The organism is Nocardia sp. NPDC051900 (assembly GCF_044452545.1).
GTDB classification, from domain to species: Bacteria; Actinomycetota; Actinomycetes; order Mycobacteriales; family Mycobacteriaceae; genus Nocardia; species Nocardia sichangensis.
On record NZ_JBITBU010000005.1, the window covers coordinates 256,411 to 314,081 of the forward strand.

Here is a 57,671-nt window from a genome sequence, read left to right on the forward strand (position 1 = left end):
GCCAAGCGGATGAGCATCAGGGAATTCGCGGCCCATTTGGGTGTGCACGAACGCTTGGTGTCGAAGTGGGAAGCCGGGGGCGTCCGGGTTCATCCACGACCGATCAACCAAGCCGCTCTGGATACCTCACTGGCCAGGTCCGACGATGTGGTGCGGGCGCGATTCGCGGCATTGATCGATCAGCCCGCGATCGATCGAACCGTCCCGCCGGGATTCGATGCGCGTGCCGACGCCTCGGCGCGCGTTCATTATTCGAGCGACGCGGACCTTTTGGCTCTCATAGACGCCGGTGCGATGAGAGGTGCTGCGTTGGCAGCGATTTCGGAGAGGGATCTGATCATGGCGGCTGCCCACGAGGCCAGCGAGCACGCCGGCAAGGCCGAGAGCACCAATGTCGGTGCGAGCACTTTGGACCAGCTCGACGCGGATGTCGTGCGCATCGCGAACGACTACGTGCGCATTCCACCGGTGCCGATGATGGTGGAAATGGTGCGGGTGCGGCGCCGGGTGTATCGGTTGCTGGAAGGCCATCAGCGGCCCGCCGATACCGGTCATCTGTATCTTTTGGCGGGCACACTCTCGGGCCTGCTCGCCAACGCCAGCACCGATCTCGGCTACTACGACGCGGCGGGCGAGCAGGTCCGGGCCGCATGGGCCTACGCGGAGTTGTGCGGGCACAACGGGCTTCGGGCCTGGACCCGCGGCATGCACGCGCTGATCGAGTACTGGTCGCAGCGGCCGCGTCGGGCGGTCCAGCTCGCCCAGAGCGGGCAGGAGTTCGCGGAGTCCGCGACCGCGCAGGTGCGACTGCTCAATATCGAGGCGCGCATCTGGTCGGCACTGGGCAGCGCCGCCGACACCGATCGCTGTGTGCGGGCGGCCGACGACGCGCGCGAGATCGCCGCGACCGACACGCTGCACGACGAGGTGGGCGGCGTCTTCGGGTTCAACGAGGCCAAGGCCAACTACTACGCGGGCGCCACCTACATCCACCTCGGTCAGGCGGAGCCCGCGCTCGGCGCCACCCAACGGGCCATCGAACTCTATTCGAACGGCCCGTCCGAACAGCGTTCCTACGGCGCGGAGGCGCTTGCCAGGGTCGACTGCGCGGCTGCCCACCTGATCAACGGCAGCCTGGACGGCGCGGCCGAGGCGCTGCAGCCGGTGCTCGGCCTCGACGAGGCCAAGCGCATCGCGCAGCTCGAGGAGCGGTTGACCGGTGTGCGCAGGCGGATCGCGGCTCCGGCTTTCCGCGACTCGGTCGAGGCGCGCAGGCTGGACGAGCGGATCGAGGAATTCTGCGGCTCGACGGCGGCCAAAGGGATCCCGCCCGGCGCGGCCCATTGAGTGACGCGTCACACCCGGCGGGGCCGCGGCCGCCGTCGCGGGCGCGGCGGCCCGTGGAGAGCTCGGACAGGCGGTTTATCCAGTTGCGACGGATGGCACCATGGGACGGGTGAGTCCTCAGCATCCGCACCATCCCCCGCGTGTTCTGGAGCAGTCCACGAAGCTGCAGAACGTCGTCTACGAGATCCGTGGACCGGTACACGCGCACGCGGCACGGCTGGAGGCCGAGGGCCACCGCATCCTCAAACTCAATATCGGCAACCCCGCCCCGTTCGGGTTCGAGGCGCCCGACGTGATCATGCGCGACATCATCGCGGCGCTGCCGTACGCCCAGGGCTACTCCGAATCCAAAGGCATCCTCTCCGCGCGGCGCGCGATTGTGACCCGCTACGAACTCGTGCCCGGCTTCCCCGAGCTGGACGTGGACGGCGTCTATCTCGGCAACGGCGTCTCCGAGCTGATCACCATCACCATGCAGGCCCTGCTGGACAACGGCGACGAGGTGCTGATCCCGGCGCCGGACTACCCGCTGTGGACCGCCATGACCAGCCTGGCGGGCGGCACGCCGGTGCACTACCTGTGTGACGAGGCCAACGGCTGGCAGCCCGATATCGCCGACATCGAATCGAAGATCACCGACAAGACCAAAGCGCTGCTGGTGATCAACCCGAACAACCCCACCGGCGCGGTGTACTCCGCCGAAGTGCTCCAGCAGATCGCCGACCTGGCTCGCAAGCATCAGTTGTTGCTGCTCGCCGACGAGATCTACGACAAGATCCTCTACGACGACGCCAAGCACATCTCGCTGGCCACCGTGGCGCCCGACCTGCTGTGCCTGACCTTCAACGGGCTGTCCAAGGCCTACCGGGTCGCGGGTTACCGGTCGGGTTGGTTGGCGATCACGGGCCCGAAGGAGCACGCGGCCGGGTTCCTGGAGGGCATCGACCTGCTCGCCTCCTCGCGGTTGTGTCCGAACGTGCCCGCGCAGCACGCGATTCAGGTCGCGCTCGGCGGTCATCAGAGCATCGAGGACCTGATCCTGCCCGGCGGGCGGCTGCTCGAACAGCGCGACGTCGCCTGGGAGCGGTTGAACATGATCCCCGGCGTGTCGTGTGTGAAGCCGAAGGGCGCGCTCTACGCGTTCCCGAAGTTGGATCCGAATGTGTACGAGATCCACGACGACTCCAAGCTGATCCTGGATCTGCTGCTGCAGGAGAAGATCCTGATGGTGCAGGGCACCGGCTTCAACTGGCCGCACCACGACCACCTGCGGATCGTCACACTGCCCTGGGCCCGGGATCTCGCGGTCGCGATCGAACGCTTCGGCAACTTCCTGTCCAGCTATCGCCAGTAGCGGGAAGGTCGGAGCTGGACAATATAATCGCCCCGCTTCTGGCCTGGAAACAAACTCGATGTACGGATACCCGTCGGATTTGGCGACTAGCTAGCGCAAAAGAAGTACTTTTGTGTACAGTGGTCCTCGGCACTCAGAGTGCCCGGTCGGATTGCCTACCCCCCCTGGGCATATCCGGCCTCGGGTTAGGCCGCCTACCCCCCTGGGCCGCCTGCCCTGCGGGCGGCGGAGACATCCCCCTGCTCTCCGCCGCCCCCTCTAACTCCTTTTTTCTCGTGATCGGTTCACATCAACCGCGTCTCCGCTGTGTTAGGTAACCGCCGCGACGGTCTTGAAAATGAAATCCTTTAGGCTCGCTCCGGGCGCAAACACATCGGACAGAGGAGCGCGGTGAGCGACCACCACCATCACCACGATCATTCGGGACCGATCGCGATCGGCGCGACCGCGGCGCGCGTGGTCGTCGGGCTGCTCACCGCCATCGGGATCGTCGTCGTCATCGGCGCGATCGCGCTGTGGCCGAGCAAGCAGCACATCGATATCCCGCTGCCGATGCAGAACGCGGGCGGCGGCGCGGTACAGACCGAGGCGGGCACCGTGGTGCTGCAGGACATCGGGCCGTGCGGCAGCTCTTCACTGGGCAAGGTCTTCGTCGACAAGCCCGAACCGCCGCGCAACAACGCCTACACCTGCCAGCGCAGCCTGATCTCGATCGAATCCGGACCGCACAAGGGCAACCGCACGCTGCTGGAAATCGCACCGGGCCCAGGGCAACCCGACCTGCACGCCGGTGACGAACTGCGGCTGGTCCGCCAGACCGATCCCAGCGGGACGCCGCTGTACTCGTTCGAGGACTACTCGCGCGGGCTGCCGCTCACGCTGATCGTGGTGGCTTTCGTCGTGGTGATCATCGCGGTGGCGCGCTGGCGTGGCGTCCGCGCGCTGCTGGGCCTGGTGTTCGCCTTCGCCGTCCTGGTGCTGTTCCTGCTGCCCGCCCTGCTGGACGGCAAACCGGCGATCCCGGTCGCCTTGGTCGCGGGCGCCCTGATCCTGTACGCGGTGCTGTATCTGGCGCACGGGGTGAACCTGCGCACCAGTTCGGCGCTGCTCGGCACGCTGACCTCGATGCTGCTCGCCGCCGCGTTGTCCTGGCTCACCATCGAGATGACCCATCTCACCGGCCTTTCCGAAGAACAGAACACGAACGTCGCGACCTACATCGAGCACGTCAGTATCACCGGATTGCTGCTGGCCGGATTCATCATCGGTTCGCTCGGTGTGCTCAACGACGTCACCATCACCCAGGCGTCGGCCGCGTTCGAGCTGGCCGCCATCGACCAGTCGGCCACCCGGCGCGAGGTTTTCGCCGCCGCCATGCGCGTGGGGCGCGACCACATCGCCAGTACCGTCTACACGCTGGTGCTCGCCTACGCCGGTGGGGCGCTGCCGCTGTTGCTGCTGTTCAGCGTGGCGGGGCGGTCCATCCGCGACGTGCTGACCGGTGACGCCGTTGCCATCGAGATCGCGCGCTCGGCGGTCGGCGGTATCGCGCTGGCGCTCTCGGTGCCGTTGACCACCGGCATCGCGGTGTTGCTGGCCCGCCCGTTCACGACCAAGGAACCAACCCCCGCGCCGCGCCCGCGTCGCGCACGGCACGCGAGGGTCTGAACTCCCCCGTTTCCCGTCTCTCCTCAGGAGTTGTGCGGTGTGGCCGCCCGGCTCAGCGCTGCGGCGGCGGAGGGAAAGGGAAGACCTCCGGCGGGATCGTGGGAACCACGATCGGCGGAAGGCCCGGCACCACGATGGTGTTCGGGCCGGGTGTCGGCGGCGCCTCGCTGGTGGTCTGCCGCCGGTTCGGCGGCGGCGCGGCGAGCGACTCGTGCGCGGGCGATTCCGTGGTGCCCGGCGCGACCGCGATCTGCGGGTCCAAGCTGGTCGTGCGCGGTGTGGTGGTGGGCGACAGCGACGGTGATCCTTCGCTGGTGTGCGAATCCCGTTCCAGCACCTGCGGGCCGTAACCGAGGCCGAGCCCGATCGCGGCGACCACGGCCAGCGCGCTGACGGTCAGCACCGCACCGCTGATCTCACGCTTGCCGCGCTGGGTGGGAGCCGACAACCATGCCGGTGACAGCTCGTCGTCCAGCGTGGCGCCCACCGTTGACGATTCCTTACGGACCGGTCTGGCCAGCAGCGCTGCGCCGCGAGCCATCACGGTCTCCGGGCTGTCCGGCACGATGACGGGCACGCCCATCCAGCGTTCGAGCACCTTGGCCACCAACGGGATCCGGGCGCAACCGCCGATGGCGAGCACGCCGTGCACCGGGCGGTCCGAGCGCACGATCACGTCGCGCGCCATGCGCGCGGACGACTCGATGGCCAGCATGATCAGCGATTCGAAGTTCTCCTGCGCGAGCAGCACCAAACCCTGCTCGCTCGGCAACGCCACCGCGGTGTTGGTGGTGAGCTGCTCTTTGGCCTCGCGGCACAGCGCGTCCAGCGCGGCCAGGCCCGCGGCGTTCGGCGGGTGCGCGATCCGCCCCGAGGCGATCTGCTGCTCCCGGATCAACGAGTCGAGATAGTCGCCGCTGATGTCGCTGGTGCGCTCGCTGTGCCGGACCTCACGGGTCTGGGTGTCGACCACGCTCACCGTCAGGCCCGAGCTGCCCAGGTCGTAGACGACCAGCGAGGAGATGCCCCGGATATCGCCGGTGGCCTGCGCGAACTCGAGTGCGGCCGCGATCTCGGGCACGAGTTCGTAATTGGTCAGCTGCTGACGCGCCATGGCGGCGCGAATGGCGCGGGCGTGCTGCTCACTGCGGTAGGCGATGGCGGTGGCGCCGATACCAGGCGTGGCCTCCAGGGTGACTCCGATGGCCTCTGCCGCCAACTCTTCCACGCTTTGGTCGACGACCGGAATGGTCTGCAGATCGAAGGAATGCGGGGAGACATGCCCGTGGGGGTTTCCGGCGTGTGGTCGCGCCATACGGACAGCGCCGGCCCCCACCGAAACTCCCAGTACCGAACTCATCAGCTGCCCATCTCGTTTCACACTTCACGACATGCGAGCCTGCGCCGTCCGTCGGCGGAGACCCGCTGGACGGACCCTACCGTCGGCGATCAGCTGTGCTTAAGGCAGGACTGGTCGTCTGTCTGGCAGTAGCCCGCCTCGCTCCGCAACTCTACGGTGTACCGAGTCCCGCGTACACCCATCCGGCTGCTCTCCAGGTGGCACGATTGAGACAGTTCCGGCCGTCGATGATCGAGCGGGCACGCACCACCCGGTCCAGGTCTTGCGGGCGCAGCGCGGTGAATTCGTCCCACTCGGTGAGCACGAGCACCACGTCGGCGCGTTCGCACGCCTCGGTGACCGAGGTCGCGTAGTTCAGGGTGGGGAACACCCGGCGCGAATTCTCCAGCGCCTTGGGATCGTAGACGGTCACCACGGCGCCGTGCAGCTGGATCATGCCCGCCACGTTCAACGCGGGCGAGTCGCGGACGTCGTCGGATTCCGGTTTGAACGCCGCGCCGAGTACCGCCACGTTGGCCCCGAGCAGTGAGCCGCCGCAGGCGCGGGCGGCCATGTCGACCACCTTGGTCCGCCGGCGCATATTGATGTTGTCCACCTCGCGTAGGAAGGCGACGGCATGGTCGGCGCCGAGTTCGCCGGAGCGGGCCATGAACGCCCGGATGTCCTTCGGCAGACATCCGCCGCCGAAACCCAGTCCGGCGTTGAGGAATCGACGGCCGATGCGCGCGTCGTAGCCGAGGGCGTCGGCCAGCATGGTCACGTCGGCGCCGGTCGCTTCGCAGACCTCCGACACCGCGTTGATGAACGAGATCTTCGTCGCCAGAAAGGCGTTCGCCGAGACCTTCACCAATTCCGCTGTGGCCAGGTCGGTGAGCAGGAACGGGACCTCGGCGGCGATGAGGTCGGCGTAGATCTCGCGCACCAGATCCTCGACCCACCCGGCGGCGGCGCGCTCCCGGTCGACTCCGAGGACCAATCGGTCCGGCCGCAGGGTGTCCTTGACCGCGAGGCCTTCTCGGAGGAATTCCGGATTCCACGCCACCTCGACGTCGGTGGAACTCAGCGCGCGAGCACGGGCTCCCAGCGCGTCCGCCGTGCCGACCGGAACCGTCGACTTGCCGATGATCACCGAGGGACGTTCCAGCAGCGGGGCGAGGGTATCCACCACCGCGTGCACGTATTTTAAGTCGGCGGCGTACTCACCCTTCTTCTGCGGCGTGCCCACACCGAGGAAATGCACATCGGCGTGCGCGGCCGCCTCGGCGTAGGAGGTGGTGAACCGCAGTCGGCCGGCATCGAGGTTGCGACGAAGCACATCCTCCAGGCCCGGTTCGTAGAACGGCACCACTCCGTCGGACAGCTTCGCGACCTTGCCCGGGTCCACGTCCACTCCGATGACGTCGTGCCCGAGTTCGGCCATGCACGCCGCGTGCGTGGCCCCGAGATACCCGGTTCCGAAGACTGTGCATCGCATGATCGATTGGTAAGCCCCGCCGATGGCCACGCCACGTCAGCGAGGCAAGGGTCCGGGCAACAGCAGGTGTACATGCGGCGACATCGCTGATCCGGACGCCGTGACCTGGCGTGATGCTCGCGCGGCACCCGGCTAGCATCGGCCTGTGCGACGTCGTCGGTTGGCCTGGACCGGGCTCTGTGCCGGTCTGGTGGTGGTGGTCGCCGCGGTGGCGCTGTGGCCGGTCTACGTGCGTCCGCGGATCGATCCGCCCGCGCGGGCGGACGCCGTTCTCGTGCTCGGCGGTGCGCACGACGGACGCGAACAGCTGGGCCTGCGCTTGGCGCGTGAGGGATTCGCGCCACGAGTGGTGTTCTCCAATCCCTATGAGAACAGCGCCATGCTGAACCGCATCTGTCACGGCGGCTACAGCTTCGAGGTGCAGTGCTTCGACCCGTCTCCCCGCACCACCCGCGGCGAGGGCCGCGAACTCGCCCGCCTCGCCCGCGCCCACAATTGGCACCGGGTCATCGTCGTCACCTTCACCCCCCACATCTCTCGAGCCCGCTACGTCTTGCAGAGGTGCTGGGACGGAGAACTCCTCTTCGCCGACCCCGAACCCACCCTCTCCATCCCCCGCTGGGCCTACGACTACGTCTACCAATCGGTGGGCTACCTGAAGGCCTTCTTCGAGGACTGCTGAAGCACTCGGGAGTGCCGGTCGCACCAGGTGGAGGATGTGCGGGCATATGACTTCAGTTTGACTCGGTGAAAGAGACAGCCGTACATTCTGTCGCGTGGTGGCGGGATGGTCGCCATGGAAGCAACGGTGCACACCCTCCGGGAGGGCAGATGGATTACGACTGGTCAGCGGAGGATCTGGCGTTTCGGGACGAGGTTCGCGGATTCCTCGAAGCGAAGCTGACGCCGGAGTTGCGGCGGGCCGGGCGCTTGGCGACGAGCGTGTATCCCGACCACGAGGCGAGCACGGAATGGCAGCGCATCCTGCACGAGCGCGGCTGGGCGGCGCCCGCCTGGCCGGTGGAACACGGCGGATGCGACTGGAGCCTGACCCAGCACTACATCTTCCAGCGGGAATCGGCGCTGGCCGGCGCACCCGCGCTGTCGCCGATGGGCATCAGGATGGTGGCCCCGGCCATCATCGCGTTCGGCACCCCGGAACAAAAGGCGTTCTATCTGCCGCGCATCCTCACCGGCGAGGTCTTCTTCTGCCAGGGCTACTCCGAGCCCGAGGCCGGATCGGACCTGGCCGCGCTGGCCATGGCCGCCGTCGACGACGGCGAGGACTTCGTATGCACCGGCAGCAAGATCTGGACCACCCACGCCACCGAGGCGAACTGGATCTTCTGCCTCGTGCGCACCTCGCGCACGGGCAAGAAACAACAGGGCATCACGTTCCTGCTCATCGACATGACCGCGCCGGGCATCGAGATCCGGCCGCTGGTGATGACCTCGGGCGAGCAGGTGCAGAACCAGGTCTTCTTCGACAACGTGCGAGTGCCGAAGACCAATGTGCTCGGCCGGATCGATGACGGGTGGACCGTCGCGAAGTACCTGCTGGTGCACGAGCGGGGCGGAGCGGCCGCGCCGTGGCTGCAGGTCATGGCCCAGGACATCGCCGCCGAAGCGGCGCGGCAGCCCGGCCCGGACGGCAACCCGCTGATCGACGACCGCGCGTTCGCGGCGAAGCTGGCGGACTTGCGGATCCGCACCGAGGTGCTCGAAATTCTGGAATACCGCACGATTTCCGCGATGGCGCAGGGGAAGAACCCGGGCCCGGCGTCCTCCATCCTGAAGATCCTCGGCACCGAACTCAGCCAGAAGCTCACCGAGCTGGCGCTGGAGGCCGCGGGTCCGCGCGGTCGCGTCTACCAGCCGCACGCCACCAAGCCGGGTGGCCCGATCGCCCAGTTCACGCCGCCCGCCGACGGCTACCGCAGCGGCGCGGACTGGCAGGCCGTCGCGCCGCTGAAGTACTTCAACGACCGAGCGGGCTCGATCTACGCGGGCAGCAACGAGATTCAGCGAAACATCCTCGCCAAAGCAGCATTGGGGCTCTGATGGACTTCACGCTTACCGACGAGCAGGAAATGCTCCGCTCCGCGATCGCCGGATATCTCGGCGCCCGCTACGACCTGGAGAAGAGCCGTGCGGCGGCGAAATCGGAGACGGGCTGGCAGCCCGCGATCTGGCGCGGTTTCGCCGACGAACTGGGCATCCTCGGCGCGACCCTGCCCGAGCGGGTGGACGGCACCGGCGGAGGCCCCGTCGAACTCATGGTCATAGCCGAGGAACTCGGCCGTGCACTGGTGGTCGAGCCGTTCGTGGACACGGTCGTGCTCGGCGCCGGTCTGCTCGAGCGTTCCGGTGGCGAGCAGGCCGACGCCCTGCTGCGCCGGATCGTGTCCGGTGACGCGCGCATCGCGTTCGCCGCGCTGGAACCGTCATCGGGACACGCTTTGCACGACGTGTCGACCACCGCCCGCCGCGACGGCGACACCTGGGTGCTCGACGGCGCGAAGACCGTGGTGACCAGCGCACCGCTGGCCACCGACCTGGTGATCACCGCGCGCACATCCGGCGAACGGCGCGACAAGGCAGGTATCTCGCTGTTCCGGCTCGAATTCGACGCGAGCGCTCCGCCCGCCGGAGTCGAGGTGCACGCCTACCGCACCATCGACGACCGGACCGCCGCCGATCTCGTGTTCACCGGCTTGTGTCTGCCCTCCGACGCGCTGCTCGGCACGGAGTCCGACGGCTGGACGGTCATCGAGCCGACCATCGCGGAAGCGACCGCGGCGATCTGCGCCGAGGCGGTCGGCTGCATGCGCAAAGTGCTCGCCGACACCATCGACTACGCCAAGCAGCGCGAGCAGTTCGGCCAGCCGATCGGCAGCTTCCAGGTACTGCAACATCGCATGGTCGACATGTACATCGAACTCGAGCAGGCCATCGCGGCGGTCCATCTGGTCGTCCATTCCCTGCGCGCCTCCGCAGGCGACCGGGCCCGCGCCGTCTCGGCGGCGAAGGTCACCGTCGCCAGGGCGGCGCGGTTCATCGGGCAGAACGCCGTGCAACTGCACGGCGCGATGGGCATGACCGAAGAGCTGGCCATCGGCCACTACTTCAAGCGGCTCACCGTGATCGAGCACGAATTCGGCTCTACCGACGAACATCTCGCTCGCTACGCGGCACTGACCAGGCCGTAGTTCGAGTCTCCGGCCGGGGCTCGCAGCCTCGGCCGGACCGGTCGGGCGGGTTCTGGGCCGCTTTCACCGCTGTGGCTTGCTCCTAGCGTCTACCTGCTCCTGATATGACTCGGCCGGGTCCGTTCGCGGACCCGGCCGATGTCGGTATGGAGTTGTTGTGGGCTCAGCTCTTGCGGCCCGGCGCCTTCGCACCGGCCTTGAAGCCGAGACCGCCGGGCTTGGCGCTGGGCGGCGCGACTTCGGGTGCGCCGTTGCCGCTCGCACCGTTGGTCTGCTCCGGTTCGGCAGCGGGTTCGGGCTTTGCCGCAGGGGCTTCCGCGGCGGGGGCCTGCTGCACCGGAGCTGGCTCGGTGGGAGCCGCATCCTTCGGGGCCGGTGCCGGGGTTGCCTTGCCGGGGGCCTTGGGGCCGGGCCGCTTGAAGCCCGACTTCATGGCCAGACCCTTGGCGGGCACCGTGGGCTTGGTCTCGGTCGGCGCGGCTGCGGTCGTGGCTTCGGCCGGTTCCGTAGCCGTCTCGACGGCCGTTGCCTCGGCTGCCGGGGCCTTCGCGCCGGGAGCCTTGGCCGCGCCCTTCATGGTGAGACCACCACCGGGCGCCTTCGCGCCGCCCTTCATGCCCAATCCCTTGGCCGGCTTGGCCGCGGGGGCTTCGGTCGCGGGAGCCTCGGCCGGGGCTTCGGCGGCGGGCGCCGCGGCGGCCTTGGCACCGGGTGCCTTGGCTCCGCCCTTCATCCCCAGACCACCGGGCGCCTTCGCGGGGCCCTTCATGGCCAGACCCTTGACCGGAGCGGCAGGCGCCGACGTGGCCTCGGCCTCCGCCGTTTCCGCGGCGGGGGCCTTGGCGCCGGGCGCCTTGGCCGCACCCTTCATGCCGAGTCCGCCACCGGGTGCCTTGGCTGGGCCCTTCATGGCGAGACCGCCGCCACCGGGCGCTTTCGCCGGGCCCTTCATGGCCAGACCGCCGCCGGTCGGCGCGGCCTTGGCGGGAGCTTCGGCGGCCGGGGCGGGTTCGGGCTCCGGCTCCGGTTCGGGCTCCGCCTCGGGCGCCTTCGGCTCCTGGATGACGGTCAGGTTCTCGGTCAGCACCGCGGGCTCGACGCGCTCGATGGCGTCCAGCATCAGCTGGGCGACGTCCACCACCTCGACGCCTTCGCCCTCACCCTTCTCCTGGCGGGCGGTGACGCCGTCGGTCAGCATCACGCGGCAGAACGGGCAGCCGGTCGCGATCTTCGCGGGCGAGGTGGTCAGCGCCTCGTCCACGCGGTCGATGTTGACGCGCTTGCCGAGCTGCTCCTCCATCCACATCCGCGCGCCACCGGCGCCACAGCACATGGATCGCTCGCCGTGCCGGGGCATCTCGACCAGGTTGGAGCCGGACGCGGCCATCAGCTCACGCGGCGCGTTGTAGATCTTGTTGTGCCGACCCAGGTAGCAAGGGTCGTGGTAGGTGACGTTCTGCGACACCGAGGCCACCGGGACCAGCTGCTTCTGCCGCACCAGGCGGTTGAGCAGCTGAGTGTGGTGCACGACCTCGTAGTTGCCGCCGACCTGCGGGTACTCGTTGTTCAGCGCGTTGAAGCAGTGCGCACAGGTGACGACGATCTTCTTCTTGCGATCCTCGACGCCCTCGAACACCGAGTTCAGCAGCTCGATGTTCTGCTGGGCCAGCTGCTGGAACAGGAACTCGTTACCCGCGCGGCGAGCGGAGTCGCCGGTGCAGGTCTCCTCCGCGCCGAGCACCATGAATTTCACGCCCGCGGTGGCCAGCAGTTCGGCGACCGCCTTGGTGGTCTTCTTGGCGCGGTCCTCGTAGGCGCCCGCGCAGCCGACCCAGAACAGGTACTCGTAGCCGTCGAAGCTGTCGGCGTCCTGGCCGAAGACCGGGATCTGGAAATCGAGCTCGTTGATCCAGTTGAGCCGGTCCTTGGCGTTCTGGCCCCAGGGGTTGCCCTTGTTCTCCAGGTTCTTGAACAGGCCCGCGAGCTCGGACGGGAACTCGGACTCGATCAGCACCTGGTAGCGGCGCATGTCGATGATGTGGTCGACGTGCTCGATGTCCACCGGGCACTGCTCGACGCACGCGCCGCAGGTGGTGCAGCTCCACAGCACCTCGGGATCGATGATGCCGCCCACGTCCTCGCCGCCGACCAGCGGCCGCTCGGCCTCGGCCTTGGCGGCCTTCGAGATCTTGGCGAGCTTCGCTTCGTTCGGGTTGCCCTCGGCGTCGACCAGGCCGACCTCGTCGCCACCCATGTCCTTGCGGCCACCGGCCAGCAGGTAGGGGGCCTTGGCGTACCCGTGGTCGCGCAGCGACATGATCAGCAGCTTCGGCGACAGCGGCTTGCCGGTGTTCCAGGCGGGGCACTGCGACTGGCAGCGACCGCACTCGGTGCAGGTGGTGAAGTCCAGCCAGCCCTTCCAGGAGAAGTCCTCGATCCGGCCCGCGCCGAAGGTGTCGGTGTCGGGGTCGGCGGTCTCCATGTCGACCGGCTTGCCCTTCGACATCATCGGCTTGGCCGCGCCCAGCGCGACGCCGCCGTCGTCCTCACGCTTGAAGTAGATGTTGAAGAACGCGGAGAACCGGTGCCAGGCCACGCCCCAGGTGACGTTGCGGCCGACGTAGTACAGGAACGCCATGCCGGACATCAGCTTCACGAAAGCGAACAGCGCCACCATCGTGGTGTTCGCGGGCAGCAGCTTCGCCACCTGCATGGTGAAGAAGTCGGTGGCCGGGTCGGAGTGGCCGTAGGCGGCGATCTTGCCCGCCTTCACGAAGATCATGCCGAGGCCCTCGAGCAGCACGATCGCCTCGATGACGTAGGCCGGGCCGAACTTGGAACCGCTGAACCGGGAAAGGCGCTCCGGCAGACGCGGGTGGTTGAGCTGCCGCAGGATGATCAGCGTGAGGATGCCGACCACGGTGCCGATGCCCAGGATCTCGTCCCACAGGTGGTAGATCGCCAGGTTGCCGATGATCGGCCAGTGGAACGCGGGGTCGAACGTCTGCCCGTACGCCTCGAACCACAGCATGGCTCCGCCGATGAAGCCGATCATCACCAGCCAGTGCGCCCAGCCGACGGTGCGGAATTTGTTCATCCGCGTGTGCGCGATGAACTCCACGAGCATCTGCTTGAAGCGCGGAAAGAAGGGCCGCCAACGGTCCGGCGCGGGCTGTCCGATCATGATGGCGCGCGCGATATTGCGGACGCCGCCGATGAACGACGCCCAACACAGGAGGCTGAGCGCCGCCCCAATCGTGCCCAGCGTCACTGTCAGGGCATTCATGTGCGACCTTTCTTTAGAGGCACAACGAGCGCGGCTGGTTCTGCTACCGCCTCGGTTGGCTCGTATCCTAACCGGCAGCAAGTTACCCGTCAGTAACAACCACGTCCATCGTACGATCGGGCTTTTGGGCTATAGCCCCATATGCTGGGGCTTGACCCTCTATTTACCTGTGATGAATGTCACAGTAAATTGCCCAGATCGCGCTGGCGAGTGGTCGACCACCACCGTAAACGGCGAAGCATTCCGTCCAGTCGGTAAGGATTGGCTTAGTCCCCATGCCTGATAAGGGATCTCGCTTAAAACGCGGCGTTCTATTAGGCTCACGACGTTCTGATTGCCACAACCGTCTTCACACCGCTCGGGGAGGATCCGGAGCCGACCACCCGGATTTGCTGTACAGAGCTCTCGCGTGCTGAAGACCAGCGGTAACGCACGACCTGATGATGGATTGGAAACTGAATTGAAACTCCGCAGAACCACCGCGGCGGCCGCGATGGTCATCGGTGCGATGACCATCGGACTGGGGACCGCCCATGCCGAGCCGGCCGCTGCTACGCCCGACCCGATCCGGTACTCGGTCAAGCTGGTGGAGAAGACCGTCGTGACGACGCTCAAGGGGGGAACATTCGAGCTGGCCAAGTCGTCCGAGGACGTCAAGGAAGACGACGTCTACCGGATCAAGGATTCGCAGGGCAACGCGGTCCTCACACTGCCGATCGCCTTCAAGGTCGCCGACACCGTCGTCCCGGTGAAGCCGATCGTGAAGGAAGACAACACGGTGCTCGAGCTGACGCCTGAGCAGGGTGTCACCGTGCCCAAGGACAAGCCGGCCAACGCGGTCAACGTCGTGGCGCAGCCGATCGCCTCGCCGATCGAGAACCAGCGCGCGCAGAACGAGTTCGCCAGCCAGTTCGGCATCGCGACCGCCGTCGGCGGCTTCCTCGGCACCGCCGTCGGCGTCATCGGCGGTGCGGTGATCGGCTGCATCCTCGGCCTGCCGTTCCTCGGCGTCGGCTGCATCCCGGCCGCGATCGCGGGCGCGGGCATCGGCGGCATCCTCGGCACCGTGGCGGTCGGCGGACCGATGCTCGCTGTCGCGGGTATCGACCTGATCAACACGCTGCAGGCGCCGGAAGGCACCACCAAGTGGGCGGACAAGCCGAGCGAGCCGAAGTAAGCCCTCGGTCTCACCCGCTCGTCGGATTCTCGGCGGCCCGCTCTCCTTTCGGAGGGCGGGCCGCCGGTCGTTTACCCGGTCAGATCCAGCAGGCCGCGGACGACGTTCTCGCCCAGTTCCTCGCCCAGCGTGCCGAACGAGCGCTCCACCATTTCGAACGTCCCGTCCTCGCGGACGACCAGCACCGTGCTCGCCCTGGTCCCGTGCACGGTGTGCGCGACGAACCTGGCCGACAGCGCCCGCTCCATCTCGTACGGGACGCCGGTGCGCGGAAGTTCGTCGTCAGCGGCTTCGGTGCGGTCGGCCAGCACTTCGAAGTAGCGGTCCACCGCACCGGGCTCGGTGCGCACGACCTCGCGCAGTCCGCGCACACCCGCCCGGATCTTGGGCCAGATGGGCTGTGGAGCGATCAGATCGGTTTCCGCCAGGCTCGGACCAGCCGACGTGACGAACGTGCCGTTGGAGAGCCCGTGGAAACCCGCGGCGAGTTCGCGCGGTTCCGCGGCGCTGCGATTGGAGTGCCACCACAGCGTGCGCAGGTCGGAGACCACCAAGTTGTAGCCGTTGTAGTCGTCGGGTCCCGCGGCGACGTCGAGCACGTACTTCTCCGGCCCGGGGAACTCGCCCGCCGGACCGCGGTCGGACGCGCCGCGCAGGAAATCCATCAGCAGCGCGCCACGGGAACGGGCATCGAGACGTTGATCGGCGGGATTTCGCACGTTCGTGACGGCCGCGAAGCGATTGTCGGCGTGCGGATGGGTGCTCAGGCCGAGCCAGGTGCCGGGCGGTTCGCCCTCGGCCCGGCCGATCGCCCCGGTGTCGCGTCCGGCGAGCAGCCCGGGCGCTTCCGGCCACCAACGCATGGACTCGGTCGGCCGGGTATAGAACTCGTCCCGGTTGGCGGCCACGATCAACCGGTATTCCGGGTGCGCGCGCCAGCCGATCAACACCAAACACATGCGGTCCAGGATGCCGGACCGCTACCGCATGCCATGCGGCGTTTCCCCCTGCGGGCCGCGTAAGGGCAGTGGAAAGCCCCTGAGACGGCGAAAGGCCGACAGCTCGACGCTGCCGGCCTTTCGCGCGTTCCCGCGGTCAGTTGGTGCGGACGCGCAGTCCCGGGTTGTCGGAGAGCACCACGTGCACCGGCTGCGCGAACAGCTGCGGCACGTTACCGGTGAGCGCGCCGATCAGGTTCGGGATCTCGCAGATCGGGTAGTCGGCCACCGACGACGCGCTGGAGATGCCGAGCGCCAACCGGCCGGTCACGATCGGGCCGCCGCTGTCGCCGGGCAGCGCGCAGATGTTGGCCGAGAAGCTCTGGGTGAGTTCCCGGTCGCCGACCTGCACGGTCTGGTCGACGGCGTTGACCACGCCGCAGCTGAAGCCGGTGCGCGCACCGGACTTGCACACCGGAGCGCCGACCACCGGGGTCGCCACGCCGTCGACCGGAATCGGAGCCGCGCCGGGCGCACGAACGCCGTTGTTGGCGAAGCGGTCCTTGGCCTGGTCGTTGATCCGGATGATCGAGTAGTCCTGCTCGCCGAGCACCGACTTCTGGAAGACGCCGAGCTGCGCGCCGAGGCGGTCGCCGTTCATCTCGTAGACGCCCGCGGCGTTGCCGCTGCCCGCGGACGGGATGTCCGGATTGCAGTGGCCCGCGGTGATGTTCACCGTGTTGCCGTTGCGGTCGGTGCCGTTGAAGCCGAGCGAGCAGCGCAGCGAGCTGCGTCCGGCGACCGAGGCGTAGCCGTCGCCGCCCGCGAGCGCGCCGCGCGCGTCGCCCGCGATGTCACCGGCCTGGAGAGTGCCCTGCTCGCCCGCCACCGGCGGGGCCATCACGATGACGCGCGCCGGGTCGATGAAGTTCGGCATCGGCAGACCCACCTGGTCCACGCGGACCGCGATCGCGTTGTTCACGGTGTCCACCACCGCGCCGCGCACCAGCGACCGCACCGACTCCGGCTGACCCTCCAGCCAGCGCTCGAACGCGCTCTTCTCGCCACGCAGGGCCGCTTCGCTCTTGGCGACGTTGCGGACCTCGAAACCGGCCGACTCCGCGGCCTTCTTCGCCTCGTCGGCGCCGGGGCCCTGCGCCAGCGCCACGACCGCCTTGCCCGCGTCATCCAGCCAGGAGCCGCCGAACACGGCCGGGTACTGCCGCTGGGCGGTGGTGGCGAACGCGGCGACCTGCTGCGCCAGCTCCGCGCGGTGCAGGTACTCGTCGGGCGAGATCTTCAAATCGCGGGTCACCGCGGCGACCAGCTCGGCGGGCAGACCGGGAGCATGGTCGGGTTGAGCCGTCGCTACTGCCGCCGTGGGCCCGAACAGCAGTATCGCCGCCGAGGCGGCGATCACTGTCTTTCGGATTACGGTCTGTCGCGCAGTCGATCGGGGAGGTCCTATACGTGGCAGGAGCATGAGCAGACTATATGGGGTTTGACGCGGGATGCCTACTCATCTTGTGGTTCCCGACTCGCTCATAGCCCTCCGACCGGGAGTATGCCGATCGCCACACCACGCGGGTGCGCGCTCAGCTCGCGTTCGGCCGGGTGCGCACGCTGATTCCGCTGCCGATTCCGCCGCCGGAGGAGGCGTCGATGTCGGCCAGGATCGCCCGGATCGGGATGCCAAGGGACGCGGTGCCGCCGTACTGCGCGAGCGCGACGTTGGCCTCGTTGCAGTTCGGCGCGTCCGCGGCGTTGGAGCCACTGGTGATGCCCAGCGCCAGCGTGCCGGACACGATCGCGCCGCCGCTGTCGCCGCCGAGCGTGCAGGCCGAGCTGGCGAAGCCGCGCACGGTCTTGCTCTCTCCCTCGGCGGTGTAGAGCTGGGTCTCCACCCGGTCGGCGACGACGAAGCCGCAGGTGAACGTGGACGACTGACCGGACTTGCAGACCGGGGCGCCGGTGATCGGGTCGGCGGTGCCGGTGATCGCCAGCGTGGTGCCGTTGGCGCCGCGCACCGAGGGCTGGTCCATGCCCGCCCGCACCGCGCGCTCGTTCAGCTTGATCACCGAGTAGTCCAGCGCGGACTGTCCGCCCAGCGAGGCGCGCACGAAGGTGCCCAGTTCGGGGCTGGCCGGGATGTCCCGGACGTTCGGCAGGTAGACGCCCGCCTCCTGGTTGCCCTTGCCCAGGTTCGGATCACAGTGGCCCGCACTGATGTTCAGCGCGTTGCCGGAGGCGTCGACGCTGTTGAACCCGAACGAGCACACGTCGACGGCGCGCAGCGACGAGTCCTGGAGCGAACCGGGTGCACTGATGTAGGTGTCGCCGCCCATCGGCCTGCGCTCGACCGGTCCGCCGCTGTTCGGCGACAGGATGACCTTGATGTTGGCCAGGAGCGTCGGCAGGTTGAGCATGTGACCCGCGGGCGTGTTGGCGACGCTGAGCACCAGCTGACTGTTCAGGAAGTCGATGGCCACGGAGTTGATCGCCTGCGAGATCTCGCGCGGCAGGCCGGTGATCCACTGGTTGAGCTGCACCAGCGAGCCTTCCAGGCTGTCCGCAGACACGGGGGCCAGCCGGGTCTGGTATCCGTCGGCCGCGGCGATCTTGGCGGCGTCCAGCGAGGTGACCGCCATGACGGGCTTGCCGTCGGCGCCGATCCAGGCGCCCGCGTAGGAATCCGGCCGCTCCGAACGGAATCCGCGCGCGTAGTCACGCAGCTGCTGGGCGCGCGCGGCGCGGTCCAGGTATTCCGTCGGGGTCATCTTCAGATCCCGCGCGATGGCCTGCACGAGTTCCGGAGGGAGATTGTCCGCGGCCAGCTGCGCCGGTGCTTCGGGTACCGCCGAGGCGGTGGTCGTGCCGAACAAGGGAGCCAGGAGAACGGTCGATGCGATGGCGACAGCTTTGACCGCGGCGCGACGCGCCACCAACTTGCGCATGAAGTCCCTTCGTCGGCACGCACGTGCCAGCTAAATCCGTGGCCACGGGCAGAAACCGTTGGCACACAGTCTTCGTCCAGCAACCGACCGGTGTGTGGAAAATCATCCGACAACCCGGTCAGCGCAACACTCTAAGCCACAAACCCGGGAAGGACGCTACTAATCACCGACTACCCGGTATTCCCATTCCGGGGATGGTCGGGATCTGCGGCAGCTGCTGACCGAACGGATTGGTCGTGGGCGTGGTGGTCCGCGTCGTCGAAGTCCGGGTGGGAGTGGTGGTCGGCGTGGTGGTGGGCGGCGTCGTTGTCGTCGGTTCCGGCGTCGTTGTGGTCGGTTCGGGCGTCGTGGTCTCGGTCACCACCGGTGGCTCGGGCGTCTCGGTGGTGGTGGTCGCCGTGGTGGTCACGACCGGCGGCGGGGCCGGGAGCACCGACGTCGGCTCGGACTTGGCGTCGGGCAGCGGCGGCACCGGCGTCTCGCTGCCGTCGCGCAGCAGCATGGCCACCACGATGCCGCCGAGCACCAGGCCGATCGCCGCGGCGCCCGCGATCACCATCGGCGTGCGTTTCGGTTGCCGCGCTGGAACCGCCGGCTGTGGTTGCTGCTCGACCTGCTTCGTTTCGGTGGCCGCGATCGGCTCGGCGATCGGCATGGCCGCCGAGTACGCCTGCGGCTGCGCCTCGGCGGCGGGCACGGCGGGGATGACGATGGTGTCCACCGTCGAGTTCTCCGCGGTGGACGGGTCCGGCGGGGTGGCCCCTGCCGGAGTGGCGAGCACCGCCGCCAGCGCCCCTCTGGCCGCGTCGTGGGCGAACGATCTTCCGTCGGCTCCGGTTTGGGCGCTGGGCAATTCACCCTCGCTGACCAGCAGCACCGAGCGCAGACCGAGGTAGTCCAGCGCGTCACGCAGCGAACGCACCTGCTCGGCGGGCCAGTCCGCCGGATGCGTCGCGTAGAACTCGGCCGCTCCGCTGAGATGTTCGGCGGCCAGGTTGATCAGGCAGAACAGGGCGGTCGCGACGAGGTCTTCGGCGCGGTACGCCTCACCGTCGTCGACGGGAATACCCGCCGGGTCGCCGACGGCGGCCACGAAGCCGCTGATCGAGTGGGACTCCTCCGTGGGCGGGGGACCGCCCAATTCGGCGTCACCGTCCTCGGACATGTGCAGTACCGACTCCCGGACGATGTACTCCGGCTGCTCGTCACCGTCGGTGACGATGACCGCCGTGCACTCGTCGTCGGCGACGCGCAGGCCAACCCCAGTGGCCATCCTCACCTACCTCGCTTCGGCGTTCCCGCTGACGGAACCGCACCCGGTCACACCAGAAGCGAACCGTGTCCCATGGCGCGGAGCATCGACAATAACTCCGAACGGGAACGGGCACCGACCCGGCGTCGGATGCGCGCGACGTGGTGCTCGACCGTCTTCGCCGAAATGTACAGGCGCGCACCGATCTCCCGATAGGTGAGCCCGAGCAGAACCAGCTCGGCCACTTCGCGTTCCCGTTCGCTGAGAATCGCGGCCTGCCGCGGCACCGGCGGCGGGGTGTCGCCGTTGTGCGCGGCCGGGGCCGCCTGCCGAGCCTGCGGCTCCTGCGGACGGGCGTCGGCGCGAACCGTGCGGGCCAGTTTGAGCAGCGCGGTGGCCGTCGCCGAGTCGGGCGCCGCGAGCGCCGCCTCGCTGGCCAGCCGGGCGCCGTCCCAGGTCATGCCGATTTCGGTGAGGGCGGCGACCGCCGCGTGGACCGGCGCGCTGATCACCTGGCCGCGCAGCACCAGCACCCAGGTACGGCCCGCGTCGGCGAGTACGGCGGCGTGCCGGTCACCCGCCTCGGCCGCGGCTTTCAACGCGCGCGCGTGCGGCAGCAGCTCCTCGGGGCTCTCGTGGGCGATCGCGGCCTGCACGCCGTACCAGTGGAAGGCGTTGGACCACGCGGGCGGATCGTCCAAGCGACGCAGCAGCGCCAGCGCGGCGTCCACCAATGGCGCGATCCGTCGTTCGTCGCGCATCCGGATGGCGGCCAGCCATAGTTCGCCGATCGGCAGCAGCGCCAGCAGGTCGGTCTGCACGTCGTCGAAGAGCGGATACGCCGCCTGCCACGCTCGGGCCAGCGCGGTGTGGTCGCCGCTGCGCCGGGCGAGACCGACCGCGACGCCGTGCGCGAGCAGGCGGTCGCGGACGTCGAGCCGATCGTGGTCGAGCGCGGCCACGGTGGCCGCGGCGGCGCGCTCGTCGCCGCCGAGCATCGCCGTCCAAGCCGCGAGCACGTCGAGTTGATGGCAGCGCAGGCCGCTCGCCGTGGCTCGCCGCAACGCGTCCTGGGCGCGGCGGGGCTCGCCGGTGCCGAGCGAGAGCAGCGTGGCGATGGAGGCCGCCGTGCAAGGCAGGAAGCGGTCCACGCCGGCGTCCGCGTGGGCGGCCTGGACCAGCGCCGATACCGCCGCGGCGGTGTTGTTGCCCGGTTCGATGGTGTCCGAGAGCGCGGTCGCGATCAGCCGCGCGTGCGCGCCCGCTTCGGTAGGCGGCCACTTCGTCGCCGAGGAGGACATCTCCCGCGCGCCTGCCACGTCGCCCGCCAGGCACAACACCGTGGCGCCGACGGCCCAGTCCGGGCCGACCCGATGCCCTCCGAGCCAGGTGTACAGCTGCGCCGCGCGACCGACCAGGCCGCGGCGGGTGAGCACCGCCGCGCAGATCCGCACCGCCGTAGCGAGTTCCGCGCCCGTGCTGCCCGACCGCGCCAGCATCGGCTCGGCCAGGCGCATGGCGGTCTCGCCGTCGCCGGTCCTGGCGGCCGCCTCGGCCCAGCGCAGCGCGATCAGATCCAGTTCCGCACCCGCGGCCGCCGCCGCGGCGTAATAGCGAACCGCGTCGCGACCGGCTTGCTCGGCGGCGTCCACGAGGAAGGAGGCGAGCCGCGGATCGCGGACGCCGGACTCGGCCAATTGCAAGGCGGTGCGGTCGCGCAGCAGGCCCGCCTCCAGCCGGGCGCCGAGCAACCGGCGCTCGACCGCGACGAACCTGCGGTCGCCGAGCAGCGTGCGCAGTGGGGCAACGGCGGGTTCCAGCAGCAGGTCGGCGTCGGTCACCAGGGCGCTGGCCCTGGCTCGGTCGATGAGATCCTGCGCGACGGCCTGCTCCACGCCGAGCACCTCGGTGAGCTCGCTGGAATCCAGGCCGGTGCCCGTCGTGGCGACAACCAGGGTCTCCAGCAGGTCGGGCGCGAGGTTGTCCAGCAACCCGCGCGCCCACGCGGCGACGGCCGTGTCGACGGCGGTGATGCCCGCGTCCAGACGCGCCGAGCAGGCGGCTGTCAGCGCGGCCACCACGCCGCCGCGGATACCCGCGGTCTGCACATGAATGTGCTGCGCGACCTGACGCGGCACCATCATGCCCAGTTCTCGGGCGAACGGCGCCATGTCCGCGACGCCCAGCGGGCGCAGGTCGACCACGCGACCACGCCGGGCGACGGCGTCGGCGAGCATCCGCAGCCGCGGGTCGTGCGGGCGCGGCTGCGCGGCGATCACCATCGTTCGATGTCCGGATTCCACTGCGGCGCAGAGGTATTCGAGATCGAGTCGGCCAAGCGTGTGGGCATTGTCGATGATCAGCGCGGGGCGGGCTATGTCGGTCGTCACGCCCGCGGTGCTCGTCGTGTGGTGCACGGGGTGCGCGCCGTTGCGCGCATGCGCGTGCTGGAGCGCGGCGATGTCGTCCTGCAACGGGACGCCGCGGGCGCGCAGACGAGCCCGGATCTCCGCGAGGAGCGTCGACTTGCCGGTCTGGGACCGGCCGCGGATCAGGTAGACCACCGGTTGGTCGTCGGCAGAATCCAGATCGCGGAAGATGTCGCGGGCGCAGGGGAGGGTGTCGAAGGCGGTATCAGCCACCGGAGCCTCCCAGGATCTCTCCGGGAGCGCGCAGCACCGTGCCGAGGGTGTCGCCCAGCCCGCCGGTCGGCAGGCTCGGGGCGGTCGGCGGTGTAGGCCGGGGCTGTTGCTGGGTCGGCGCGGGTGGGATGGTCGGCGCCGGTGCGGGCGCGGGAGCAGGAGACGGCTGTTGGGATTGCGGTTGCGGCGCGGGTTGCTGCGCCGGGGAGTCCACGGCGGGCGCGGGGGCAGGTTGATCGGGATTCTGTTCGCTCTTCACCACGGCCGCGGTCGTGCCCTGAGCTGCGGACGAAGGCGAACCGGCCTGCGGCGCCTCGTTCCTTGCCCGCGGTCGGCCGGTGGCGCTCGCCGAGTCCGTGGCGGCGACACCGGAAGATGCGGATTCCGTGCCCGTCTGCGCGCCCGTCGTCGCGGCGACCTGGACGGCGCCGGTGCCGGACTGCTCGGTCGAGGCGGGGCTGTCCTGGCCGGACTGGATGCTGGTGCCGATCGCGAGCGTGCCGGTCGCCAGCAGGCCGATGGCGGCCGCGATACCGGCTACCACCGCGATGCGCTGCCTGCTGATCAGTGCGCGCCTGCGCGCAGGCGGCTCCTCCGGCAGCGCCGCCAGTCCCGTCGAGGGCAGCGCTCGGGGTTGCGGCACGGTCTCGTCCTCGACCACCGGATCGACCATGGGGAGTTGGTCGGTCTCGGCGGCGAGCAGGTCGGCGGCCAGCAGCGCCGCGCCGCGTGCCGTGGTGTGCTCGGGATCCGGGGCCGCCACGACCGGCAATCCGAACTCGGAGGAGACGAGTTCGGCGACCAACGGTATGGCGCCTCCTCCTCCGGTGAGCAGGACGCGGCCGACGTCGCCGATATCGAGCCCGGCGCGGTGCACCGCGCCGCGGATCAGGTCCATCGCACTCAGCAGCGGTCCGCGCAGCAGGTCTTCCAGTTCACCGCGCACCAGACGCACGGTGCTGCCCTGCGGATCCGCGGGGTCCACACGCACCGGAACAACGGTCGCGGTATTTATGGAAAGCTCTTCTTTCGCTTTCCTGCAGTGCTCGCGCAATGCCGATAATCCGCGTTCCACCATTGGATCGAACGGATCGAAATCCGCGGCGAGCACCGCATTAGCCAGGACATAGCGCATGGTCAGCAGATCGAATTCCGCGCCGGCGACGTCGGTGCTGCGCAACGGTGTGCCGAGTAGGCTGGCGTGCTCGCCGGTACGGACCACCGAGACGGTCGAGCCGGTCGCGCCGAGATCGAAGACGATCACCGCGCCGTCGTCGGCCCTGCCGTGCGCGGCGTCGAGCCAGCGGATCGCGGCGGTGGGCTCCGGCACCAGCGTCACCTCGCCGAGTCCGGCCCGCTCGAGGGCGTCGCGCTGGATGTCGACGGTGTGCCGCGACCACCAAGCCGGGTGGCAGGCGACCGTCGCCTGAACGCCGCTCGGGCCGCTCTCTGCGGCGATCTCGTCGACCAGGCAGCCGATCGAGGTCGCCACCAGGTCGGGGGCGGAATAAGATGAGCCGTCCTCGGCGAGGATGCCGACCGGGTCGCCGACCCTGGCGAGGAAGCCTTCCAGCAGAACGTCGCTGGAATGGCGGCCGGTGGATCCGGCGCCCGCGCCGAGCGTGGGCGCCATGTCCGGCGACAGCCGCAGCACGCTCGGATGCGAGCGTAGGTAGCCGCCGCCGGACCGGCCGAGGCCGTCGTCGCCATCCTCCGTTGCCGCCACGGCGACCGAATTCGACGCTCCGACACTGATGCCGAGCGCCAGGCGCTGTGTCATTCGAGAACCCCGTTCGAGAAGCTGTCTGTTCCGGTGTCGCTGCTGCATGTCCGAGATCGTGCGCTGGGCGTTGTGGTTGCCGACGCAACCGTTCTGTCGGTTGCTGGCCATCCGCCGTTACTTCGTTAGGGGGACGTTTAGGGAAATTCCCCTAATTTCGCTCCCACCCCTATCCGGCGGCCCCGGCCGGTCATAGGGGTCCGCCCCGTTTCGGCGTAACGCGATGCGCTCCTAGCGTGATTTGCATTCCAACGACTGCGGATCAGCGAGGTCCGCCGGGACTCAGGAGAAGATTCTCATGACACCCAACGCGATTCTGGAGTTCATCCTCGGTCTGCTGCGGAACCAAGAGGCCGCGGTCGCCTACTGCGCCAACCCCACCCAGGCGCTGGCCGCCGCAGGCCTGAGCGCGGTGACGCCGGAGGACATCGCCCTCTGCGCCCCGATGGTCGCCGAGTCGGCTCTGGTCACCGGCGGTTCCCAGTTGCAGTCCATCGTGGCCGCGGGCGCGCAGACCGGCACGGCCGCCGCGATCGGTGCGGCGAGCACCGTGGGCGCGGCGGCGGTGGCGGATGCCGGAGTCGACCTCGGCACCGATCTCGGCGTGGATCTGGGTGCCGGTGCGGGTGGCGGGCTCGACGTCGACCTCGGTGTCGGTACGGGCGTGGACGTGGGTGCCGGACTGAACACCGCGATCGAAACCGGCCTGGAGCTCGGTGCAGGTCTGGGCGCGGGGCTGGCGGCGGGCCTCGAGACCGTGGTGAACGCGGGCGCCGACCTGTCCGCCGCCGTGGGCGGCCTGCTCGGCGCGGGCGCTCAGGTGATCAGCGGTATCGGCGCGGGCCTCGACCTGAACGCCGACGCCCAAGGGCTGGGCGACATCGCCGCCGGCCTGGAGACCGGCCTCTCCACCGGCATAGACGCGGGCGCCGGCCTCGGCGCGGGCCTGGAAGGCGCGGCAGACGCGGCGGTGGGCTTGGGCGCCGGGCTGGAAGGCGCGGTGAACGGGGCAGCGGGACTGGGTGCCGGACTCGGTGCGGGGCTGCAAGGCGCGGTGGACGCCGCAGCTGGTATGACCACGGGCCTGGACGCCGCTTTGGGCGCGGGTGCGCAGGCGGGTACCGGCCTCGGCGGTGTGATCGACGCGACGACCGGTTTGACGACCGGGCTCGGCGCGGGCCTGGGAGGCGCGGTGGACGCGGCAACCGACCTGACCGCGGGTATCGGCGGCAGTGTGCAGGCGGGTGCTGATCTCGCTGCCGGTCTCGGTACGGGTATCGGCGGTGCTGTCGACGCGACGACCGGGCTCGGCGCGGGCCTGGAAACCGCCATCGGTGGCGCGGCGGACATCACGACGGGTGTCGGTGCCGGTCTGGAAGGCGCTGTGCAGGGTGCCACGGACATCTCCGCGGGATTGAACGCGGGCCTGGAAGGTGGTCTGGGCGCGGCGACCGATGTGACCTCGGCCCTGGGTGCCGGTCTCGGGGGCGCTGTCGATGCGACGACCGGCCTCGGCGCGGGTCTGGACAACGCGGTCGGTGGTGCGGTGGACCTCACCACCGGTGTGGGCGCGGGCCTGGAGGGTGGTCTGGACGCGGCGACCGACGTAACCGCGGGGCTCGGCGCGGGTGTCGGGGCAGCTGTCGATGCGACGACCGGTCTCGGCGCGGGCTTGGGCGGCGCGGTTGGTGGTGCGGCTGATGTCGCCGCAGGTCTCGAGGGAGCTGCGGGTGCAGCAACTGATCTGACCACGGGGCTCGGTACCGGTTTCGGCGCGGGCCTGGAGGGTGCCGTTGATGCGACGACCGGTCTCGGTGCGGGTGTGGGGGGAGCTGTCGATGCGTCGGGTGGCTTGGCTACGGGTGTGGATGCGGCGTTGGGTGCCGGCGCAGAGGCGGGTGCAGGTCTGGGCGCTGGGCTGAACGGTGCTGTCGATGCGACGACCGGTCTCGGCGCGGGCTTGGGTGGTGTGGCTGATGTCAGCACGGGTCTGGGGGCGGGCATCGGCGGAGCCGCGAGTGCGGCGACCGATCTGACCGCAGGCCTCGAGAGCGCGATCGGCGGGGTGGCGGATCTCGGTACCGGCGTGGGTACAGACCTCGAGGGGGCCGTTGATACGACGACTGGTCTCGGTGCGGGCATTGGGGGCGCGGTCGATGCCACGACGGGGCTCGGTGCAGGTCTGGAGGGCGCTGCGGGTGCCGCCACGGATCTCAATGCGGGTCTCGGGGGCGCTCTCGACGCGACAACCGGCTTCGGCGCGAACCTCGGAGGCGCTGTGGATGGTTCCGCTGGCGCTGCCACGGACTTGACCGCGGGCGTCGGTGCGGGTCTCGGTGGTGCTGTCGATGCGACGACCGGCTTGGGTGCGAGCCTGGGAGGTGCTGTGGAGGGTTCCGCTGGCGCTGCTACGGATTTGACCGCTGGTGTTGGTGCGGGTCTGGAGGGTGCTGCGGGTGCCGCTACGGGGCTTGGTGAGGGTCTCGGGGGTGCTGTTGATGCGACGACCGGCTTGGGCGCGAATCTTGGAGGCGTTGTGGATGGTTCCGCTGGCGCCGCGACGGGTCTTGGTGCGGGTCTGAACGGTGCTGTCGATGCGTCGAACGGTCTGGGTGCGAATCTCGGGGGCGCCGCGGGTGCGGGTCTGGAGGGCGCGGTGAACGGGGCCGGTGGGGTGACCACCGGTTTGGACGCGGCTCTCGGCAGCGGTGCGCAGGCGGGTGCCGGTCTCGGCGCCGGGGTGTCTACCGGGTTGCACGGGGCGGCCGACGCGGGTGCGCAGATCGGGTCGGGTCTGGAGACCGGGCTTGGAGGCGCGCTCGATGCCACCGGGCAGGCGACGACCGGGCTCACCGGCGGAATCGACACCGCCGCAGAGGGTTCCGGCAACCTGGCCGCCGGACTCGGAAGCAACTTCTCCTCCGCCATCGGTGGTGCCGGAAGCCTCGGTGGTGCCGGAAGCCTCGGAACGCAGGCGACGGCGGGCCTGGAGACCGGACTCGCGACGGGTCTCGGCGCGGCCGTGAACACCGGAGCGGAGCTCGGCGGCGGACTGGACAGCTCCCTGCACACCGGCGGGCAGGCCGGTGCGGGCCTCGGGACCGGTCTGGGCGGGGCGCTCGACGCCGGAGTCCACGGGGCGAGCGGCCTGGAGACGGGCTTGTCCACCGGCCTCGGTGGGGCCCTGTCCACCGGCGTGGGCGGTGGGGCACACGCCGATACCGGCCTTGGAGCCGGGCTGGCCGGTGCCATCGACGGCGGTGCGCAGGCAGATGCGGGGCTGGGTTCGGGGCTTTCGGCTGGGCTCGATGCGGGAGCTCAGGCGGGTGCCGGACTCGCTTCGGGGCTTTCGGCTGGGCTCGATGCGGGAGCTCACGCGGGTGCCGGACTCGCTTCGGGTTTGTCGGCCGGACTGGGCACGGCCGCTGAAGCCGGTGCGGGACTCGGCTCCGGACTTTCCACCGGAATCGAGGGTGCGGCTGGTTCGGGCTTGGAGACCGGCTTGTCGACCGGTCTCGGCGCTGCGGGCAGCGCGGGTGCGGGTCTGTCGAGTGGTCTGGAAGGCGCGTCCAGCGCGGGAGCGCATCTCGGTTCGAGTCTGGACAGCGGTATCGGCGTCGGTTCGCACGCGGCCTCCGGTCTCTCCACCGGAATCGAGGGTGCGGCTGGTTCGGGCTTGGAGACCGGCTTGTCGACCGGTCTCGGCGCTGCGGGCAGCGCGGGTGCGGGTCTGTCGAGTGGTCTGGAAGGCGCGTCCAGCGCGGGAGCGCATCTCGGTTCGAGTCTGGACAGCGGTATCGGCGTCGGTTCGCACGCGGCCTCCGGACTCTCCACGGGTCTCGACGCGACGGGCGGCCTCAGCGGTGCGGCGCACTCGACCGTGAGCGGCGCGGCGGACGCGGGCGCCGGACTGGCGGGCTCCGCCGGCGGCGCGGCGCACGGTGCCGTTGACACGGGTGCGGGTCTCGGCGGCAGCGTCGGCTCGACCGCGCACACCTGGTCCTCGCTGGATGTGTCGAGCGCCTTCGGTTCGGGCTTGGACAGCACCGCGGGCGGCCATGCCGACGCAGGCCTGTTCGGCGACACCCATGCGGGCACGGAGTTGAGCGGTTCGGCGGGCGCCGAGCTGGGTGGCGATACATTCCTGCACTGACAGTTGCCCGGTAATACGGAAAGAGGTCCATACCGCGATGGGGACACCCGCGCCGAACGCCACTCCACCGGCGGTACCGCTGCTGTCGGTACTCGGTGAAACCATCGCGGCGGCCCGTGCCGCGGGCCGCAACGATCTGGTCGGCCGCCTCGAAGTGGCGGCCGACCGGGTCCGCGACCCGCGGCGGCGCATCGTCGTCGCCGGGCAGCTGGACCAGGGCAAGAGCCGTTTCGTCAACGCGCTGCTGAACCTGGACATCTGCCCGGTGGGCGACGACGCCACAACCGCGGTGCCGATGCTGCTCGCGCACGGTCCGGAGCCGCGCGCGGAGCTGGTCCTCGCGGCGCACGGCGACTCCAGCGGCGCGGAGACCAGGGTGGCGGTGCCGATCGCCGAGATCGGTGCGATCGATCAGCGCGCCCCGCTCGCGCAGGGACGTCGGATCGTGCGGCTCGAGGTCCAGATCCCCAACGCGTTGTTGGCCGATGGCATCGTGCTGATCGATACTCCCGGCGTCGGCGGGCACGGCAACGCCCACGCGGCGGGCGTGCTCGGACTGGTGCCCGCCGCGGACGCGGTCCTGGTGCTGTCGGACGCGTCGACCGAACTCACCGAGCCCGAGCTGGCGTTTCTGCGGCAGGTGCGGGAACTGTGCCCGACGGTGGCGCTGCTGCTCACCAAGACCGACCTGTACCCGCACTGGCGCCAGGTGCACGAGGCCGATCTGGGCCATCTCGCGCGGGCCGGCCTCGACGTGCCGATGATCCCGGTGTCGTCGCTGCTGCGCAGCCACGCGATGCGGTTGCAGGACGCGCAGCTGGGCGTCGAATCCGGCTTCGGCGTGCTGTACACCTTCCTGCGCGACCAGGTGGTTGCGCGCGATCAGCTCGCCACCCGCACCGCCGTGGCCCGCGACATCCGCTCCGCGGCTGAGCATCTCGCGCTGGCTCTGGGCAGCGAGCTGGTCGCGGTCCGCGATCCCGCCCAGGGCGCGGCGGCGGTGCGCGAGCTGCAATCCGCCCGTTCCGCGGCGGAGGAACTGCACCGCAGGACCGCCGCCTGGCAGCAGACGCTCGCCGACGGCATCACCGACCTGGCCGGAGACGTCGACCACGACCTGCGCGACCGTCTGCGCAATCTCGCGCGCACCACTGAGGAATGGATCGACGAGCACGATCCGGGCAGGCACTGGGACCGTATCGCCGAACACCTCACCGGCACCGTCGATACCGCGCTCGGCGACAATCTGCTGTGGACCCACGCGCGAGCGATTCAACTCGCCGAGCACGTCGCCGAACACTTCTCCGAACTCGGCGCCGTCGACCTGCCGGACGTGCGCCCCGGCGCAGGCGCCGACACCGGCCGTGCCATCACCGGCACGCTCGCCGATCTGGAACCCGACATCGGTCTCGGCAGCAAACTGCTCGTCGGCATGCGCGGCTCCTACGGCGGCGTGCTCATGGTCGGGCTGGCCACCACCTTCGCCGGGCTCGCCATGCTCAACCCGATCTCGATCGGCGCCGGTTTGATCGTGGGCGGCAAGGCTTTCCGGGACGACAAGCAGGCCAGGCTGGCCAAGCGGCGCAACGAGGCGAAGGCGGCGGTGCGCCGGTTCGTCGACGATGTGGCGTTCCAGGCGGGCAAGGAGTCGAAGGATCGACTGCACCGGATCCACCGCGCGTTGCGCGACCACTACGCGGGCGTCGCCGAACGCAGCCTGCGTTCGATCGACGAGTCGCTGCGGGCCGCGCAGGAGGCGGCGTCCATGGTCGCCACCCGCCGCGCCGAACGCGGTGCGCAACTGGAACAGCAGCTGCGCGTGGTCGCCGAACTGCGCCGATACGCCGATGCCATGCAGAACGCACTACCGATGGGACCCGCCGGTACGGTAACCCCGTGAGACGTGATGGTGGCCCGGTGCCGGGAATCGTCGCCGAGGCGCATCGGCTGGTCGGGGCGGCGCAAGCGGCGCTCGCGGGCGAGCCGCGGCCTCGTGCCCTGCTGGCCGACTGCGCCCGCCGATTGGATCAGCCGCTGCGGGTGGCGCTCGCCGGTTCGATCAAGGCGGGCAAGTCCACACTGCTGAATTCGCTTGTCGGACAGGACATCGCCCCGACCGACGCGACCGAGTGCACCAGGGTCGTGACCTGGTATCGGTACGGCTCCACACCGAGCGTGACGGCGTACGCCCCCGACGGGGCCCGCGCGCATGTCGTGGTTCGCCGTGGCAGCGGGACGCACGGGCTGACCTTCGACCTCGACCGGCTCAACTGGAACGCCCCGGCTCCGCGCGAGGTCGATCATCTCGAAGTCGAGTGGCCCGCCGCGACGCTCGCGCACACCACCATCATCGACACCCCCGGCACGTCGTCGCTGTCGCGCGAGGTGTCGCGGCGCACCGCGCGTCTGCTGACGCCCGGCGCGGACGACGAGCGGTCCGAGCAGAGCGTCGCCATCCCGGGCGCCGACGCGGTGGTCTACCTGCTGCGCCGGCTGGACGCGACGGACGTGCAGTTTCTCGAACGCGTGGGCGCCGGAACCGCCGTGGCCAACGGTGGACCTGGGGCGCCCGGCCCGCTCGGCATCGTCGGCGTGGTCTCGCGGGCCGACGAGATCGGGGCGGGCCGGATCGATGCGCTGCACTCGGCGCGCGACGTCGCCACGCGTTTCGCCGGGGAATTGGAACGGACGGGTCTGTGCCAGGCGGTGATCCCGGTCGCCGGCCTGCTCGCGTTCGCCGCGGCGACGCTGCGTCAGCAGGAGTTCGCGGCTTTCGAGGCGCTGGCGCGGGTCCCGGTCGACGAACTGAGCGCCGCGTTGCTCTCGGCGGACCGTTTCGCGCGCGCCGACGTGCCGCTCCCGGTGCCAGCGGAACTGCGCGCGCAGCTGGCCGAGCGGTTCGGGTTGTTCGGCATCCGGATGGCGGTCACGCTGATCCGGCTCGGCGTGCGCGATTCGGCCACGCTGGCCGCCGAATTGACCAGCCGCAGCGGCGTGGACGAACTGCGCTCGGTGCTCGACGTGCAGTTCGGTCAGCGCGCCGATCAGCTCAAAGCGCATTCCGCGCTGACCGCGCTGGCCCGGGTGCTGACCGCCTATCGAGGCACCCCGGCCGATCGCCTGCTGCCCAGGGTGCGCACCCTGCTCGCGGATGTGCACGGTTTCGCCGAGCTGCGCCTGCTCGGCCGCCTGCGCACCGACGAGCTGGCGCTACCCGCGGACGATCTCGCCGAACTGCACCGCCTCATCGGCGGCTCCGGGATCGCACCCCATCTGCGCCTCGGCCTCCCGTTCGACGCACCGCTCCCCGCGCAGCGGGCCCAAGCGATGGCCGCGGTCCGGAAATGGCGCGCGCGGGCACGTCACCCGCTCGCCGACCAGTTCACCGCCACGGCCTGCCTGACCGCCGCTCGCAGCGCGGAGGGCACCCTGAGCGTGCTGCCGGAATGATCGCCCCGGCGGCGCGGTGACCTGCGGGGACGCCGTATCCACGCCATATAGGGCGGTGTAGTCGACGTGGGCCCGGGTATGCGCCCTGGTAGCGAGAGGAGGTAACGATGAGCCAAGAGGACGTCGTACACGAATTGCTCGTCCGGGCGGGCACGGGATATGCCGAGGAAGCGGGTATCACGCTCGACGACAAACCGGCCGCACTGTTCCAGCTGCTCATGCTTTCCCAGCTGCTCAGTGCCCGCATCTCCGCCGAGATCGCGATCGGGGCCACCCGGGAGCTGATCGGCAGCGGCTATCGGACGCCGCACCGGGTGGCGGACGCCGACTGGCAGGAGCTGGTCGACGCGCTGGGGCGGGGAAACTATCGCCGCTACGACGAGAGCACCGCGACGAGGCTGGGCCACAACGCCACGCGGGTGCTCGACCGCTACCACGGTGATCTGCGCGAGCTGGCGAAGAAGGCGGACAACGACCCGCGGCGCGCGGCCGAACTGCTCCAGGAGTTCGACGGCATCGGCCCCACCGGCGCGGACATCTTCCTGCGCGAGGTCCAGGACACCTGGCCCTGGGTCCAGCCCCATTTCGACGAGCGAGCCCTGCGCGGCGCCAAGCGCGTCCAGTTGCCGGAAGATCCCGACCGGCTGGCGCGCCTTGCGCCGAACCACCACACCGCGGATCTCGCCGCGGCCCTGGTGCGGGTGACACTGGACGAGAAGATCGCCGACGAGGTTCTCGCCGCCGCGCCCTGACCGAGCGCGCTCAGATCAGCGCGGTGCCCGCACCGCGCGGGTCGATCAGGATCTTCGCGTGCCGCTCCGGGTTGCCGAGGACGGTGAAGGCGTCCGCGACGCCGTCCAGACCGACGGTCCCGGTGATCAAGGGGCTCGGGTCGACCTTTCCCTCGGCGAGCATGTGCAAGGTGTCGCGGAACTCGCCGGGGTCGTAGCCGAGGACGAACCGCAGTTCGATCTCCTTGTTGATCGCCATGGCGGGATGGAAGCGGTCGGTCTCCATGCAGACCCCGACCACCACCACACGCGAGAGGGGCGGCGCGGCCGTGAGGATCTGGTCGATGATTCCCGGTACGCCGACACATTCGAAGATGACCGGACCGGCGGGTCCCGCGTTCAACGTGTGAGCCAGCCGGAAGACATACCACCACGGCAGGTTCGGTACCCGCCGCAGGCGATCCATGGCGTCGAATCCGAGTCCGAGGATGTCGGTGACGCCGTTGATCCGTCCCTTCTTCGGGGCGGCCGTCCAGGGCGATTCGGTCGCCGGGTCGACCACGACGTCGGCGCCGCACGCCGTCGCCAGTTCCCGTCGGCGCGGCGAGAAGTCGCTGGCCACCACGGTGCGCACGCCCGCGGCTTTCAGCATGCTGATCACCGCGAGCCCGATCGGCCCGCAGCCGATGACGAACGCGGTCTGTCCCTTGCCCACCCGGCCCCGGCGCACGGCGTGCCAGGCCACCGCCATGGGCTCGGTCAAGGCGGCGTGTTCGGCGGACAAGCCGTTGGGCACGGGCATGGTCATCGATTCCTGGACCACCACCTGTTCGGCGTAGCCGCCGGGCGCCGCCGTCGACAGTCCCACCAAGTGGGGTTGCCTGCCGTGCCGGACGATCGGCAGGGATACCACAGGCGTTCCCGTCTTCCACCTCTTCCGGCAGTCCGGCCCGTAATCGACCACCGTGCCGCTGAATTCGTGGCCGAGCACCACGCTCTGATCCGAACGCATGAAGTGCTCGTAGCCCGTGGCCACGGCCAGGTCGGCCAGTTCGTCGGCGTGGGTGCGGGCATGCAGGTCCGAGCCGCAGATACCGCAGCGTGACACGTCGATCAGCAGTTGACCCGCACCGGGCCGGGGCGTGGGCAGTTCCGTGACCTCGAATTCGGCGGCGGTGACGACGGCGGCCCTCATGACGACTCCTCGGATCGACGGCGCACGGTGGGCGCCTCGGCCGGGGCGCCCCGCCGCCACACTACTGCGGCAGGGCGCACCCTGTGGCTGCCTCGGCCGTAGGCTCGACGGGCCGAGGCGCTTTCGGTTGCGGCTTTCGTCAAGCGCCGCGCAGCCGCGGGTACACCTCCTGCTCGAGGTAGTCGGCGACGTCGCGGCCATGGCGACGAGCTTCGTGCACGGCGACACCGTGCCGTCCAGCAACCTCCTTCAGCGCGGGCCGCGACCTCTTCTCCACCCCGCCGCCGATCAGCAGATGGGCGAACTCTCCGGTGTCGAGTGCCGCGAGCGCCTCGTCGTCGGTGGTGACACCGCGCGCGGAGAACCCGGCGGCCCGAACCCGCTCGACGGCGGCGTCCACGGTGTTCCTGCTGCGGCCGATGATCAGAAGGTCCATCTCGCTCACACCCCTACCGGTTGCGGGTCCGTCGCATCGATATCGATCTCGTGGTGTTCGAGCTTGGCACTGCGCGGCAAGGCGAGGAAGCCCAGGCAGACCAGCGCCAGGACGCCGATGCCGTACCAGAGGGTGCGCTCGAAAGTGTTCGCGAAGTTCACCGCGTTCGCCCGCATGCCCGCCGTCGTGAGCACCTGACCGACGCCGCTGGAGCCCCGCTCCGCGCTGGTCCGGCAGCTGTCCGGCACCACGGTCGGATCGACCTGCGCGGATCGATCCAGCACGCAGGCGCGGAAGTTCGAGAGGATCTCGTCCCGCGCCTGCTCGGGCACGCCTACCGCGGCGAGTTCGGCGCGAACCTCCGGCGCGACCGTGTCGACCCCGCGTGCCGAATCGTGGTCGAGCTGGGTGAAGAACACCACGCCCACGAGCGCGACGCCCAGAGCCGTGCCGAGTTGCTGCCCGGTATTGAGCAGACCGGACGCCGAGCCCGCTTCCCGCGCGGGCACCTGGCCGAGCAGTAAGTCGATGGTCGGCGCGACCACCATGCCGAATCCGGCACCGGTGACGATCAGCGGGAAGACCATCTGCCACGAGGCGATCTCCGCGCCGTAGTGCGTGGCCAGCCAGCCGTAGAGGCCGAAGCCCGCGGCGTTGACCAGGCCGCCGACGATCAGGACCCGCCTGCCGAACCGCGGCGCGAGCACGCTCACCGAGACTCCGGCGCCGATCCCCGCGCCGACCGCGAAGAACACGGCGGTCAGCCCGGCTCGCATCGGCGTCCAGCCCAGTCCCGCCTGCATGAACAGCGTCCACACCAGGAAGAACCCGCCGAGTCCGATCCAGAACAGCAGCCAGCTGCCCAGCCCGATCGCGAACGGCCGGGATCGGAACAGCGTCAAGTCGATCAGGGGTGAGCCGACCGTCCGCGCCCGGTACCGCTCATACGCGACGAATACCGCGAAGGTCGCGGCGGAGGCGGCCATCATGACGAATGTCCAAGCGGGCCAGTCGAGTCTGCGCCCCTCGGCCAGCGGGTAGACGAGCAGGAGCACCGCGCCGATGGCCAGGATCATGCCGACCACGTCCAGGCGCGGCGCGGCGGGCGAGCGGGACTCCTTCATCACCGCCGCGGCCGCGCCGAGCGCGAGAATGCCCACCGGGACGTTGACCAGGAAGATCGGCCGCCACACCAGGTCGAACAGGTCCCACTGCACCAGCAGGCCGCCGAGCGAGAGACCGACCGCGGAGGCGGACCCGCCGACGCCGCTGTAGAGCGCGATGGCCCGCCCGCGCTCGTGGTCGGCGAAGGTGACGCGGATGATCGCCAGGATCTGCGGCACCATGAGCCCGGCCATCGCGCCCTGCACGAAGCGTGCGGCGATCAACATGGCCGGATCGGTGCTCAGGCCGCAGGCCGCCGAGGCGAGCGTGAAGCCGGCCATGCCGATCAGGAAGATCCGTTTGCGGCCGAAGATGTCGCCGAGCCTGCCGCCGGTGATCAGCACGGCGGCGAAGGCGAGTACGTAGGCCGCGACGATCCATTCGATCTGCGAGTACGCGGCGTGCAGATCGGCCTGGATGCTCGGCACGGCGACATTGACGATCGTGACGTCGAGCAAGTCCATGAATCCCGCGGCGAGCACGACCGCGAACGCGATCCAGCGGCGGGAATCGGTAGGGGGACGAGTAGTGGGGTCGGGTTCCATGAGGGCCTCTTTCGGATGGGAGGGAAGTACCGACTCCCAAACTATGCACCTCGAGTGATTATCAATCAATATGGCAATCATAAAAGGTGCATTAATGCTACGATCGGGGCGTGACCGATGCCGATCCGACGCCGCTGTCCGACCACGTCGCCTTCCTCCTCGGGCAGCTCGGGTTCCACACCGCGTACCGCTTCAGCGACGGGTTGGCCCCGCTCGGCATCGGTCCCAGGCATTTCGGCACGTTGCGCGTGCTGCGCGAGCACGACGGCCAGTCGCAGCAGCAGCTGTGCGAGACGCTGGGCATCCATCGCAACGTGATGGTCGGGTTGGTCGACGAGCTGGAGAAGCGTGGCCTGGTCGAGCGCCGCAAGCATCCGGCCGACCGCCGGGCGCACGCCGTCTACCTGCTGCCCGCCGCGCATGATCTGCTGGCCCGGGCGCAACGTGTCGTCGACGGACTCGAGTCCGATCTGCTGCGCGAATTCGACGCGGCCGACCGCGCCACCTTGTTGCGGCTGTTGCAGCGGCTCGCGGCGACGAACGGGCTGGAACCGGGCATTCATCCCGGACTCTCCCGCTGATTCCTGCCTTCAGGGCTTCCTCGCCGCGCCGGAAGTGTGTGGCAGGTCACTCATGCGCGTCGCCGTCCGGGAATTAAACGCGCGAGTCGCCCGTTGAGCCTTTCGACAAGATTGAGTGTGTACGACTCAAGTTTCGGTTGACTCCGAGACTCCTGCGAGGCAGGATTGAGCCGACCACGCTCAGTGTTGCTGGGGCCGTGCTCCGTGAGGTGCTAGGGGCGAGGTCTCGCGGCGTCCCGCAGCGGACGTCGAGGGCGGTTTCGCCCGGCACCTACACATATCGGTACGTCAATTAGGAGGAACCACTATGGCTCGTGCGGTCGGAATCGACCTCGGGACCACGAACTCGGTCGTCGCCGTTCTCGAAGGCGGTGAACCGGTCGTCGTCGCCAACTCGGAGGGATCGCGCACCACCCCGTCGATCGTCGCGTTCGCGAAGAACGGCGAGGTACTGGTCGGCCAGCCGGCGAAGAACCAGGCCGTCACCAATGTCGACCGCACCATTCGCTCCGTCAAGCGGCACATCGGCACCGACTGGTCGGTGGACATCGACGACAAGAAGTACACGCCGCAGGAGATCAGCGCGCGCGTGCTGATGAAGCTCAAGCGCGACGCGGAGTCCTACCTCGGTGAGGAGATCACCGACGCGGTCATCACCGTGCCCGCCTACTTCGAGGACGCCCAGCGGCAGGCCACGAAGGAAGCAGGCCAGATCGCGGGCCTGAACGTCCTGCGCATCGTCAACGAGCCCACCGCCGCGGCGCTCGCCTACGGCCTGGACAAGGGCGACAAGGAACAGACCATCCTGGTCTTCGACCTCGGTGGCGGCACCTTCGACGTCTCGCTGCTGGAAATCGGCGAGGGCGTCGTCGAGGTCCGCGCCACTTCCGGCGACAACCACCTCGGTGGTGACGACTGGGACGAGCGGGTCGTGCAGTGGCTGGTCGACAAGTTCAAGGCCAGCTCGGGCATCGACCTGACCAAGGACAAGATGGCCATGCAGCGGCTGCGTGAGGCCGCCGAGAAGGCCAAGATCGAGCTGAGCTCCTCGCAGAGCACCTCGATCAACCTGCCCTACATCACCGTCGACGCGGAGAAGAACCCGCTGTTCCTCGACGAGCAGCTGACTCGCGCCGAGTTCCAGAAGATCACCTCGGACCTGCTCGACCGCACCCGCGCGCCGTTCCAGTCCGTGATCAAGGACGCGGGCATCAAGGTGTCCGACATCGACCACGTGGTGCTCGTCGGCGGTTCCACCCGTATGCCCGCCGTCACCGACCTGGTGCGCGAGCTGACCGGTGGCAAGGAGCCCAACAAGGGCGTGAATCCGGACGAGGTCGTCGCCGTCGGCGCCGCCCTGCAGGCCGGCGTGCTCAAGGGTGAGGTCAAGGACGTCCTGCTGCTCGACGTGACCCCGCTGTCGCTGGGCATCGAGACCAAGGGCGGCGTGATGACCAAGCTCATCGAGCGCAACACCACCATCCCGACCAAGCGCTCGGAGACCTTCACCACGGCCGACGACAACCAGCCGTCGGTGCAGATCCAGGTGTTCCAGGGTGAGCGCGAGATCGCCTCGCACAACAAGCTGCTCGGCTCCTTCGAGCTGACCGGCATCCCGCCCGCCCCGCGCGGCGTGCCGCAGATCGAGGTCACCTTCGACATCGACGCCAACGGCATCGTGCACGTCACCGCGAAGGACAAGGGCACCGGCAAGGAGAACACGATCAAGATCCAGGACGGCTCCGGCCTGTCCAAGGAGGAGATCGATCGGATGGTCAAGGACGCCGAGGCGCACGCGGCCGAGGACAAGGCGCGTCGCGAGGAGGCGGAGACCCGCAACCAGGCCGAGTCGCTGGTCCACCAGACCGAGAAGTTCATCAAGGAGAACGAGGACAAGGTCCCCGCGGACGTCAAGACCAAGGTCGAGGCGGCCATCGCCGAGGCGAACGAGGCTCTGAAGGGCACCGACATCGCCGCGGTCAAGGCGGCCGTCGAGAAGCTGGCGACCGAGTCGCAGGCGCTCGGCCAGGCCATCTACGAGGCCTCCGCCGCGGACGCCGCCGCACAGGGCGACGGCGCGACCAGCGCCGCGTCGGATGACCAGGTCGTGGACGCCGAGGTCGTGGACGAGCCGGTCGACACGGAGAAGAAGTGACCGAGGACAATTCCGAGAAGGAGCCGATCACCTTCGTCGACAACCGGAAGATCGATCCGGAGACCGGTGACGTCAGGCAGCAGGCCGCGGACAACGGCGCCGCGGCCGCGCAGGCCCCGCAGGTGGGCGAGGGCGTGGACATCGACAACGACGACGCCCTCGCCGACACCATCAGCGGCGAGCTCGCCGAGCGCACCGCCGACCTGCAGCGGCTGACCGCCGAATACGCCAACTACCGGCGCCGGGTCGAGCGCGACCGAAAGGCCGTCATCGACAACGCCAAGGCGTCGGTGGTCACCGAGTTGCTCGGCGTGCTCGACGATCTCGACCGCGCGCGGGCGCACGGCGACCTGGAATCGGGTCCGCTGCGGTCGGTGGCCGACAAGCTGTCGGCCGCGCTGCTCAAGCAGGGTCTCGAGGAGTTCGGTTCGGAGGGCGAGCCTTTCGACCCGACCCTGCACGAGGCTGTGCAGCACGAGGGCTCCGGCCACGACCCGGTGATCGGCATTGTGATGCGCAAAGGCTATCGCTTCGGCGATAGGGTGCTTCGGCACGCGCTCGTCGGGGTAACCGACGGCGTAGCCGATCTGACGGAAAACGCTGTTCAACCTACTGAAGAGGCATCGGATGTTGATGCCGGCGCGAACGATCAATAAGGACGCGAGAGGAGGAGATGCTCGGTGAGCCAACGGGAGTGGATCGAAAAGGACTTCTACAAGGAGCTGGGTATTTCCTCCGGCGCCTCGCAGGACGAGATCAAGAAGGCCTATCGCAAGCTCGCCAGGGACTTGCATCCGGACGCCAACCCCGGTGACACCAAAGCCGAGGAGCGGTTCAAGGCCGTCAGCGAGGCGCACGCCGTGCTGTCGGACCCGGCCAAGCGCAAGGAGTACGACGACACCCGCAAGCTCTTCGCGGGTGGCGGCTACGGTCGCGGTGGCTTCGGCGGCGGTACCGGCGGCGGCTTCTCGCAGGAGTTCAACCTCGGGGACATCTTCGGCGGCGCCGCCGGCGCCGCCGACGGTGGCCTCGGCGACCTGCTCGGCGGTCTGTTCAACCGGGGCGGCACGCGGTCGGCGAGCCGCCCCAGGCGCGGGGCCGACGTGGAGACCGAGACGACGCTCGGTTTCCGGGAAGCGGCCCAGGGCGTCACGGTTCCGCTGCGGATGACCAGCCCCTCGCCGTGCACGACGTGTCACGGCAGCGGCGCCAAACCGGGCACGAGTCCGCGAGTCTGCCCGATCTGCAACGGGACCGGCATCGTCAGCCGCAACCAGGGCGCGTTCGGCTTCAGCGAGCCGTGCGACGAGTGCCGGGGCAGCGGGTCGATCATCGACGACCCGTGCCTCGACTGCCAGGGCAGCGGCATCCAGAACCGCACGCGCACCATCACGGTGCGGATTCCTCCCGGAGTCGGTGACGGTCAACGGATCCGGCTGGCCGGTCAGGGCGAGGCGGGGCTGCGCGGGGCGCCCTCGGGCGACCTGTATGTCACCGTCCACGTCAGCCAGGACAAGGTCTTCGGCCGCAACGGCGACGACCTGACCCTGGTTCTGCCGGTCAGTTACAGTGAATTGGTCCTCGGTACAACGGTTTCGGTGCCCACTCTGGACGGCCGGGTCGGCGTCAAGGTGCCTCCGGGTACCGCCGACGGCCGCACCTTGCGGGTGCGCGGCCGTGGCGTGCCCAAGCGCGGCGGCGGCGCGGGCGACCTACTGGTGACGGTGAAGGTCGCGATTCCGCAGAAGCTGGACAACGACGCCGTCGAGGCGCTGAAGCGCTACCAGGAGGCGGAACGGGCCGGCGGCTTCGACCCACGTGCGGGATGGGCAGGTGCGTGATGTCCTCCGAACCGAAGAACGCGTCCGGCGGGTCGCGGGCCGAGTTCTTCATGATCTCGGTCGCGGCCCAGCTGGCCGGCATGCATGCGCAGACGCTGCGCACGTATGACCGTCTGGGACTGGTCACGCCGCAACGTACTTCGGGCGGTGGTCGGCGCTACTCGGCCCGGGACGTGGAGCTGCTGCGCGAGGTGCAGCGGTTGTCCCAGGACGAGGGCGTCAACCTGGCGGGCATCAAGCGCATCATCGAACTGACCAATCAGGTGGAGGAACTGCGCCAGCAGGTCGCGGAACTGTCGGCCGAGTTGGAGCGGACGCGGGCGGCGTACCGTCCGGATCTCGCTCCGCAGCAGCGCAGTACCGCGCTGGTTGTCTGGCAGCCGCGGCACCGTCGTGAGGACGGTCAGCGCAGACGATAACCGGCACGACGACGGCCCCGGCCTCGGTCGCACATCGCGAACCGGCGCCGGGGCCGTCGTCGTGCGGGCATTGTCACAGAGATTTGCTGAAGATAAACCAGAACATGTTCGGCGGAAGTGGTGCGGCACCATCTATTTCGTTGTCGAATCAACTGGACATTTTCACCATAGATCAGTTTACGTAACCGGTTCGGCCTACCCGATTCGATCTACCTCGGGTGGGCGCCATGTTGCCCTGAAGTCGCTAGAACAGACCAATCGGGACGTAATTCCACAAGAGGGCCTTACCAATTCGGTATGCACACGACTGATTTTGCGCCGAATCCCCGGTCTTGCAGTCGGTTTCTCTGGCGTGTCGCCCTGGGCATCCTCGTATCGACGAAATTGAGCGCGGTATGTTCCTTCGAAAGATTCCGTTGCTGGCAAACCTCGCCTACACTCCTTGCCATCGGCTGCTGTCGAGTGGCCCCGCAGCACCTCACTCGCCGGCATGGTTCGTGAACGAGTGCGAAATGGGGTTGTGAGACCAATGGATTCACGCACTGTCGCTTTGATCAGAACTACGTTCAAGGCGGTTGCTGCGGAGGATGGGGGGCCGGAGAAACTGGCGAGATCGTTCTACGCGATCTTGTTCACCGACTACCCGCACGTCCGCGATTTCTTTCCCGCCGCGATGGACTCCCAGCGCGACCGCCTGGTCAAGGCGATCTCCTATGCACTGGACCGGTTGGAGGAGCCCGACAAGCTGCTGCCCTTCCTGGCCCAGCTCGGCAGGGACCACCGCAAATACGGCGTGCAGCCCGCGCACTACGCCGCCGTCGCCACCGCGCTGAAGAACGCCGTGAAGGTGTTCGCGGGCACCGAGATGTGGACCGACGAGGTGGACCGCGCCTGGGACGAGGGCCTGCAGATCATCTCCGACACCATGATCGGCGCGGCGGAGAAGGAGACCACGCCGTCGGTGTGGACCGGCACGGTGATCGAGCGCCGCGAGGTGCTGCGCAACCTGGTCGTCGTCCGGCTGCAACTGGATCAGCCGATGCGCTATGCCGCGGGCCAGTACTTGAGCGTGCAGGTTCCGTCGCGGCCGCGCATGTGGCGCTATCTCTCGCCCGCCGTGCCCGCGAATGCCAACGGTGAGATCGAGTTCCACGTCCGCAGCGTGCTCGGCGGCTGGGTCAGCTCGGCCATCGTCGGCCAGACTGTCGTCGGCGACCAATGGCTGCTCGGCTCGCCACTCGGCGGCCTCGGCGTTCCGCGCAACGCCAAACGCAAGATGCTGATGGTCGGCTGCGGCACCGGAATCGCGCCGCTGCGCGCGCAGTTGATGTCGATGGCGATGCGGCGGGCCAATCCGAAGGTGCATCTGTTCGTCGGCGGCCACCACCCCTGCGACCTCTACGACCTGGAGACCCTGAGCAAGCTGGCGATGGCCAACCGCTGGCTCACGGTCACGCCGGTGAGCGAGCACGACGAAAACCCCTGGTGGTACCCGGAACCAGAGGAGCCGCGCACCACCTGGCCGGGCCTGGAACCCCGCGTCACCGGCCAGATCGGCAAGGTCGTCGCCAGTTTCGGCGCATGGTCCGACCGCGACGTGCAGATCGTCGGCTCACCCTCGATGGTGCAGACCACCAAGTTCCGCCTCATGGCAGCCGGAACCCTGGCGAAGAACATCCGCCACGACCCGTTGTATTAGTCCGGCGCCTGCGGCGCCGCGAACGGCGGATGCTCGGTCTCGCTTCGCTCGAAAGACGTGGTTGCGGTGCGCCGGGCGTGTCAGGTGATGACCGCGCTCCCAGGGGCTCGCCGTTGTTGCAGCCTCGGGATATCCGATGGTGGCAATGCTACGGCTGCTGTATCGATCTGCTGGTCGGTCAGAGCCCCTCGAATTGGATTCGCTCCGGCGGAGTTCCGGTTTCGAGGAGGCGGTCGACCGTGGTTTGGACCATGGCCGGGGAGCCGCAGACGAGTACTTGGTGTTCGAGGAAAGCGCCGTGGGAGCCGAGGACTTCGGCGAGGGTGCCGTAGAGCAGGTCGTCGGGTGCGAAGCCGATGTCGACGCGGGACTGCTCGTACCAGTCGTCGACCCAGCTCGGATCCTCCGGGTTCTCCACCACCGGAATCACCGTGAGCCAAGGCAATTCGGCGGCCAGCAGGTAGAGCATGTCCGAGGCGTACAGGTCGCGGGGGGAACGCCCCCCGACGAAGAGGTAGGTGGGCGGCGGCGACGGCTTGCGCGCCAGCTCGAGGATCTGAGCGCGCATGGGCGCCAGTCCCGTACCGCCCGCGATCATCACCACCTCGTCGCCGTCGGGGTCGACCCAGAACCCGCCTGCCGGAGCGCCGATCCGCCACTCGTCGCCCGGCTGGGTGTCGGCGACGATCGCGGCGCTGCACCAGCCGCCAGGCACCGTGCGCACGTGGAACTCCAGTTTGCCGTCCAGAGACGGCGGCAGCGCGGGGGACAGCCTGCGGCGCACGCCGGGATGCTGCGGCACCCGGACTTCGACCGACTGTCCGGCGGCGAACGGCACGAACTCTCCGATCAGGCGGATCACCGCGAGATCGTGTCGCAGGCGATGATGGCCGACCACGGTCGAAGTCCACTCCGGCGCCTGATGACCATTGCCGAGCATGCTCGGATCCCCCAACGGGGCCTCCTTCTTACACAGGGTCGCAGCTGATGTTCTGCTCCGGCGTGCCGACCGCGATGAGCGCGCGCCGGGTGTCCGCGATCATCCGGGCCGAGCCGGCGATCTGGATCTGCCGGTCTTCCCACGCGCCGAAGCTCGCGACCACGGCGCCAAGGTTACCGATCAGGCGCCGGTGCATGCCGTACGGTGCGTCCTGCGGCGGATGCGGGTACCACCACGGGTTGGTCTTCTGCTCGCACACCGGAACGATGGTCAGCCACGGGTTGCTCTGCGAGAGCTGCCACATGTTCTCCACGTCGTACAGGTCGCAGGGATAGCGGCCGCCGATGAAGAAGTGCACTCGCGGGTTGATGCCGCGCTGGCCCATTTCGATCAGCTGGGCGCGCAGCGGGGCGATGCCGGTGCCCGCGCCGATCATGAGCACGTCACGGCCGCTGTCCCGGTCGACGTGCAGTCCGCCGAGCGGGCCCGCGATCCGCCATCGGTCGCCGACCCTGGTCTCGTTGACGATCGCGGGGCTCACCCAGCCGCCGCGGATCTTGCGCACGTGGAACTCGATCTCGCCGTACGGGTTGGACGGGATGGCAGGAGAGAAATAGCGCCACATCTTGGGCCGCTGCGGAATGGTGACCGGCACGTACTGCCCGGCCTGGTAGGGCACCGGCCCATCGGACTGCAGGCGCACGATGGCCAGGTCTTCCAGCACGCGGCGATGGCCGACCACGGTGGCCTCCCACACCGGCTGCGACTTGTCGGAGTTGGCGCCGATGGCCATGGACGCGGAGATCAGGATGGTGATGTCGCGCCAGCCCTCCTCCAGGCTCCGATTCCACGCCGCGCCGTTGTAGACGCGGAACGCCGCCAGCAGCGCACGGCCCGCTACGTCGTAGTGCGCGGCCTCCACGCCGTACTTGCGATGGTCGCGAGCGAGTTGCTCCAGGAACTTCTGCGCGCGGTCCCAGTCCTCCAGGTGATCGAGGACGTACTGGATGGCCGTGGCGATCCGTTTGGCCTGCATCTCCATGGCGGGTGGGAACAATTCGCGCAACCGTGGGTTCTCGGCGAACAAATGTCCGTAGAACGCACTGACCAACCGCTCGGGTCCATTCGGCGACTCGATCACCGAACGAAAATTGGCGCGGACCAGCGCAGCCGAACGCGCATCCACGACGTGGAGCTTCCTTTCCCTCAGTTCTGCCCGGGGACATACCCGTTACCGGCGGTCTCCCGCCGACAAGTATCCCCGAAAATGCCGTGGTCGTGTGGGTATAAAGCGAACCTTCGCCTTCGCTGCGGCCATGCCCGTGCCGGAGACGGACTACGTCCGGCTGCGCCCGTCAGTGCCATGCGACCCGGGCAAACGGTAATCGGTGGGCAAACGGCGGATGCCGCTGACCCGTCGGGTACCGCCGTCGTGGGCGGGCCGGGCCGGATTTCCGCGTCGATGCGGGACCGGAGGATGCCGTTTCCGGCCGGTCAGGTTCCGGCGCCGGTACGCACCGCAGGCACGACCTGCTCGGTATAACGACGGATCTGCTCGACCGGTTCCCCCTCGGTCGGCCAGAAGACGAAACCGTCGATCCGCTGGTCACGGTACAGGGCGAGCAGGTCGTCGACCCAGCGCTGGGGCGGGCCCTCCAGGAAGCCGCGATCGGACCCGTCCGCGGTGATGGTGCCCGATACGTTCAGCACCCGCCGCACCGTCAGCGGATCCCGGCCCGCCGCCGCGGCGGCGGCATCGATCCGCTCGCCCGCTTCGGCGAGGAACTCCGGCGGCGCCCACGCGGCGGACGGCACCCAGCCGTCGGCGGCGCGTCCGGTGAGCTCGAGCATGCGCGGCCCGCGCGCACCGAGCCAGATGCCGGGCTCGTGTCGCGGCCGGGGGCCGGGATGCGCGCCCGCCAGGGAGTAGAAGGCGCCGGGCACCCGGACCGATCGCTCGTCGCTCCACAAGGCGCGGATCACCGCGATCGCCTCGGCCAAGGCGCGTACCGCCTCGCCGCCGGTTCGGCGCGGTCCGCCCATCCCGGCCACGGCGTCCCAGAACGCGCCGGCGCCGAGACCGAGCTGGATCCGGCCGTCGCTGATGATGTCGAGCGAGGCCACCGCCTTCGCGAGCAACGCGGGGTGGCGCAGCGGCAGGTTCGCCACGTCGGGGAAGAAGGTGATCCGCTCGGTGCGCGCGACGAGAGCGGTGATCAGCGTCCAGGTGTCCAGGAAACGGCGCTGGTAGGGATGGTCCTGGATCCCGATCAGGTCGAGCCCGGACACGTCGGCGTACACGCTCAGCTCGGCGAGCCTGCGGAAGTCGTCGGCCTCCGGGATCAGGAACAGACCGAATTGGGGCGGTCGAGTGCTCGTCACACACCTCCTGGTGGTCTCGCGGGACGCCCGGCCCGGCGTGGCGGGCCGGTGTCGCTCAGATGGCGAGCACGGTCTTGCCGCGTGCGCCGGGCGCTCCGATGACCGCGGGTCCCTCCGCGAGCGGGACGGTCGCGTCGATCGGCACGACCACGTCACCGGCGGCGACGCGCTGGATCAGCCGGGCCAGCTCCGGCGCTTTCCCCTTGGATTCGATGTTGCCCCCTTTCAGCGACCGTGCGCGCAACGCGTCCTCGTCGGCCGCGAAGGTGGTGGAGTAGACGGTGCCGCCGTCGCGGACCAGCGTGGTCAGCTCCGCCAGCGCCTCGGGCGGGCTCACCAGATCGAACAGGACGTCGATGCCGTCCGGATGCGCGGCGGCGACCTGGTCGCGCACCGGTCCCGCGGTGTAGTCCACCGTCTCGGCCGCGCCCAAGCGGGTCATCTGATCGGCGGAGTCGCCGCGTGCCGTGGCGATGACGTGCGCGCCGGCGATATTGGCCAGCTGCACCAGGAAGGAGCCGACGCCGCCGGTCGCGCCCACGATCAGCACGGTCTGGCCCGGGTGGATGTGGGTGGCGTCCACGAGGTCCTGCGCGGTCACCCCGGCCGTCGGCAGCGCGGCGGCGGCGACGGTGGTAACGCCCGGCGGGATCGGCACCAGCGTGCCGCCCTCCGGGAGCACCGCGTACTCGGCGAAACTGCCGTGGCCCACCGGCGGTGTGAGGAACTTGCCGACCACCCGGTCGCCGATGGCGAACCGGCTGACGCCCGCGCCGATCGTGGCGACCGTGCCCGCCCCGTCGACTCCGAGGATCATCGGAAAGTCGTGCGGCAGTTTGCCTTCCAGGAGGCCGGAGGCCACCTTCCGGTCGAAGGGATTCACCCCGGCCGCCTGGAGTTGGACCCGCACGGATCCGGGGCCCGGCTCGGGCATCGGCATCTCGGCCAGTTCCGGCGTCGCTCCGAACTTCCGTACCACGATCGCGCGCATCCATTCGCTCCTCGAGTCGGGGTGAAGAGTGCTGCAACAACTGACGGCCGAGGTCATCGTAGGCATCCGAAGGTCGCCGACGTGCGGAATCATCGCATCGGCGGTGTCGCGGGGCGTCGCTTTCGCCGGTGCCGGGGCGTAGCGTTCGACACGATCCGGCGGCATCCGAGCGGCGTGGCGAAGAATCTGAAACTTGAGCGGAACAGACTCAACCTTTCGGACGTTGGACGGGTAGGAACGGCGCCGAGCCGAAGGCGGAGCGGGACGAAGCGACGGCTTCGGCCGGGCGAACACGCTCGGCGCCGTACGAATCGACTCGACTAGTAGGAAGGTGACTCGTGGACTCGTTCAATCCCACCACCAAGACCCAGGCCGCACTGACCGCCGCCCTGCAGGCGGCCTCCGCCGCGGGCAACCCGGAGATTCGTCCGGCGCACTTGCTGGTGGCGTTGCTGGACCAGACCGACGGCATCGCCGCGCCCTTGCTGAAGGCCGTCGGAACGGATCCGGCGGTCGTGCGCAACGAGGCACAGGCCATCGTGGACCGGCTGCCGCAGGCGACCGGCGCCACCACCACACCGCAGCTGGGCCGCGAGGCGCTCGCCGCGATCACCGCGGCGCAGCGCCTGGCCACCGAACTCGGTGACGAATACGTCTCCACCGAGCACGTGATGGTCGGTCTCGCCCAAGGCGACTCCGATGTGACGATGCTGCTCACCAAGTACGGCGCCACCGCCGACGCGCTGCGTGCGGCGTTCACCGCGGTGCGTGGCAGCGCCCGGGTGACCAGCCCCGATCCGGAGGGCAGCTACCAGGCGCTGGAGAAGTACTCCACCGACCTCACCGACGCCGCCCGCCACGGCAAACTCGACCCGGTCATCGGCCGGGACACCGAGATCCGCCGGGTGGTACAGGTTTTGAGCCGTCGCACCAAGAACAACCCGGTGCTGATCGGCGAGCCGGGTGTCGGCAAGACGGCCATCGTCGAGGGGCTCGCCCAGCGCATCGTGGCGGGCGACGTCCCGGAGTCACTGCGCGGCAAGTCCGTCGTGGCGCTCGACCTCGGCGCGATGGTCGCGGGCGCGAAGTACCGCGGCGAGTTCGAGGAGCGGCTCAAGGCCGTGCTGGAGGACATCAAGAACAGCGCGGGCCAGATCATCACGTTCATCGACGAGCTGCACACCATCGTCGGCGCGGGCGCCACCGGTGAATCGGCGATGGACGCGGGCAACATGATCAAGCCGATGCTGGCCCGCGGCGAGCTGCGCCTGGTCGGCGCGACCACGCTGGAGGAATACCGCCAGCACATCGAGAAGGACGCCGCCCTGGAGCGGCGCTTCCAGCAGGTGCTGGTCGGCGAGCCGTCAGTGGAGGACACCATCGGCATCCTGCGCGGCATCAAGGATCGCTACGAGGTGCACCACGGTGTGCGCATCACCGACTCCGCGCTGGTCGCCGCGGCAACGCTGTCGGACCGCTACATCACCTCCCGTTTCCTGCCGGACAAGGCGATCGACCTGGTCGACGAGTCGGCCTCGCGGTTGCGCATGGAGATCGACTCCCGCCCGGTGGAGATCGACGAGGTGGAGCGCGCGGTGCGCCGCCTGGAGATCGAGGAGGTCGCCCTCGCCAAGGAGACCGACGAGGCCTCCAAGCAGCGGTTGGAGAAGCTGCGCGCCGAACTCGCCGACGACCGGGAGAAGCTCAATCAGCTGACCACCCGTTGGCAGAACGAGAAGAGCGCGATCGACCAGGTGCGCACGCTCAAGGAGCAACTGGAAGCGCTGCGCGGCGAATCCGAACGCGCCGAGCGCGACGGTGATCTGGGCAAGGCGGCCGAACTGCGCTACGGCCGGATCCCCGCGCTGGAGAAGCAGCTCGCTCAGGCCGAGCAGTCCTCGGCCACCGCGGGCGACGGCGAGGTGATGCTCAAGGAAGAAGTCGGCCCGGACGACATCGCCGAGGTGGTGTCCTCGTGGACCGGCATTCCGGTGGGCCGGATGCTGGAAGGCGAGACCCAGAAGCTGCTGCGCATGGAGGAGGAGCTGGGTCGCCGCGTGGTCGGTCAGACCGAGGCGGTGCAGGCGGTGTCCGACGCGGTGCGCCGGGCGCGCGCGGGTGTCGCCGATCCGAATCGCCCCACCGGCTCGTTCATGTTCGTCGGCCCCACCGGCGTCGGCAAGACAGAGCTGGCGAAAGCGTTGGCGGACTTCCTGTTCGACGACGAGCGCGCCATGGTCCGCATCGACATGAGCGAGTACAGCGAGAAGCACTCGGTGGCCCGGCTGGTCGGCGCCCCGCCCGGCTACGTCGGTTACGACCAGGGCGGCCAGCTCACCGAGGCGGTGCGGCGCAGGCCCTACACGGTGGTGCTGTTCGACGAGATCGAGAAGGCGCACCCGGACGTGTTCGACATCCTGCTCCAGGTGCTCGACGAGGGCAGGCTCACCGACGGCCAAGGCCGCACGGTGGACTTCCGCAACACCATCCTCATCCTCACCTCGAACCTGGGTGCGGGTGGTGACCAGGAGTTCGTCATGAACGCGGTGCGTTCGGCCTTCAAGCCGGAGTTCCTCAACCGCCTCGACGACGTGGTCATGTTCCACGCGCTCGACGAGGAGCAGTTGGAGCAGATCGTCGACATCCAGCTCGATCAGCTGCAGAAGCGCCTGGCGCAGCGCAGGCTGAAGCTGGAGGTCAGCGATTCGGCGCGGTTCTGGCTCGCTGTGCGCGGTTACGACCCCTCCTACGGAGCTCGTCCGTTGCGCAGGCTGATCCAGCAGGCCATCGGCGACTCCCTCGCCAAGGAGTTGCTCGCGGGCGAGGTCACCGACGGCGACAGCGTCAAGGTGACCGTCAGCCCCGACGGGGACGGCCTGATCGTCGGAAGGTGATGAGCGAGCAAGCGGCCCCGCGCGTGCGGGGCCGCTTACCCTGGAAGCCATGACCAACCCGAACGATCCCTGGGGACAGCGGCCGGAGGATGCACCGACCGAGCACCTGGGTCCGCCGGGCAAGTCCGGCTACGGGGGCCCGGCGCACACCACGGCGTATCCCGACGCGTACGGCGCCGGCGCTCCGTCGGAATATCCCCCGACGGAGCAGTACGGATCCTGGGGCCCACCCCCGACGAACGCGACGCGCGCGTTCCCGTCCTACGACTCCCAGTGGGCCGCCTATCCGGACACCGCCCCGGGTGCGGCGGGGCCGCCCGGCGGCGCGATGCCGCCCGCTGGGGGAGTGCCGCAGGGGCCACCACCGCAGCCGCCGCGGCGCAACACCGGTCTGTGGATCGCCCTCGGCATCGGCGTCGTGTTGCTCATCGGTGCGATCGGGGTGGTCTCGGGCGTGCTGCTGGGCGCAAGCGATTCCGGCTCGACCGACACCGCGGCGGCGCCGACGACGCGCGTCACCACGAGACCGGCGCCGGGAACCAGGAACGCCCAGCCGACCCCACCGAGCGGGTTGCCCAGCGTGCCCGGCCTCGGCGATGCCGACGGGCTCGGCGCGACCATGGGCACCATCACCGCCAACGACGGGGGCACCCTGACGGTGAGTTCGGTGATGGGCAACACCATCACGGTGCGCACGGACGCCAAGACGCAGGTGATCGCCTTGTCGGGCACGAAAGTATCCGATCTCGCCACCGGTGAGCTGGTGCTCATCCAGGGCGACAAGGCCGCGGACGGATCGATCCAGGCGAAGGTCATCATCGGTACCTCGCTGCCCGGCGGCGGACGATGAGCCGCGCCGGGCGCGGCCCGCGCGAAGCGCCGGGGGTAATGACGGACCATGTCCGGCCCGGACCATTAGGCTAGGCGTCGATGACGGCAATGTGGTTCGGGTTGGCGGCGATCGCGCTCGTGGGTGCGATCGTGCTGCTGTATTTCGATCGGCTCCAGCGTCAGCGGACCGGTCACGCGCGACAGGTGTGGGCGAAGTCGCAGGGCTATACCTATGTGTCCGTGGAACCCGCGCTGCCGTCCACGTGGCGGCGGGGCGCGCTGACCAAACTGGGCTATCTCTCCGCGGTCGACGTGGTCTCCGGCATCCGCAAGGGCGAGAAGTTCGTGCTGTTCGACTTGGAGGACTCCGCGACGCTGGTCGCGGTCCGCCGCCAGATCGGTTCGGACATCGACGTGGACATGCGGCTGAAGACGGCCGCGCCGCCCAAGGACCACGATCTGGAACTGCTCGGCGCCATCGGTGATCGCGTGGTGTTCGCGACCAACCCCGAAATCGCCAGGCACGCGGTCGATCAGCGCATGGTCGCGTTCATCGAGAATCTTCCGGACTCCGTACAGATGCTCTGGAGCGAGGGCAACTGGACGCTGGGCATGCTGCTGGTCGGCACCACCCCGAAGGACTGGGAAGGCGCGATCGACGCGGTGCTGCGCCTGTCCGGCCTGCTGCACGTGCTGCCGCCGGTCAGCGAGCCGCACTTCGACGACGGCGGACCCGAGCCGGGCCGCTCCCGGCCTCGCGAGCGTCAGCGGGGCGAGAACGTCCGGGGCCCCGAGGACGACGCGGGCGACCGTCCGCGCCCGGAGGCCGAAGGCGACGAGCGGTCCGATGACGACTCCCACGCCGGCGAGCGAGCCGAGGAGCGCGGATCGGAACCGGCGCGCCGCCCGTCGCTGGCCGTCGTGCCGAACACCCGCGCCCGCGTGCGCGAGGACGACGGACCTCGGTCACATGAGGAACGCGACGAGCGCGCCGAGGGCCGGGCCGACTCCGAGTCGCGGCAGCGGCCCGCCGACCCGCCCGGTGGACCGTTCCATCCCGGCTTCCGCCCCTACCAGGGACCCGTGCCGAAGTGACCGGCCGCGCGCCCACCGCGGTCGGACCCGAGCGACTGCCATCGATCGCGCCGTCATGACCGAGCATCCCCGGCTGCCCGGCGCCACCCGCCCGGTGGCTTTGATCACCGGACCGACCTCGGGTATCGGCCGCGGTTACGCGACCCGGCTGGCCTCCCTCGGCTACGACTTGGTGCTGGCCGCCAGGGACGAGCAGCGGCTCACCGCCCTCGCGACCGAGATGGAACACCGCTTCGGTACCCGCTCGGAGCTGCTCGTCGCCGACCTGGCCGGGGCCGAGGATCGCGAGCGGGTCGCGGCGCGGCTGGCCGACGGCGTCGAATTCCTGGTGAACAACGCCGGTTTCGCGCGGTCAGGGGAGTTCTGGACATTGCCGCCCGAGCAGTTGCAGGCGCAACTGGACGTCAACGTCACCTCCGTGGTGCGGCTCACCAGGGCCGCGCTGCCGCCGATGATCGCGGCGGCCAACGGCTGCGTCGTCAACGTGGCCAGCGTGGCGGGCCTGATTCCCGGACGAGGGTCGACGTACTCGGCGTCCAAGGCATACGTCGTATCCTTCACGGAAGGGTTGGCAGGCGGATTGGCCGGGACCGGAGTCCGGGTCCAAGCCCTGTGCCCGGGATTCGTCCGCACGGAATTCCACCAGCGAGCAGGCATCGAGATGTCCTCGCTGCCGAAAGCGTTGTGGCTGAGCGTCGACCAGGTAGTCGCCGGCTCACTGCGTGATCTGGAGAAGGGCCGGGTGCTCAGCGTGCCCGGTGTGCAGTACAAAGCGCTCACCACCGTCGCCGGAATGATCCCGCGAACCCTGGGGGCCCGGCTCAATCGCGGGCTGTTCAACGCACGCGGAAGGACTTGACATGATCGACGTGATTACCAACGACAGGGACCGGCTGGCCGCGCTGGTACGCGAGCTCGCCGTCGTGCACGGCCGGGTGACCCTGTCCTCGGGCAAAGAGGCCGACTACTACGTCGACCTGCGCCGCGCGACGCTGCACCACGGCGCGGGCCCGCTGATCGGCAAGCTGCTGCGCGAACTCGTCGCGGACTGGGACTTCGACGCCGTCGGCGGCCTGACCATGGGCGCGGACCCGGTGGCGCTGGCCGTGCTGCACGCGCCCGGCCGCCCGATCGACGCCTTCGTGGTGCGCAAGGCCGCGAAGTCGCACGGCATGCAGCGCCAGATCGAAGGTCCCGATGTCGTTGGCAAGCGGGTGCTGGTCGTCGAGGACACCACGACGACCGGCAATTCGCCCCTGACCGCGGTGCGCGCGTTGCGCGCCGCGGGCGCTACCGTGGTCGGCGTCGCCACCGTCGTCGACCGGGAAACCGGCGCCGACCAGGTGATTGCCGCGGAAGGTCTGGAGTACCGGTCGATCCTCGGCTTGAAGGATCTCGCCCTGGGATAGCCTGGACGAGGTGTAAGTCTTCGAAGGTGAAGGGTCGTGTGAGTCTCCAGTGGTGAGCATTGCAGTCAACAGGAGCCGCGAGAACGTCGCGATGCTCGGAATCGGCGCTTACCGACCCAAACGCCTGGTCAGCAACGCGGAGGTCTGCGAGGTCCTGGATTCCACCGACGAGTGGATCTTCGAGCGCACCGGCGTCCGCAACCGGCGCTGGATCAGCGGTGACGAGACGCTCCGGTCGATCGCGGCGGCGGCGGGCGAGCGCGCGATCGTCAACAGCGGCGTCGACCGGTCGAAGATCGGCGCCGTGATCCTGGCCACCTCCAGCTGGCTGACCCTCACCCCGCACGGCGCCCCGCAGGTGGCCTATGACATCGGCATGAACGGCGTCCCCGCTTTCGACCTGACCTCGGGCTGCGGCGGCTTCGGATACGGCCTCGGCGTGGCCGCCGACATGATCCGATCCGGTTCCGCCGAGTACGTCCTGCTCATCGGCGCCGAGACGATGACCGTGGGACTCGACCCCACCGACCGCGGCACCGCGATGATCTTCGGTGACGGCGCGGGCGCGGTCGTGGTCGGCCCGAGCGACGAGAACGGCATCTCGCCGACCGTGTGGGGCAGCGACGGCGAGAACGCCGCGGCGATCATGCAGGACATCGATTTCCTCGAGTACATGCGGCGCGCTCAGGCCATGCAGGGGCTCGACCCGGCGGTGGATCCGGTCGGCCGGATGTCGCTGCGGATGGAGGGCCCCCGCGTGTTCCGCTGGGCCGCGGTCACCCTGCCGCGCGCGCTGTCCACCGCGCTCGAGGTCTCCGGCGTGGCCAAGGAGGACATCGAGGTCTTCGTCCCGCATCAGGCCAACGCCCGGATCAACGAGCTGATGAAGAAGAATCTCGGACTGGCCGACGAGATCCCGATGGCCAACGACATCGAGAACACCGGAAACACCTCCGCCGCGTCCATTCCGCTCGCGATCGAGGAAATGCTGGTCACCGGCAAGGCCAAGGGCGGGCAGACGGCGTTGCTGCTCGGCTTCGGCGCGGGGCTGAGTTACGCGGGACAAGTCGTCACGCTGCCGCCCGCGCCCGCCGAGCCGAGCTTCTGACCGTGCGGCCGTTCCGAGCCGGATATCTCGCGGCGGCGGCGCTCACCGTCTTCGGCGCCGTCACCGGGCGGGAGAAGGCGCAGTGGATCGCGAAGCCGCTGCTGATGCCGCTGCTCGCGGCGGACGTGGCCACCGAAGGCAGAGAGCTGCCGTCCACCGAGCGCACGGTGCTGATCGGGTCGCTGGGCGCGGCGACGGTCGGCGATATCCTGCTCATCGATCCGGACGACGACCGCAGGCTGATCGCGGGCGCCTCGTCGTTCGCGGTGATGCAGGCCGGATACGCCGCGCTGTGGTGGCGGATGGGTGGCAGGCCCACCGCCGGGGTGGCCGTACCGCGGGTGGCCGCCTGGCTGGGTGCGGCCGGGTTGCTGCGGAAGAAGGCCCCTTCGGTGGCCGCGCCGCTGACCGCGTACGGCGTCACCTTGGGTACCGCGGCCGTGCTCGCGTCGGACCCTGCGCTGGCGCCCGCCACGAAAAATGTTGCGGGAGTGAACATTCCCGGTACCGATCCGCGCAGCCGCCTCGGCATCGGAGCGCTGCTGTTCACCGTCTCGGACGGGCTGATCGTGCTGCGGCGGTTGTTCGCGCGCGGCGAGCGGACTCGGCGGGTGGCCGAAGGCGTGATCCTGGCGACCTACGCGGCCGCGCAGTACCTGCTCGCCGATCCGAAAGCGCACGTGAAGCCGGTGCTCACAGCACCAGAATGATGCGATCCCGGTTCGCCGGGTCGACGCGGATCGAGAGGATCTCGCCGACCGCGAGCCGGGGTTTGTCGGCCGGGGTGGCGTCGAAAACCACAGTGCCACGGTAACTCTCGGAGCCCGGTACGGTCAGTTCCAGATCCAGCTCGGTGAGCTCCGTGTAATGGTCGGTGCGCTCGAGCGGGTGCACGCCCTCGACGGTCGCCCAGCCCTCAAGCCCGTGCCGCCACAAGCGGCGATCCGCCTTGGACGGTCGTCCGGCGAGCATCATCCCGATGCCGACGCACGAACCGAACAACCCGACCAACGCCACGATCTGATACGGAACCGTCCCCGGCGGCGTCCGATGCACCACCCACCCCAACCACAGCGCCAGCAGGATCAGATACCCGGCGGTCACCCCGAGCACCGTGCGCAGTATCCGCTCGTGATCCATACCAGCCTCCACCCCGAGTGCCAGACCTCCAGGATAGGCCCGGAACGGGCGGTGGAAAGCGCTATCGGCCCGCTCGGCTGCTGGTCAGCGCGGGGAGGTCGATTGTGATCGGGGTTCCGGCCAGTTGCGATGTCACCGCGCCGGACCCTATGGCGGCCAACTCGTAGTCGCCATCGTTCAACTGATAGACGGTCAGGCCGACCGGCTCCAGGTCGACCAGCCAGTAGTGCCGGATACCGGCCGCAGCGTACTCGAAGAACTTAGCCCGGCGATCGGTGCGGCGTGTGCCGTCGGCGAGAACTTCGACCGCGAGTAGCAGATCACCGGCGTTCCAGCGCGGAAGGTTCGCGTCGATGTCGGCGGTAGGCCCGACCAGCACGTCCGGAACACGAACGGTCGGCGGGTGGCCGTGGTCGACCACCACTTCCGACTGCATGAGCACGCTGTAGCCGCAGGGCAGTTGCGGCTCGATCTGTGTGCAGAGCCGCAATGCCGTCCGCTGGTGTCGCGACGGCGGGCGCGGCGACGCGATGAGAACCCCCTCCGCCAGTTCGTAGTAACGGCTGTTGTCCTCGGGCAGTGCGTCCCAGTCGTCGAGCGTCAACAGATGATCAGGCCAGTACGATCCGACAGCCACGGTGTCCCCTCCCGCTCGATTCGCCGCGAAGTCTTGCACACGGCCCGGGAGGGGGAGCACGGATTCAGCCTTTGAGTCGCAATACCGCCAGGACGCGGCGGTGGTGAGTGTCGGAGGGCGGTAGGTCGAGCTTGAGGAAGATGTTGCCGATGTGCTTTTCCACCGCCCGCTCGGTGACGGTCAGCGCGGCGGCGATGGCGCTGTTGGACAGGCCTTGGGCCATCAGCTCGAGCACCTCGCGTTCGCGCGGGGTGAGGCGGGCCAGCGCATCCTGCTGACGTGAGGCGCCCATCAATTGACTCACCACCTCCGTGTCGAGCGCGGTCCCTCCGGTGGCCACGCGGTGCAGCGCGTCCACGAAGTCACGGACGTCGGCGACCCGGTCCTTGAGCAGGTAGCCGACGCCGCTCGCGCCACCGGCCAGCAATTCCGTGGCATAGCGGGTCTCGACCCACTGGGAGAACACCAGTACGCCGGTCATCGGGTATTTGCGGCGCAATTCGATGGCGGCCAGAAGCCCCTCGTCGGTGTAGCTGGGCGGCATCCGCACGTCCACCACGACGACGTCGGGGTTATGTGTGCCGACCACGTCGGCGAGAGTGGTCGCGTCGCCGACCATGGCGACCACCTCGTGGCCGCGTTCGGTCAGCAGCCCGGCGAGCCCGTCGCGCAGGATGGCGCTGTCCTCGGCGATCACCAGGCGTAGTCCGTCACTCATCGTGACCCCGCCAGCGGCAGCAGAATCGTCACCACCGTCGGCCCACCGGCCGGGCTGTGCACGGTCAGCGTCCCGTCCACGGTTCGGGCCCGCGCCGCGAGGCCGGACAACCCGCTGCCAGCGCCGAGCGCGCCGTCGACGGGCGTCATCACTCCGCCGATACCGTTGTCCCGCACTGTTACCGCGATCGTCCCCCCGTCACCCGGCAGCGCCGAGACCCACGCGCTGGTGGCCCGCGCGTGCCGCACCACGTTCGTCAGCAATTCGGCCACCGAGAAATACGCGATCGCTTCGATGGCCGGAGTAGGTCGTTCGGGCAGATGCACCCGCAACTGCACCGGCACCGAGCAGCGCGCTGCCAGCGTCTCCAGCGCCGGTCCGAGCCCCAATTCCAATGCGGGCGGGTGGATTCCGCGCACCAGTTCGCGCAGTTCGGTCAGCGCCTCCTTGGAACCCGCGCGCGCCTCGGCGATGAGGTCGCTGGGATCGCCACCCGCGGCCAGCCGATCCTCCGCACGGCCCAGCGCCATCGCGATGGTGACCAGTCTGGCCTGAGTACCGTCGTGCAGGTCGCGTTCCAGTCTGCGCAGCGTGGCCGCGGAGTCCTCCACGGCGGTGCGCCTGCTCTCCTGCAACTCGGTCACTCGGCGATCGCGGGTCGTCGCGCCGAGCAGCGCGATCGTCAACAGCCCGTGCAACCAGCAGACGCCGCGCAG

General features: G+C 69.4%; 44 protein-coding genes (1 of these 44 running past the window's edge). 24 read left to right on the top strand and 20 right to left on the bottom strand.

Going from position 1 to position 57,671, the window contains the following annotated elements; translation table 11 throughout:
* The first annotated feature begins 339 nt into the window (after positions 1–339).
* The 3 genes from ACIA5H_RS10390 to ACIA5H_RS10400 all read left to right on the top strand — a co-directional run bounded on the left by ACIA5H_RS10390 (position 340) and on the right by ACIA5H_RS10400 (position 4,369).
* Positions 340–1,347 (top strand): XRE family transcriptional regulator, encoded by a 1,008-nt coding sequence (locus ACIA5H_RS10390; RefSeq protein ID WP_355071447.1) that lies wholly within the window; start codon positions 340–342, stop codon positions 1,345–1,347.
* A gap of 100 nt (positions 1,348–1,447) precedes the next feature.
* Positions 1,448–2,701: a pyridoxal phosphate-dependent aminotransferase gene (locus ACIA5H_RS10395; RefSeq protein WP_356962893.1), complete on the top strand. Its 1,254-nt coding sequence runs from the start codon at positions 1,448–1,450 to the stop codon at positions 2,699–2,701.
* A gap of 390 nt (positions 2,702–3,091) precedes the next feature.
* Positions 3,092–4,369, top strand: a complete 1,278-nt coding sequence (locus ACIA5H_RS10400; RefSeq protein ID WP_397075346.1) for a YibE/F family protein — start codon at positions 3,092–3,094, stop codon at positions 4,367–4,369.
* A gap of 52 nt (positions 4,370–4,421) precedes the next feature.
* Here ACIA5H_RS10400 and ACIA5H_RS10405 read toward each other — a convergent pair whose 3' ends face one another.
* The gene (locus ACIA5H_RS10405; RefSeq protein ID WP_397075348.1) at positions 4,422–5,729 is read right to left on the bottom strand and encodes an Hsp70 family protein; all 1,308 of its coding nucleotides are present in this window, start codon (positions 5,727–5,729) and stop codon (positions 4,422–4,424) included.
* 151 nt (positions 5,730–5,880) lie between these two features.
* Entirely contained in the window at positions 5,881–7,203 is a 1,323-nt protein-coding gene (locus ACIA5H_RS10410; protein WP_397075350.1) for a UDP-glucose dehydrogenase family protein, read from the bottom strand.
* Positions 7,204–7,348: 145 nt separating this feature from the next.
* On the opposite strand from ACIA5H_RS10410, the gene ACIA5H_RS10415 reads away from it, so the two are divergent.
* The 3 genes from ACIA5H_RS10415 (at position 7,349) to ACIA5H_RS10425 (ending at position 10,412) form a co-directional block, all read left to right on the top strand.
* Positions 7,349–7,885: a YdcF family protein gene (locus ACIA5H_RS10415; RefSeq protein ID WP_397075352.1), complete on the top strand. Its 537-nt coding sequence runs from the start codon at positions 7,349–7,351 to the stop codon at positions 7,883–7,885.
* Positions 7,886–8,034: 149 nt separating this feature from the next.
* Positions 8,035–9,264, top strand: a complete 1,230-nt coding sequence (locus tag ACIA5H_RS10420; RefSeq protein ID WP_397075354.1) for an acyl-CoA dehydrogenase family protein — start codon at positions 8,035–8,037, stop codon at positions 9,262–9,264.
* Positions 9,264–10,412 (top strand): acyl-CoA dehydrogenase family protein, encoded by a 1,149-nt coding sequence (locus tag ACIA5H_RS10425; protein WP_379249227.1) that lies wholly within the window; start codon positions 9,264–9,266, stop codon positions 10,410–10,412. The genes ACIA5H_RS10420 and ACIA5H_RS10425 overlap by 1 nt, the downstream gene beginning before the upstream one ends.
* A gap of 163 nt (positions 10,413–10,575) precedes the next feature.
* Here the strand turns inward: ACIA5H_RS10425 and ACIA5H_RS10430 are convergent, their stop codons facing one another.
* Positions 10,576–13,698, bottom strand: a complete 3,123-nt coding sequence (locus tag ACIA5H_RS10430; RefSeq protein WP_397075357.1) for a (Fe-S)-binding protein — start codon at positions 13,696–13,698, stop codon at positions 10,576–10,578.
* A gap of 460 nt (positions 13,699–14,158) precedes the next feature.
* On the opposite strand from ACIA5H_RS10430, the gene ACIA5H_RS10435 reads away from it, so the two are divergent.
* Entirely contained in the window at positions 14,159–14,875 is a 717-nt protein-coding gene (locus tag ACIA5H_RS10435; RefSeq protein WP_355071465.1) for a hypothetical protein, read from the top strand.
* Positions 14,876–14,946: 71 nt separating this feature from the next.
* Here ACIA5H_RS10435 and ACIA5H_RS10440 read toward each other — a convergent pair whose 3' ends face one another.
* The 6 genes from ACIA5H_RS10440 to ACIA5H_RS10465 form a co-directional block, all read right to left on the bottom strand.
* The gene (locus ACIA5H_RS10440; protein WP_364424709.1) at positions 14,947–15,834 is read right to left on the bottom strand and encodes an NRDE family protein; all 888 of its coding nucleotides are present in this window, start codon (positions 15,832–15,834) and stop codon (positions 14,947–14,949) included.
* Positions 15,835–15,970: 136 nt separating this feature from the next.
* Complete coding sequence (locus ACIA5H_RS10445; RefSeq protein WP_379249222.1) at positions 15,971–17,296, bottom strand: trypsin-like serine protease; 1,326 nt, start codon at positions 17,294–17,296, stop codon at positions 15,971–15,973.
* Positions 17,297–17,408: 112 nt separating this feature from the next.
* The gene (locus ACIA5H_RS10450) at positions 17,409–18,767 is read right to left on the bottom strand and encodes a S1 family peptidase (protein WP_397075360.1); all 1,359 of its coding nucleotides are present in this window, start codon (positions 18,765–18,767) and stop codon (positions 17,409–17,411) included.
* Between the two features lie 163 nt (positions 18,768–18,930).
* Positions 18,931–20,040, bottom strand: coding sequence for a hypothetical protein (locus ACIA5H_RS10455; protein ID WP_397075362.1), 1,110 nt, complete (start codon positions 20,038–20,040; stop codon positions 18,931–18,933).
* Between the two features lie 47 nt (positions 20,041–20,087).
* Positions 20,088–22,661 (bottom strand): LuxR C-terminal-related transcriptional regulator, encoded by a 2,574-nt coding sequence (locus ACIA5H_RS10460; protein WP_397075364.1) that lies wholly within the window; start codon positions 22,659–22,661, stop codon positions 20,088–20,090.
* Positions 22,654–24,441 carry an Hsp70 family protein gene (locus ACIA5H_RS10465; protein WP_397075366.1) on the bottom strand — a complete coding sequence of 596 codons (1,788 nt, stop codon included), beginning with the start codon at positions 24,439–24,441 and terminating at the stop codon, positions 22,654–22,656. Before ACIA5H_RS10465 ends, ACIA5H_RS10460 begins: the two co-directional genes overlap by 8 nt.
* A gap of 298 nt (positions 24,442–24,739) precedes the next feature.
* Here ACIA5H_RS10465 and ACIA5H_RS10470 point away from each other — a divergent pair, with 298 nt between their 5' ends.
* The 4 genes from ACIA5H_RS10470 (at position 24,740) to ACIA5H_RS10485 (ending at position 32,796) form a co-directional block, all read left to right on the top strand.
* Positions 24,740–28,594, top strand: a complete 3,855-nt coding sequence (locus ACIA5H_RS10470) for an IniB N-terminal domain-containing protein (protein ID WP_397075368.1) — start codon at positions 24,740–24,742, stop codon at positions 28,592–28,594.
* A gap of 37 nt (positions 28,595–28,631) precedes the next feature.
* Positions 28,632–30,494: a dynamin family protein gene (locus tag ACIA5H_RS10475; RefSeq protein WP_397075370.1), complete on the top strand. Its 1,863-nt coding sequence runs from the start codon at positions 28,632–28,634 to the stop codon at positions 30,492–30,494.
* Complete coding sequence (locus ACIA5H_RS10480; protein WP_379249210.1) at positions 30,491–32,044, top strand: dynamin family protein; 1,554 nt, start codon at positions 30,491–30,493, stop codon at positions 32,042–32,044. The genes ACIA5H_RS10475 and ACIA5H_RS10480 overlap by 4 nt, the downstream gene beginning before the upstream one ends.
* A 107-nt stretch (positions 32,045–32,151) precedes the next feature.
* Positions 32,152–32,796: an endonuclease gene (locus ACIA5H_RS10485; protein WP_355071483.1), complete on the top strand. Its 645-nt coding sequence runs from the start codon at positions 32,152–32,154 to the stop codon at positions 32,794–32,796.
* Positions 32,797–32,806: 10 nt separating this feature from the next.
* Here the strand turns inward: ACIA5H_RS10485 and ACIA5H_RS10490 are convergent, their stop codons facing one another.
* The 3 genes from ACIA5H_RS10490 to ACIA5H_RS10500 form a co-directional block, all read right to left on the bottom strand.
* Complete coding sequence (locus tag ACIA5H_RS10490) at positions 32,807–33,970, bottom strand: zinc-binding dehydrogenase (protein WP_379249208.1); 1,164 nt, start codon at positions 33,968–33,970, stop codon at positions 32,807–32,809.
* Between the two features lie 139 nt (positions 33,971–34,109).
* Positions 34,110–34,406: a hypothetical protein gene (locus ACIA5H_RS10495; RefSeq protein ID WP_355071487.1), complete on the bottom strand. Its 297-nt coding sequence runs from the start codon at positions 34,404–34,406 to the stop codon at positions 34,110–34,112.
* Positions 34,407–34,411: 5 nt separating this feature from the next.
* Positions 34,412–36,115 carry an MFS transporter gene (locus tag ACIA5H_RS10500; protein ID WP_397075375.1) on the bottom strand — a complete coding sequence of 568 codons (1,704 nt, stop codon included), beginning with the start codon at positions 36,113–36,115 and terminating at the stop codon, positions 34,412–34,414.
* A 110-nt stretch (positions 36,116–36,225) separates the two neighbouring features.
* Here ACIA5H_RS10500 and ACIA5H_RS10505 point away from each other — a divergent pair, with 110 nt between their 5' ends.
* From ACIA5H_RS10505 to ACIA5H_RS10530, 6 genes are all read left to right on the top strand, one after another.
* A complete protein-coding gene (locus tag ACIA5H_RS10505) occupies positions 36,226–36,696 on the top strand; it encodes a MarR family winged helix-turn-helix transcriptional regulator (protein ID WP_379249204.1) in 471 nt (156 codons plus the stop codon).
* 307 nt (positions 36,697–37,003) lie between these two features.
* Positions 37,004–38,851, top strand: coding sequence for a molecular chaperone DnaK (gene dnaK / locus ACIA5H_RS10510; RefSeq protein ID WP_355071493.1), 1,848 nt, complete (start codon positions 37,004–37,006; stop codon positions 38,849–38,851).
* Positions 38,848–39,507 carry a nucleotide exchange factor GrpE gene (gene grpE, locus ACIA5H_RS10515; RefSeq protein ID WP_379249202.1) on the top strand — a complete coding sequence of 220 codons (660 nt, stop codon included), beginning with the start codon at positions 38,848–38,850 and terminating at the stop codon, positions 39,505–39,507. Before dnaK ends, grpE begins: the two co-directional genes overlap by 4 nt.
* 24 nt (positions 39,508–39,531) lie before the next feature.
* Positions 39,532–40,692: a molecular chaperone DnaJ gene (gene dnaJ / locus ACIA5H_RS10520; RefSeq protein ID WP_379249200.1), complete on the top strand. Its 1,161-nt coding sequence runs from the start codon at positions 39,532–39,534 to the stop codon at positions 40,690–40,692.
* The gene (locus ACIA5H_RS10525; RefSeq protein WP_355071498.1) at positions 40,692–41,111 is read left to right on the top strand and encodes a heat shock protein transcriptional repressor HspR; all 420 of its coding nucleotides are present in this window, start codon (positions 40,692–40,694) and stop codon (positions 41,109–41,111) included. Before dnaJ ends, ACIA5H_RS10525 begins: the two co-directional genes overlap by 1 nt.
* Positions 41,112–41,640: 529 nt before the next feature.
* Positions 41,641–42,810: an FAD-binding oxidoreductase gene (locus ACIA5H_RS10530; protein WP_379249198.1), complete on the top strand. Its 1,170-nt coding sequence runs from the start codon at positions 41,641–41,643 to the stop codon at positions 42,808–42,810.
* Positions 42,811–42,988: 178 nt separating this feature from the next.
* Here ACIA5H_RS10530 and ACIA5H_RS10535 read toward each other — a convergent pair whose 3' ends face one another.
* The 4 genes from ACIA5H_RS10535 to ACIA5H_RS10550 all read right to left on the bottom strand — a co-directional run bounded on the left by ACIA5H_RS10535 (position 42,989) and on the right by ACIA5H_RS10550 (position 47,123).
* Entirely contained in the window at positions 42,989–43,750 is a 762-nt protein-coding gene (locus tag ACIA5H_RS10535) for an FAD-binding oxidoreductase (RefSeq protein ID WP_355072103.1), read from the bottom strand.
* A 28-nt stretch (positions 43,751–43,778) separates the two neighbouring features.
* Positions 43,779–44,936 carry an FAD-binding oxidoreductase gene (locus tag ACIA5H_RS10540; RefSeq protein WP_379249197.1) on the bottom strand — a complete coding sequence of 386 codons (1,158 nt, stop codon included), beginning with the start codon at positions 44,934–44,936 and terminating at the stop codon, positions 43,779–43,781.
* Between the two features lie 308 nt (positions 44,937–45,244).
* A complete protein-coding gene (locus ACIA5H_RS10545; protein ID WP_379249195.1) occupies positions 45,245–46,132 on the bottom strand; it encodes an LLM class flavin-dependent oxidoreductase in 888 nt (295 codons plus the stop codon).
* 55 nt (positions 46,133–46,187) lie between these two features.
* Positions 46,188–47,123, bottom strand: a complete 936-nt coding sequence (locus ACIA5H_RS10550; RefSeq protein WP_379249193.1) for an NADP-dependent oxidoreductase — start codon at positions 47,121–47,123, stop codon at positions 46,188–46,190.
* Positions 47,124–47,461: 338 nt separating this feature from the next.
* Here ACIA5H_RS10550 and clpB point away from each other — a divergent pair, with 338 nt between their 5' ends.
* The 7 genes from clpB (at position 47,462) to ACIA5H_RS10585 (ending at position 55,170) form a co-directional block, all read left to right on the top strand.
* Positions 47,462–50,017, top strand: coding sequence for an ATP-dependent chaperone ClpB (clpB, locus tag ACIA5H_RS10555; RefSeq protein WP_379249191.1), 2,556 nt, complete (start codon positions 47,462–47,464; stop codon positions 50,015–50,017).
* Between the two features lie 49 nt (positions 50,018–50,066).
* On the top strand, positions 50,067–50,867 hold the full coding sequence (locus ACIA5H_RS10560) for a DUF5666 domain-containing protein (protein WP_397075381.1): 801 nt from the start codon (positions 50,067–50,069) through the stop codon (positions 50,865–50,867).
* An 80-nt stretch (positions 50,868–50,947) separates the two neighbouring features.
* Positions 50,948–51,943 carry a hypothetical protein gene (locus ACIA5H_RS10565; protein WP_356962849.1) on the top strand — a complete coding sequence of 332 codons (996 nt, stop codon included), beginning with the start codon at positions 50,948–50,950 and terminating at the stop codon, positions 51,941–51,943.
* Between the two features lie 55 nt (positions 51,944–51,998).
* Positions 51,999–52,802, top strand: coding sequence for an SDR family NAD(P)-dependent oxidoreductase (locus tag ACIA5H_RS10570; protein ID WP_356962847.1), 804 nt, complete (start codon positions 51,999–52,001; stop codon positions 52,800–52,802).
* A 1-nt stretch (position 52,803) separates the two neighbouring features.
* Entirely contained in the window at positions 52,804–53,352 is a 549-nt protein-coding gene (gene pyrE / locus ACIA5H_RS10575) for an orotate phosphoribosyltransferase (protein WP_355071509.1), read from the top strand.
* A gap of 49 nt (positions 53,353–53,401) precedes the next feature.
* Complete coding sequence (locus ACIA5H_RS10580; protein ID WP_379249188.1) at positions 53,402–54,460, top strand: beta-ketoacyl-ACP synthase 3; 1,059 nt, start codon at positions 53,402–53,404, stop codon at positions 54,458–54,460.
* 2 nt (positions 54,461–54,462) lie between these two features.
* Positions 54,463–55,170 (top strand): lysoplasmalogenase family protein, encoded by a 708-nt coding sequence (locus ACIA5H_RS10585; protein ID WP_379249186.1) that lies wholly within the window; start codon positions 54,463–54,465, stop codon positions 55,168–55,170.
* Here the strand turns inward: ACIA5H_RS10585 and ACIA5H_RS10590 are convergent.
* From ACIA5H_RS10590 to ACIA5H_RS10605, 4 genes are all read right to left on the bottom strand, one after another.
* On the bottom strand, positions 55,154–55,600 hold the full coding sequence (locus ACIA5H_RS10590) for a hypothetical protein (RefSeq protein ID WP_355071515.1): 447 nt from the start codon (positions 55,598–55,600) through the stop codon (positions 55,154–55,156). The two genes, ACIA5H_RS10585 and ACIA5H_RS10590, sit on opposite strands and share 17 nt — an antisense overlap.
* Before the next feature lie 61 nt (positions 55,601–55,661).
* Positions 55,662–56,237, bottom strand: coding sequence for a Uma2 family endonuclease (locus tag ACIA5H_RS10595; protein WP_397075386.1), 576 nt, complete (start codon positions 56,235–56,237; stop codon positions 55,662–55,664).
* A gap of 64 nt (positions 56,238–56,301) precedes the next feature.
* Positions 56,302–56,955 carry a LuxR C-terminal-related transcriptional regulator gene (locus ACIA5H_RS10600; protein WP_397075388.1) on the bottom strand — a complete coding sequence of 218 codons (654 nt, stop codon included), beginning with the start codon at positions 56,953–56,955 and terminating at the stop codon, positions 56,302–56,304.
* Positions 56,952–57,671, bottom strand: the 3' portion of a protein-coding gene (locus tag ACIA5H_RS10605; protein ID WP_397075390.1) for a sensor histidine kinase. It continues 651 nt past the right edge of the window; only the last 720 of its 1,371 coding nucleotides appear in the window; its start codon lies off the right edge, out of view; its stop codon occupies positions 56,952–56,954. The genes ACIA5H_RS10600 and ACIA5H_RS10605 overlap by 4 nt, the downstream gene beginning before the upstream one ends.

Bases quoted from the DNA above. Each gene is read 5' to 3' on its own strand.
- ACIA5H_RS10390 (WP_355071447.1), top strand. From the start codon at position 340: ATGGCGGCTGCCCACGAGGCCAGCGAGCACGCCGGCAAGGCCGAGAGC.
- ACIA5H_RS10395 (WP_356962893.1), top strand. From the start codon at position 1,448: ATGGGACGGGTGAGTCCTCAGCATCCGCACCATCCCCCGCGTGTTCTG.
- ACIA5H_RS10405 (WP_397075348.1), bottom strand. From the start codon at position 5,729: ATGAGTTCGGTACTGGGAGTTTCGGTGGGGGCCGGCGCTGTCCGTATG.
- ACIA5H_RS10410 (WP_397075350.1), bottom strand. From the start codon at position 7,203: ATGCGATGCACAGTCTTCGGAACCGGGTATCTCGGGGCCACGCACGCG.
- ACIA5H_RS10420 (WP_397075354.1), top strand. From the start codon at position 8,035: ATGGATTACGACTGGTCAGCGGAGGATCTGGCGTTTCGGGACGAGGTT.
- ACIA5H_RS10425 (WP_379249227.1), top strand. From the start codon at position 9,264: ATGGACTTCACGCTTACCGACGAGCAGGAAATGCTCCGCTCCGCGATC.
- ACIA5H_RS10430 (WP_397075357.1), bottom strand. From the start codon at position 13,698: ATGAATGCCCTGACAGTGACGCTGGGCACGATTGGGGCGGCGCTCAGC.
- ACIA5H_RS10440 (WP_364424709.1), bottom strand. From the start codon at position 15,834: ATGTGTTTGGTGTTGATCGGCTGGCGCGCGCACCCGGAATACCGGTTG.
- ACIA5H_RS10445 (WP_379249222.1), bottom strand. From the start codon at position 17,296: ATGCTCCTGCCACGTATAGGACCTCCCCGATCGACTGCGCGACAGACC.
- ACIA5H_RS10450 (WP_397075360.1), bottom strand. From the start codon at position 18,767: ATGCGCAAGTTGGTGGCGCGTCGCGCCGCGGTCAAAGCTGTCGCCATC.
- ACIA5H_RS10455 (WP_397075362.1), bottom strand. From the start codon at position 20,040: ATGGCCACTGGGGTTGGCCTGCGCGTCGCCGACGACGAGTGCACGGCG.
- ACIA5H_RS10465 (WP_397075366.1), bottom strand. From the start codon at position 24,441: ATGACACAGCGCCTGGCGCTCGGCATCAGTGTCGGAGCGTCGAATTCG.
- ACIA5H_RS10470 (WP_397075368.1), top strand. From the start codon at position 24,740: ATGACACCCAACGCGATTCTGGAGTTCATCCTCGGTCTGCTGCGGAAC.
- ACIA5H_RS10475 (WP_397075370.1), top strand. From the start codon at position 28,632: ATGGGGACACCCGCGCCGAACGCCACTCCACCGGCGGTACCGCTGCTG.
- ACIA5H_RS10485 (WP_355071483.1), top strand. From the start codon at position 32,152: ATGAGCCAAGAGGACGTCGTACACGAATTGCTCGTCCGGGCGGGCACG.
- ACIA5H_RS10490 (WP_379249208.1), bottom strand. From the start codon at position 33,970: ATGAGGGCCGCCGTCGTCACCGCCGCCGAATTCGAGGTCACGGAACTG.
- ACIA5H_RS10495 (WP_355071487.1), bottom strand. From the start codon at position 34,406: ATGGACCTTCTGATCATCGGCCGCAGCAGGAACACCGTGGACGCCGCC.
- ACIA5H_RS10500 (WP_397075375.1), bottom strand. From the start codon at position 36,115: ATGGAACCCGACCCCACTACTCGTCCCCCTACCGATTCCCGCCGCTGG.
- dnaK (WP_355071493.1), top strand. From the start codon at position 37,004: ATGGCTCGTGCGGTCGGAATCGACCTCGGGACCACGAACTCGGTCGTC.
- ACIA5H_RS10525 (WP_355071498.1), top strand. From the start codon at position 40,692: ATGTCCTCCGAACCGAAGAACGCGTCCGGCGGGTCGCGGGCCGAGTTC.
- ACIA5H_RS10530 (WP_379249198.1), top strand. From the start codon at position 41,641: ATGGATTCACGCACTGTCGCTTTGATCAGAACTACGTTCAAGGCGGTT.
- ACIA5H_RS10535 (WP_355072103.1), bottom strand. From the start codon at position 43,750: ATGCTCGGCAATGGTCATCAGGCGCCGGAGTGGACTTCGACCGTGGTC.
- ACIA5H_RS10550 (WP_379249193.1), bottom strand. From the start codon at position 47,123: ATGCGCGCGATCGTGGTACGGAAGTTCGGAGCGACGCCGGAACTGGCC.
- ACIA5H_RS10560 (WP_397075381.1), top strand. From the start codon at position 50,067: ATGACCAACCCGAACGATCCCTGGGGACAGCGGCCGGAGGATGCACCG.
- ACIA5H_RS10565 (WP_356962849.1), top strand. From the start codon at position 50,948: ATGACGGCAATGTGGTTCGGGTTGGCGGCGATCGCGCTCGTGGGTGCG.
- ACIA5H_RS10570 (WP_356962847.1), top strand. From the start codon at position 51,999: ATGACCGAGCATCCCCGGCTGCCCGGCGCCACCCGCCCGGTGGCTTTG.
- pyrE (WP_355071509.1), top strand. From the start codon at position 52,804: ATGATCGACGTGATTACCAACGACAGGGACCGGCTGGCCGCGCTGGTA.
- ACIA5H_RS10590 (WP_355071515.1), bottom strand. From the start codon at position 55,600: ATGGATCACGAGCGGATACTGCGCACGGTGCTCGGGGTGACCGCCGGG.
- ACIA5H_RS10600 (WP_397075388.1), bottom strand. From the start codon at position 56,955: ATGAGTGACGGACTACGCCTGGTGATCGCCGAGGACAGCGCCATCCTG.